We start from the raw sequence: 57,671 nt of genomic DNA on the forward strand, positions 1-57,671 counted from the left end.
CCGTGGTGCAGAGCCCCGCCGATCAGCTTCCTCGCGAACTGGCCGACGCAGTGGTGCGTGACCTGAAGATCTCTCCCCAGGAGTACCTCGACCGCGCGGCACGTGCACAGGAGTTGTCGACGTATGCGTCCGACTTCCGTGCGTCTCGTCCGTCCGATTTCGCAGGTGCCTGGATCGGGCCCGACGGCAATGCTGTCGTCGCCGTGACGTCCGACGCTGCCGCTCAGGCCGTGGCCAAGGACGGCTACGACACCGCGAAGGCACCGGTGTCCGCGGATGGCCTCGAGAAGTCGTTGTCCGACTTGAATGCGTGGATCGGGTCGCTGCCTCGTGAGGTCGCGAGCCAGGTCAACGGAACGTCGATCGACATTCTCGACAATCAGATCGTCATCGACGTTGTCAACAGCCCGATCGGCAATGCGCTCAATCTGCCGACGCTGCTTGCCAATTTGAAGGTCATCCTGTCTCCCGGTGCGCCGAAGCCCGTCGACCCGTCTCCGATGGGCGGCGACACGTACATCACCACCGAGTCCGACATCAAGAGCACGTCGCCGACGGACATCAGTGTTTGCTCGTTCGGGTTCAACGCCACCGACGGCTCGGGCAATCCCGTCAATCTCAGTGCCGGACACTGCAATCCCCACGCAGACACCGGCGCCGGGGGTGCGCCGGTATACCTGCCGAACCCGACGAACGTCACCGACAGCACCCAGATCGGTAGCTTCGACCGTTCCAGCCTCGGGTCGGCCAGCGGTCTCGACTGGTCCGTCATCGGCCTGAACGACAAGGGCGTCGCCTCCGGGCTGGACCGCCCCACCGTTCGCGGCGCCAACGGCAGCACCGTCACCATCACCGGCACCGCATCTCCCGTGGTGGGCGCACCGGTGTGCAAGTCGGGGCAGTCGTCGTCGTTCACCTGCGGCATCGTCGCTGCCGATCGTGTCGAGACTCAGCTGTACATGGAAGACGGCAGCAGCCGAGCCGTTCGCGGATTCGCCAGCACGGCATGCACTCTCGCGGGAGACAGCGGCGGTGCCATCGTCACCGGCACCCTGGCGCTCGGCATCACCAGCGGCTCCAACAGCGGTGGCGCACCGGACTGCACCGAGGCCAATCTGGCTCTCGCGCAGTACGGCGGCACGGCGAGCCTCGGTATCCCCATCGACCAGGTCGCCGCGGAAACCGGAACAACCGTGCGCACGTCGCCTGTCGCGTAGCCGTCGCAGACCTGTCGCCGCATCTCGCTACGAGATGCGGCGACATTCTTGTCCGCAGAACAAACCTGGGGTTCAATTGCGGACGTTTTTTCGAACCGAAGGTATGCTTTCTCGGTCAGTGACTACGTACTAGGGGGAGCGGAAAGTGTCTGCATTCAACGGAATTTGGCTGGATCTCGCACAGTATCTCGTGACGCTGTGGCAAACCGCCATCGATTTCCTGCCGGCGCCGCCGCGCTGATCAACGAGCTCCGGCCCGCTCGGCCGCTCTGTGCAGCGTCGAGCGGGTTCGAGCCAGGATCGACGGAAGCGTACGGAGAGCCGCCTTCATGCACCCAGAGAGCCACCAGGCCCTCGGAACTGCTGTCACCCGTAGTACGTCGTACCCCGCGTTGGCCCACACGCTCTTGATCTTGTTGACTCCGACGCCTTGATCCAGCTCGGCGACGCCCAGTCTGTCGTGCGCATCGGCGAACCACTCGATCAGCTGATGTCCCGGCTGAAGCTTGCCGATCGAGGAGTCGTAGTGGGTCAGCCACCCTTCCATCCGGCGGTGCGTCCGCACACCGATCTCGTGCGCTACCCACCGTCCGTCGACCACGAGCCCCGTGATGCACAGCCTGCCCGCCCGAGCCTCGCTCCGAAGAAAGTCTCGCGCGAACTCTCCGTGGGGTGCCACCAGATAATTGACCTTGTCGGTCCCCTCGACCGATTCGGCGGCGAGCGTGACGATGTCGTTCCAACGCGCATCGAGATGGACGATGTCTCGGATCTCCTCGACCCGAAAAGACGACCGACGCTCGACCTCCGAGCGGTACTGACGAAGCCTCTTCAACGATTTGGCACTCCGAATGTTCGACGCCGTCTCACCGTGCCGGAGAACCACGACCGGAACCCTCTCGCGAACCACTGCGTCGACGTCCCACGCCCCGTGCAGCGCCATCCGCACCACCGTCGGATCATTGGCGATCATCGAATCACCGCTCAGCATCCACCCCCGATCGGCAATTGCACCGAGGAGAACGTCCGAGGCGTCGTCGTCGTCGCTGAGAAACTCGAGGGGAACCCCCAACGTGCTGCCGATGATCTTCGCCAAGACGAACGGTCCACGCCTGACCGTGTTCAGCGGCGCAAGAGCGACCACACGGCACCCGCGACGCACAACGACGAACCTGACGTTCAGCCGCAGCGCTCCCGCGACGTTGAGCACGAAGCCTGGCCGGGACGAGAACACGGTGCCGGACCTGGACGCCAGATCCTCCCAGTCGTCGACAACCGACTCGGCACTCGACAAGATTTCTACCGTAACCGTCGCAGTGCCTGTTTCCACCACTCCAAAGTACCAAGAGTTCGTAAAGGGAGCTACAAACTACATCCGTTCGCATGACACGGATCGACGCCTCCGACGCGGCCGTCGACACCTCTCGCGAGGGGACAACGCATCGTATGATCGACCCGGAAATTCGGTACACCAGTACCGACAGACATTCGCCCCTTCAACGAAAGGCCCCTCATGCTCGGCATTCTCGGCGTCGGCCTTGATCTCCTCGGTTACGCATTCACCATCGCAGCCGAAACGATCAAACTGACTTCGCCCGGAGTCTTCATCTGATTGAGCGTGCATACGAAAGAGCCCGCCACCTGAGTACAGGTGACGGGCTCTTTACGTTCGTGCAGAAGCTCAGTTGGCGAACTTGGTGGTTCCCGGAGGAGCGTTCAGCGTGTTGATCAGGTCGATGCCCGCAACAACGAGGGTGGGTCCACCGGCAACGATGGTGCCGATAACACCGCCTACGCCGGCGCCTGGAACGATTCCAGCCAGGCAGGCCGGACCGGACAGAATGCAGCCAGCGACCGCGCCGATTGCCGTACCCGTGAAGCCACCGATGGCGGTCGCAAGGCCGAGCTGCGACGAGAACGTCTGCTGAGCCTTGAGGTTCTCCTCGGGCGACGCAACAGGCGTTGCACCGATGCTGCGGGAGTTGGCCGACGCCTTGGTCAGGTCCAGCTGCGGAACGAGGCGCAGAGTCTTGCCGTCGTTGTCGACGTTCTGCTCGTACGGGAAGTTCAGACCACCGAGGTTGAACGAGAGCGGGAGGGTGACGACGACCTTGTCGGTCGAGTCGAGAACGTCGACGGTCTTGCCGTCGTCGGCGACCTTGAAGACTCCGGCGTCGATCGTCGTGACGATCGTGCGGTCCTCGAGGTTGGACTCGAAGCCGATGTTCTCGCCGGCGGTGCCCTCTTCCGACGGTGCGGGGGCGTCGGTTGCCGGCTGTGCATAGGCAGTGCCGCTGGCAAGACCCATTGCGGCAGCGACGAACGCTGCCGAAACGACCAGTTTGCTGAGTTTCATGTGGAGATTGTTCCGTTTCTATGCAATCGAGCCTGGCAGTACCGAACAGAGGTAGCCCGTCAGACGCAGATACACCCCAGACTGAATCCGCGAGTAAGTCGGTGCGCGCAGCAGCATATCCCACAAGTCCGACCGAACGTTATCCTCTTGGCGCCTGTGCGAGTCCCATTGGTTATCACCCGTCACAAAGCGCCGGCCCAAAAGCGGTGAGACCAGTGAAAACAGGGCAATTCAGCCAATTCGAATCTTCTTGCCCCCAATTTTCGGGGCACCTCGACGGGGTACTTAGGACCGCCTTCTCTGCGCCCCCTTGATTCGCTAGGCATAACGTGACCTACAGAACACGCCCTACTGACCGGTTCAGCCCGTCGGCCGGTGGGCGAAAACCCGCGGCTACCTGCAGCCGCATCTAAGCCGCACCTAAGTTACCGGCCAGTAACAATAAACTTGTTACCAGCGGGTAGCGCCGCTACTCTTAGGCTGATCGGGCTGACCCGAGGTAGCACAGCCCCGCTACCACTGAACGAAAGGCCGCTTCATGAACGCCCTGACGATCACGTTGGGCACGGTCGGATTCCTCCTCAGCCTTGTCTGTTGGGCCTACTTCTTCCGAGGAATCTGGAAGATGGTCGCCGCCATCGCACAAGGCCAGCCGGACAAAACCCGCTTGCGCCCGTTCATCCCGCGTTTCAAGCAGATGATGATCGAGTTCATCGCCCACACGCGCATGACGAAGTTCAGAACGGTCGGATGGGCTCACTGGCTCGTCATGGTCGGCTTCCTCGGCGGCTTCCTGCTCTGGTTCGAGGCATACGGCCAGACGTTCAACCCCGAGTTCCACTGGCCTCTCTTCGGCAACACGTTCGCCTGGCATCTGTGGGACGAGCTACTCGGCATCGGCACCGTCGTCGGCATCGTCACCCTCATCGTGATCCGTCAGCTCAACCATCCGCGCAAGCCCGAGCGTCAGTCGCGCTTCAGCGGTTCGCGCATGAAGGTCGCGTACGTCATCGAGGGCATCGTTCTGCTCGAGGGTCTCGGCATGATCCTCGTCAAGGCCGGCAAGATCGCCACCTACGGGCACGCGAACGCCTACTCGGACTTCTTCACGATGCAGGTCGCCAAGCTACTGCCCGCAAGCCCCGAGATGGTGTCCGTCTTCGCCTTCGTCAAATTGATGACCGGCATGATCTGGCTTCTGATCGTCGGCCGCAACATCAACTGGGGCGTCGCGTGGCACCGCTTCACGGCATTCCCCAACATCTACTTCAAGCGTGAGGCCGACGGCGGCGTCGCACTCGGTGCCGCCAAGCCCATGATGTCCGGCGGCAAGGTCCTGGTGATGGAGGACGCCGACCCCGACGTCGACGCATTCGGCGCGGGCAAGATCGAGGACTTCACGTGGAAGGGCTGGCTCGACTTCACCACGTGCACCGAGTGCGGTCGCTGCCAGTCGCAGTGCCCCGCCTGGAACACCGGCAAGCCACTGTCGCCGAAGCTGCTCATCATGTCGCTCCGCGATCACGGAAACGAGAAGGCTCCGTACCTCCTCGCCGGCGGCAAGAAGGACATGGCCGGTGACGAGGTCGGTCTCGTCGACGCCGACGGCAATCCCGATCAGGCGAAGCTGGACAAGATCCCGCAGTCGGCTCGTGACGAAGCGGATCGCAAGCTCGTCGCCGACGCCATCGAGGGCGGCATCATCGATCCCGAGGTTCTGTGGAGCTGCACCACGTGTGGAGCCTGCGTCGAACAGTGCCCCGTGGACATCGAGCACGTCGACCACATCATCGACATGCGTCGCTACCAGGTCCTGATCGAGTCGGAGTTCCCGTCCGAGTTGGCAGGCCTGTTCAAGAACCTCGAGAACAAGGGCAACCCCTGGGGCCAGAACTCCAAGGACCGTCTCAACTGGATCAACGAGATGGACTTCGACATCCCGGTGTTCGGCCAGGACGCAGATTCCTTCCGTGACTACGAGTACCTCTTCTGGGTCGGCTGCGCAGGCGCCTACGAGGACCGCGCGAAGAAGACCACCAAGGCCGTCGCGGAGCTGCTGGCCACCGCAGGCGTGAAGTTCATGGTGCTCGGAGCGGACGAGACCTGCACGGGCGACTCCGCTCGTCGCGCCGGCAACGAGTTCCTGTTCCAGCAGCTCGCAATGCAGAACATCGAGACGCTCAACAGCGTGTTCGAGGGTGTCGAGCAGAAGAAGCGCAAGATCGTCGTCACCTGTGCGCACTGCTTCAACGCGCTCGGCAACGAGTACCCGCAGGTCGGCGGTGATTACGAGGTGGTGCACCACACGCAGCTCCTCAACCGTCTCGTGCGGCAGAAGAAGCTCATCCCAGTGGCGTCCGTCAGCCAGGACATCACGTACCACGACCCTTGCTACCTGGGTCGTCACAATAAGGTCTACGACGCTCCCCGCGAGCTCATGGCTGCGTCGGGTTCGAACCTGAAGGAAATGCCGCGTCACGGTGAGCGGTCAATGTGCTGTGGTGCCGGTGGCGCACGCATGTGGATGGAAGAGAACATCGGCAAGCGCATCAACATCGACCGGGTCGACGAAGCACTGGAGACCTTGGGTGGGAGCGGGGCACCAGCACAGAAGATCGCAACGGGTTGCCCGTTCTGTCGCGTCATGCTCACCGACGGCGTCACTGCACGTCAGGAAGGCGGCGCTCACGAGGGCGTCGAGGTCGTCGACGTCGCGCAGCTGATGCTCGAGTCGATCACTCGCGTCGAGTCGTCCGTTCTCAGCGAGAACATCAAGGTGATCCCGCGTGAGCTCACTCCAGAGGAGAAGCTGGAGTCCGAGGAAGCCGCCGAGGTCGAGGAAGCCGAGCGGATCGAACCCGTCGAAGAGCCTGCAGAGGCCAAGTCCGCCCCTGCTGCTCCGGCTCCCAAGGCCGGCGGCTTGAAGATGAAGGGTCTCGCGAAGGCACCCGGAGCAAAAGCACCAGGAAACGCCAAGCCCGACGCCACCGAGGCACCTCAGGCGAGCACCGATGCTCCCGCCAAGCCCAAGGGGCTCGGAATTGCCGGAGGCGCGAAGCCGGGCGGCAAGGGCCTCGCGATCAAGGGCAAGGCGCCGGGAGCGAAGGCAGCAGCCCCCGCGCCCGCCGACACGGACGACACTGCAGCGGCACCCGCCGAAGCATCCGAGTCGACGCCGACGGTCAAGCCCAAGGGACTCGCGGTCAAGTCCGGCTTCAAGAAACCGGGCGCGAAAGCACCGGGCAAGCCCGCCGAGGCAACTGATTCCGAAAACGTAGCGGAGCCTGAAAGCGTAACGGAGCCTGAAGCGTCGGACACGACGGTCGCCGCTCCAGCGGAGACTGCCGAGTCCAAGCCGACCGTTCAGCCCAAGGGCCTCGCGGTGAAGTCCGGATTCAAGAAGCCAGGTGCCAAGGCACCGGGTAAGCCTGCAGCACCGTCCGAGGCGACTGCACCGTCCGAGCCGGCAGCAGAAGCTACTGAATCGGCGGCATCCGAGTCGGCGGCACCTGCTGCGTCGTCGGAGTCGTTGCCGACGGTCAAGCCCAAGGGTCTGGCCGTGAAGTCGGGCTTCAAGAAGCCAGGCGCAAAGGCGCCCGGTAAAGCTGCTGCAGCCTCGGACACCGCAACCGAAACGCCGGCTGAACCCGAAGCATCCGCGTCGGAGACGTCGGCACCGGAGACGTCGGTACCGGAGACTCGGAACACGGAACCTCGGGACACGGACGTCGACAGTTCCGCACCGGTCGAGGAGTCCAAGCCGACGGTCGCGCCCAAGGGTCTGGCCGTGAAGTCCGGATTCAAGAAGCCGGGCGCACGCACACCGGGCAAGACTGCGGCACCCGCACCAGCCGAGTCACCTGCTGAAACCCCGGCATCCGAATCGACCGAACCCGAGGCACCAGCCGAAGCGTCCGACAACGCTGCCGAGGCCGAAGCGACTACGGCCGAAGCGACTACGGCCGAGGCGTCGAGCAACGGCACGGAATCCAACGGGGACACCAGGACGCCTCCTCCGGCGAAGCCGGGTGGACTCGGGTTCCGTCCGGGCACCAAGGTTCCGGGACGCAAGAAGTAACCTGACACCCTTTTTACCGACTCCGCACGCCTGTTCGCCTCAGAGCAGGCGTGCGGAGTCGTCAGTAGGGGTGTTAGGTCCGTTAGCACACTCCGCCCTCGACACTCCGCGAATGTGCACGCGAAGGCCCGAGTTATCCACAGCCCCATTCTTTGTCCACATTTCTGAAATCGCTCTTGTTCCGCCCCGGAGCGGTTGCCACGATTCGGTCATGACGCGAATCGTTTCCAGATCCGATGCCTTGACTCGCGGGGTGTCCGACGCTGAATTGCAGCGCTTCTGCCGTACAAAGGCCTGGCGACGACTTCGGCCTGGAAGGTTCGTCAGCAGAAGCGACTTCGATGCGCTCGTGCCCGCCGAGAAGCACCGCGTAGTCGCTGAAGCAGTATTCGACGCCGCTACTGCTGACGATGCGATACTCAGCCATACGACGGCTGCGGTCTTCCACGGTCTCGATGTGAACGCGTCGGACCTACGGCACGTGCACATCACGCGGAACAGAGCCGGCGGCGGCCGACGCAACGGTTATCGCATCGTGCACGGAGCGTCGTACTCCACCTCTGACGTGGCCGTCGTCGATGGCGTTCGGGTGACCGCCTTACCTCGCACCATTGCCGACGTGGCGCGATTGCTGTCGTTCGCAGACGCCGTCTGCATCGCCGATCTCGCTGCCAGAACGAAGAATCTGACTCCGGAACAGGTTGTCGCGGCGCTCGACGCATGCGCCCATCATCCGAACAATCGACAGGCTCGTCGGGTAGCGGAGTTCATGAACGGGAAGTCCGAGAGCGTCGGCGAATCTCGGTGCCGGGTGGTGCTGCACCAGCTCGGCTACACCCCGAGGCTTCAGGTTCGAGTGTCCGACGGCAACGGCGTCTTCGCCCGCGTCGACTTCTACCTGGACGGCACCTTCACCGTGATCGAGTTCGACGGGTTCGTCAAATACGGTCGGCTGGTACCCGCGGGCGAAACACCGGCGGACGTAGCCTGGAAGGAGAAGGTCCGCGAGGATCGGATGCGTTCAGGCGGAGCGCAGGTGGTTCGGCTGACCTGGTCCGATCTCGACCGACCGGAGCACATCGACCGACTGATACGTGCGGCTGCCGATCGTGCCAGGAACTCCCCGCGCCCCACTCTGCTGTTCGCCTGAGCTAGCACCTTTTTTGCCGACCTGACACGCCGAATCAGGTCCGAGCACGTGTGCTGACCCCACAAAAAGGGTGCTAGCTCCCGAACCAGCCAGCACCGCTCACGGTCGCCACAGCTCCAGTTCAGGAATGCCGGGAGGCGTGAAGCCGAGCACCTGACCGTAGAAGGACAGTTCGGACTCTCGTGCGTTCACCTGTGTTTCGAGTGTGCGGAATCCGTGTGATTCACCCTCGTAGGCCAGGTAGGCGTGTGGAATTCCTTTCTTCACCAGTGCATCCCGGAATCGTTCGGCTTGCGACGGTGGAACGATCGGATCCGCCAGACCCTGCAGCAACAGAACCGGGCACGACAAGCCGTCCACGTTGTTGACCGGTGCGCGCGTGCGGTACAGGTCGAGCGCCTCCGGGAGCGGTCCGATCAGCCCGTCGATGTAGCGGGACTCGAAATCGTGAGTCTCGGCGACGAACATCTCCAGCTCGGCGACTCCGTAATACGATGCACCACAGGCAAAGACATCCGACGACGTCAGCGCAGCGAGCACGGTCCAGCCGCCGGCCGAACCGCCCTCGATGGCCAGACGCGCCGGATCGGCCAGGCCTGCATCGGCGAGGCCGCGGACAGCGGCGACGGTGTCCTCGACGTCGACGATTCCCCACTGGCCTCGCAGCCTGTTCCGGTATTCGCGGCCGTATCCGCTCGATCCGCCGTAGTTGACGTCGACGACGCCGATGCCCCGGCTGGTGAAGTACGCGAACACCGGATTCAACGCAGGCGCGACGTGCGCTGTCGGGCCACCGTGGACGAATGCCACATAGGGTGGCAATTCGCCGTCAAGCCCGGTGTACTCCGGATTGCGTGGCGCGTAGGCGATGGCGTGAACTTCGCGTTCGGGCCCCTGGAACGTGACCGGCTCACCGTGGGGGAGGTAGTCGGCGTCGGGTACGGTTTCGAGTCCGGAACGCACCAGCGTCGTGTCGCCGGATTCGAGGTCGAGCAGTCTCAGCCCGCTGGGGCTGTGGGCGCCACCGGCTTTGAGCAAGACCGATGTTCCGTTGCGCGCGCCGAGCGTCACCGACGTGAGCCCCGGCAGATCGATGTCCTGCAGGCTGCCCGTCGCGGGGTCGAGCACGGCAAGGGTGTCCGTCCCGAAAGTACGGACGGTCAGCAGCTTTCCGTCGTCCAACATCGAGTACCACCGCGCTCCGAGCTGCCACAGTGGGGCTCCGAAATCGGCTTCCGCGACATGCAGTGCAGTGGCATTACCGGACAGGTCGGCCCGGTAGATGTTCCACCAGCCGGTTCGGTCGCTGACGACGTACAGGGTGTCCTCGTCGATCCACTCGGGCTGCAGAACGGATTCTTCTTCGCCTCCGAGCACCACGGTGATCTCACCTGTGGACAGGTCGAGGACCCGCAACTCGGTTCCATCCCAGGGCATCCGAGGGTGATCCCACGCGATCCACGCCAACTTGCTTCCGCCGGGAGACAGCCGCGGGAAGGCGAGGAAGTGAGATCCGGACACCAAAGACCGGACGCCCGTTCCGTCGAGCCGAATTGCGCAGATGTCGCGGGCGACTGCCGTACCGTCGTGCGCCTCACGGACAGCGATGACATCGTCGCCGACCACCGTCAGTTCGCCGTAGCGCACCGACGACGGGGTCTCGGGCTTCGGCGTCAGCGGAACCGGAGTCTCGCCGGGACGGGTGACGTAGACGCGCTGATCGGAGAACTCGGAGAACACGATTCGCCCGTCGGGCACGGTGGTCCATGCTCCGCCCCCGTATTCGTGGACACGGGTGCGCACGTTGTACGGCTCCGGTATCAAGGTCTCGACTTGTCCGTTCAGGTGCCGACACACCGTCGTCCTGCCACCCTCCGTCGGCCGCATCTCGGCCCACCGGATCTCGTCGCCGACGAAGCGTCCGCCCTCTACCGGATGGCCGCTCGCGGACAGATCCGCAGCGGAAATCGGAGACGGCCAGGAACCGAAGGGCAACGAGGTCGCAGTCATGCGAACCAGCGTAGGCAAGCGGACAAGCCACGTGCGAGCTGCGGTCGTTACGTTGCGTTCATCCCCCGGATAAATGCGCTGGACAGAATGAAGTCTCGACCTAAGGGGGAACCGTGCGCAACACGACATCGAACAGCGTCGACGACGCAATCCTGGCATTCGGCCGATCCTGGTACGGCTACGGCGGAGGCAGCGACGAGGACATCTATGTCCACTTCGGCCTTGCAGCGCAGTCCTACTTCACCCGCCTCAGCGCCCTGCTCGACGGACCGGCAGGCAAGACCGTGGACGACGAGACCCGCGAGAGGATGCGAGCCGTCTGCGCACGGCGGCTACGTTAAGCGACCGGATTCAACAGCTCGGGGCTGTTGTTGCGCACACTGTTGACTGCCGTTCCTACCTCGTAGGGGAGCAACCGGGGCTCGGGAATGGTGGCCAGCATGTCCTGCACCGATTCCAACTTCGTGATGGACGGGTTGAGCCAGTCGTCACGAAGGTTCTCCGGGATGACCACCGGCGAACGATCGTGGATGTGCCCGAGCGCATCGGCTGCAGGCGCCGTCAGCACGGTGACGGACCATACCCAGCGATCCTCGTCGTCGTCGGACTTCGTGGGGTCACGCCACAGCTCGTACAGACCGGCCATGGCCAGGACACCTTCTGCATGCAGGAAGTACGGCACCTTCGCTCCGTCGCGCTTCTCCCACTCGTAGTAACCGTCGGCAGGGACGATGCACCGACGCTTCGACGCAGCTTTCTTGAACGACGGCTTCTCGGTGATGGTCTCCGAGCGCGCGTTGATCATCCGGCTGCCGATCTTGGCGTCCTTGGACCACGAAGGAATCAGGCCCCACCGCACCGACCGGAGCTGACGTACGGCGTCGGACTCCGGCTCGTCCTTGGGGATGCGTTCCAGCACCGTACGCACGGTCTGCGTCGGCGCGACGTTGTAGGACGGGGGAAGCTCCTCGCCCACCGATTCTGCGATGTCGAACACCGCACGGAGATCGCTGTCGCTCTGGGTGCTGGCATACCGTCCACACATGCCGTCGATTGTTGCACCGATTACCGACAAGTAATCCGCTCGCGGTGAGAGAACCTCACCTGGCACGATAAGGGGCGTGAGCCATCCGCAGACGATCCACCCGACGCGCCATCGCACACTGCAACAGTCCACGAAGCTGCAGAACGTGCTGTACGAGATCCGTGGGCCGGTACACGCCCACGCGGCGCGGCTGGAAGCGGAAGGGCACCGCATCCTCAAGCTGAACATCGGCAACCCCGCGCCGTTCGGTTTCGAGGCGCCCGACGTGATCGTTCGCGACATGATTGCCGCGCTCCCCTACGCCCAGGGTTACTCGGAATCGAAGGGCATCCTGTCCGCTCGCCGTGCCATCGTCACCCGGTACGAGCTGGAGCCAGGCTTCCCCGAGGTCGACGTCGACGACATCTATCTGGGCAACGGCGTATCCGAGCTGATCACCATGACGATGCAGGCCCTGCTCGACGACGGGGACGAGGTGCTGATTCCGGCGCCGGACTACCCACTGTGGACGGCGATGACCACGCTGTCGGGCGGCAAGGCCGTGCACTATCTGTGCGACGAGGAGAACGGGTGGAACCCCGACCTCGCGGACATCGAATCGAAGATCACCCCGAAGACCGTCGCACTGTTGGTGATCAACCCCAACAACCCGACGGGCGCGGTCTACTCGAAGGAGGTCCTGAAGGGCATCGTCGACCTCGCCCGCAAGTACCAGCTGCTGTTGCTGGCCGACGAGATCTACGACCGGATCCTGTACGACGATGCCGAGCACACCTCGTTGGCGAGCCTGGCTCCCGACCTGCTCTGCCTGACCTACAACGGGTTGTCCAAGGCGTATCGCGTCGCGGGCTACCGCTCCGGTTGGCTCGCGATCACCGGTCCGAAGGAACACGCAGCCGGCTTCATCGAGGGCATCGACCTGCTGGCGTCGACTCGCCTGTGCCCGAACGTGCCTGCGCAGCACGCAATTCAGGTAGCGCTGGGTGGCCATCAGAGCATCGAGGATCTGATCCTGCCCGGTGGCCGCTTGCTCGAGCAGCGCGATGTCGCGTGGGAGAAACTCAACGCCATCGACGGCGTCTCGTGTGTGAAGCCCCGCGGCGCGCTGTATGCGTTCCCGCGTCTCGACCCCGAGGTGCACGAGATCCACGACGACGAGAAGCTCGTGCAGGATCTGTTGCTGCAGGAGAAGATCCTCGTCGTCCAGGGCACCGGCTTCAACTGGCCGGGGCACGACCATCTCCGAATCGTGACGTTGCCGTGGGCTCGCGACCTGTCCGTCGCCATCGAGAGGTTCGGGAACTTCCTGGCGTCGTACAAGCAGTAGAGCGGTTGTCTCGCTTTTTCACTTCGACCCGCCCCGTCACCTGACGGGAAAGTAGGGAAAGTGATTGAAAAGTGACGCAAAAAACATCCCCGCTGCTCTACACACGGACACAAGTTTCTGTAGATTGGCGGTCGGCACCTAGTGTGCCCGAGCACTGGTCGTACCCCACCCCCCCGGGGCGATCAGGAAGGTGGCGGGGGACGCCCCCCCTGCTCCCCGCCACCGAGCTCCCAAACCTCCCGACCCCCGCGTCGCGCTGGGTCCGACGCGCCGTCACGCACTAGCCTTGCACCGTGGATTCACACGGGCACGGACACGGTCACGGTCACAGCAACGAGCCGGCTCCGCTCGGACCCGTCGCCGCCCGGATAGTGATCGGCCTGCTGTTGGCCATCGGTCTCGCTGTCGTCGCCGGAGCAGTGCTGCTCTGGCCGAGCAAACAGAGCGTCGAGATCCCGCTTCCGTTCCAGACCTCCGGTGGCGGGGCCGTGAACACCGAGGCCGGGACGGTCGTGTCCCAGGACATCGGCGCCTGCGGCAGCGGTTCCGCCGGACGCGTCTTCACCGGTAATCCGACGCCGCCGATCGGTGCCGGCTACGAATGCCAGCGCAGCATCGTGACGATCGATTCGGGGCCGAACGCGGGCACACGAACTCTCATCGAGATCGTGCCCGGTCCAGGCCAACCCGATATCCGTACCGGTGAGAGCGTGCGACTGGTGCGGCAGACCGATCCGAACGGAACGACGCAGTATTCGTTCAACGACTTCGCGCGCGGGCTGCCGCTGTCGATCATCGTCGGCGTCTTCGCGGTCGTCATCTGCGTCGTGGCCCGGTGGCGCGGTTTCCGTGCGTTGATCGGCTTGATCATCGCCTTCGCCGTTCTAGTCGGTTTCATGTTGCCTGCGTTGCTCGACGGCGCCCCGGCGATTCCTGTTGCACTGGTGGCGGGGTCGATCATCCTGTACGCGGTGCTGTATCTGGCGCACGGAGTGAACCTACGCACGAGCTCTGCACTGCTCGGGACATTGACCTCGATGGCACTCGCTGCGGTGTTGTCCTACGTCGCGATCCGAATGACTCATCTGACGGGTCTGTCGGAGGAACAGAACACCGACGTCCAGGCCTACATCCAGCAGGTGAGCATCACCGGACTGCTGCTCGCCGGCTTCATCATCGGATCGCTCGGTGTGCTGAACGACGTGACCATCACGCAGGCGTCGGCGGCGTTCGAGATCGCGTCCGCCGACGCCACCGCCACCCGACGGCAGATCTTCTCGTCGGCGATGCGCGTCGGCCGCGACCACATCGCGAGCACGGTGTACACCCTCGTGCTCGCGTACGCCGGTGGGGCGCTGCCGTTGCTGTTGTTGTTCAGCGTGGCGGGCCGGTCCATCCAGGACGTGCTGACGGGTGACGCCGTGGCGATCGAGATCGTGCGGTCGTCCGTCGGTGGCGTCGCCCTTGCCCTGTCCGTTCCGTTGACGACGGGCATCGCCGCACTGCTCGCTCGCCCGGGCGGAGTGTCCGGACCGAAGCGGGCGGCACCGAAGAAGTCCGGTCGCCATTCACGCTGAGTGTCAGGCAAATGCTGCGGCGACGGTCTCGGACAGCAGTTCGCCTGCGTGGGTGCTCAACCCTGCTTTCAGTCCGGAATCCTGGGCTACGGCGGCTTCCCATCCCTTGTCCGCCAGTGAGATCACGTACGGCAGAGTCGCGTTGGTCAACGCGTAGGTGGAGGTGCGCGGGACGGCGCCCGGCATGTTCGCGACGCAGTAGAACACCGATTCGTGAACACGATACGTCGGATCGGCGTGCGTCGTGGGACGCGAGTCCGCGAAGCAACCTCCCTGATCGATTGCGATGTCGACGAGAACCGAGCCCGGCTTCATGCGCTGTACCAGACTGTTGGAGACGAGCTTCGGAGCCTTCGCGCCGGGAACCAGCACGGCGCCGATCACCATGTCCGCATCGAGAACAGCGTGCTCGAGCTCGAGTGCGTTGGACACCACCGTTTTCACGGCGCCCTTGTAGTGGTCGTCGATTGCTCTGAGCGCCTTGACGTTCAGGTCCAGCACGGTGACGTCGGCGTGCATGCCGTGAGCGATGGCCACTGCGTTACGGCCGGACACACCGGCTCCGATCACGACGACGTTGGCGGGGCGCACTCCGGGGACTCCGCCCATCAGAACTCCGCGCCCACCTCCGCTGGCCATCATGTGATATGCCCCGGCCTGCGGTGCGAGTCGACCGGCGACCTCGCTCATCGGCGCGAGCAGGGGCAGCGTTCCGTCCGGAGCGGTGACGGTCTCGTAGGCGATCGACGTGGTTCCCGACGCCAGCAACGCGTCCGTGCACTCCTTCGACGCCGCGAGGTGGAGGTACGTGAACAGCACCTGGCCCGAGCGCAGCCGGTGATACTCCTCGGCGATCGGCTCTTTCACCTTCAGCAGTAGATCCGCAGCGTCCCAGACCTCGTCCGCGGAAGTGAAGATCTGAGCGCCCGCCGCTTTGAAGTCGGTGTCGCGCAGCGACGATCCTGCTCCGGCTTCGGTTTCGATGATGACTTCGTGTCCGCGCGAGACCAATTCGTGAACGCCGGCCGGAGTGATGGCCACCCGGTACTCGTGGTTCTTGATCTCGCGTGGAATTCCGATTTTCATGACGTGCTCCTATGCCGGATGGATGAGCTGGTACGCCAACACTGAATTATCAGCGGTGAAGCCACAACCGATGTGAACATAATTCTGTACAATCGCATCATGTCTTCGGAAAATTCCGCAGGACGCCCCACGAAGGGTCGCCCATCGAACGATGTTCGGCACGTCCGACTCGACGACATCGACCACATCCTGATCGACGAACTGCGCCGTGACGCCCGCATCCCCAACAACGCCCTGGCTGCGGCCGCCGGGATCGCCCCGTCGACCGCACTCAGCCGAGTGAGGTCGCTCGTCGAACGCGGGGTCATCCGCGGGTTTCACGCCGAGATCGACCCCGAGGCATTGGGGCAGGGCATTCAAGCGATGATCTCGGTGCGACTGCAGGCCGATGCACGCAAGCGAATCAGCCAGTTCGGGAGCCAGATCGCGGCGCTCGAAGAGGTGCTCAACATCTACTTCATCGCAGGAGCGGATGACTTCCTCGTTCAGATCGCCACGGTGGACACCGCTGCACTACGCGATTTCGTCGTCGACAACCTCAGCGCGCACCCGGCCGTCGCCGCGACGGAGACGATTCTGATCTTCGAACACGTCAGGCCCCGCAACAGCCCGTCCCGCTGATCTACGGCGCAGGCGGGAACAGCGGCGGAATGGTCGGCAACGTGAAGTCCGGCAACCCAGGAATCAGCGGCGGCGGGGCGGGCGCAGGTTCGGGCACCTGCTGCGTCGCAGCAGGCGGCGGCTCTTGCTGGGTCTCCGTCACCTGAGTTTCGACGCTCTGCGGCTGCTGCGGGGCGACGGTGGCCTCGGTCGGCGCAGGCGCTTCCGTGGTGGTCGTGACCGGCGGCGGTGGGGCGACCGGCGCGACGGGTGTGCTCGGGGCCGCCGACGGCGGTGTCGTCGCCGCAGCACTGGGCACCTGAGTCACCGCAGTGTCGACCACAGCCGGCTCACTGCTCGGCCTGGTCAGAAGAAACCCGGACAAGGCAATCACCGCTGCCGCGGCGACCCCGACGACGGACCAGGAGCGGACTCGACGACGGGTCCGCTCGGACTCGTCCTCGCCATCGTCGTCCTCGTAGGCTGCATCGAGCCAGTAGACGTTCTTCAACGCGAAATGGGCCACCGGCTGCTCGGACGCTGGCTGCTCGGACACCGGACGCTCGGATACCGAACGCTGGGATACCGAACTCGACGGCTCTTTCGGCGCCGGTCCCGTGGGCGGCGCCGGTTCGATGGGAGGTACCGGCGGCGTCGTGAAAGGCGGGGGCGTGAGAGGCGGGGGCGTGTGAGGCGGGGACGTCGCACGACTGGGAGTCGCGGCAGCGGACAGGGCCGCTGCGCTCACCAGAGGCGGCAGGTCGGCGGGAAGGTCGTCGCGGGAAATCGAGATCGTCGGGGTTGCGTCGGTCGGGCGGGGCGCGGCGGGTGCGGCGAACGCTGCAGGACGCGCGGGTACCGGGCGACCGTTCGGCGAGCCGGAGGCACTGGGACGCGAGGGCGCTGCAACGTGACCCTTCGCACCCTGTCCCTTCGCACCCTGACCCTTCGCACCCTGACCCTCCGCAGGCCTTGCCGAGAGCGCTGCGCCGCGGGCGGCGACCGATTCCGGCTCGTTGGGTGTGAGCGCGGGAAGGTCGAGCGATGGGCCCACCCGCTTCCGAACGAGCGGGATACGAGACCCGCCGCCGACGAGAACCACGGCGTCGATGGGTACGTGCGCGGCGATGAGCACGTCGCGCGCGAACTCGATGGATCGATCGACCTCGTCGGTGATCAGAGTCTCGTAGCTGTCCCGTGAGAGCAGGATCATTCCGCTCTCGTCCGGCAGGCACACGGCGTCGTTGCCGGACAGGCGTTCCTTCGCGACGCGGCAGCGTCGGGTGAACAGGTCGATGTCCGGTGCATCAAGCGGTTTGTGAAGCCGCTGCAGTTGGTTGTCCCGGAGAATCTCGTCGAATCGGTCTCCACTGAACTCGGTGGTGCGACGTGTCGTGACGACCCGACGAGAGTCCAGGTCCACGACGCTGACGTTCAGTCCCGAACTTCCGAGGTCGTACAGCGCCACCGAGGAGAATCCGGCTGCCTCGCCACTGGCCACCAGGTATTCGACGACTGCTTCCACTTCGTGCACCAGGCGGTAGTTGTGCAGGTGCTGATTGTCGAGAGCGCGAACCAACGTGTCGGCCTGATGCTCGTCGCGGTAGGCGACACCGGTGGACATCGACGGTTCGGACTCCGCGGCGACAGCACTGATGGACTCGGCAGCAAGGTATTCGACGTCGTCGTCGACGGTGTCGATCACCTGGTTGCGGAAGAACAGTTGCTGCGGAGCTTCGAGAACGCGGGGCGGCAGGACGGCTGTGCCGTTCCGGGGCAGGGCCATACGGACGGCATGGGCGCCCATGGACACCCCCAGCAACACGGTCATCGACTGCCTCGTTTCGAAATGCACGGTCGGACGAGAAGGGATCGTCCTCGAAGCGCCACGCTACCGGTTGCGAAGAGCCGGTGCGGCTCTGGCCCGGGGCGCTGCGTGCTCAGTTGACGACGTCGAGCCCGGTACCGGACCCGAAACCGACTTCGGCATACTGCTCGTCCCCGAACTCCGGGTCGACGGTTTCGTTCTGGTCGACGATCTCCGTCCCGTCCGGCAGCGCACCGGGCACTCCGGGATCGGGCACCACGGGGTCGGGAGCACCCGGATCGGGAGCAACCGGATCGAGAGAAGCCGGATCGAGAGGAGCGGCGGCGGGGACCCCTTCGGCGACGGACACCTGGCTCGTCGGGCTGTCGACGGGATCGATTCCTATCCCCGGAGGTGGGGGCGTGTCACCACGAACGAAGACGACTGCCCACACAAGCACCACGACTGCCGCGACGGCGGCCATTCCGGTTGCGTCTCGAACGGACCACCGCAGACGCCGACGAGGCTTCGGGGCTGCTGCCTCGGTCGAAGACTTGTCGGTTTCGGTCTGCGTACCGGGTCCGGGGTGCGAGGCGGCTTCCCGGCTGCGAACAGGCTCCGCAGACCCGGGCGCGACGATGTGAAGGGGTGTGGTGGGTGCTTCGGTGTCGTCGAGCGTCTGGACTTCCAGGACGTCCGTGCCGTCGTCGTTCCACTCGGCGGCGTCGGACTCGTCGAACAACCCCGGGTACTGCTCCTCCAGAACCTCGTCGAGGTCTACTTCCGGCTCGGCCGGGAGGGCTTCGAGTGCTGCACCCTCCACGAAAACCGACGCGGGTGACTCCGGGACGACCAGAGGGCAGTCCCATTCTTGCTCGACGAGGGTTCTGACCAGCGGAATCCGAGCTTGCCCGCCGACGAGCAGGACTGCGTCGGGGTCTTCCGGGGACGCCCATGCGAGGGTCTGCAACAGAGAAGAGGCAATTGCTTCCTCGAACTCCTCGCGGGTGAGCAACATGGGTCCGTTACCCGGCGCCCGTACGCCGGCCGACTCGGTGATCAACTCTTTCAATTCGCGGAAGAACGCGCGGTACTCCCGCTCGGCCTCTCCCCCGTGGGCGGGCGGAAGGATGCCCTTGGCCATGACGAGACGCTCGACGATGTCATCGAGTACTTCGCCGGAGAACGCAGCGCGCCGCGACGTCCGAGTGACTTGACCGGCGGCGACGTCGAGCGTGAACGCGGAGGTGCCGTACCGCCCCAGGTCGAGCACGAGCAGCGCCCGTGCGTTCGCGAGTTCGTCGACGGACCGCGCGTAGGCGAGAAGGGCGGCAGACTCGTCGACCATCCGGATCGTCGAACTGTCGCCGGCGTCGATCGAGGCCAGCAGCGTTCCGACGGCGTCCGAGTCGCGACCGGTGAGGACGACGTCGTCGAATGGTCCGCAGTCGGCCAGTTTGCCGTTCAGGAGCCACTTGGCTCCCTCGGCATCTATCGAGTCCTCGATGCGTCGTCCGTCTCGGAAATATGAGATGCGGACGGCATCGGACTCCACGGCCACGCCGCAGACTCCACCCATCGGTACGTGTTTCCTTCGAATTTTTTAGGTCCCGACCCCATGACCACTGTACTTTGCGTCAACGGCCGTGGCCGTCGATCGAACTCCGACAGATGCGACATCTACCACACCGCAGGTAGGTTTCCGCCAGGTGGCACGGAGCCGGAAAACGAATCCGAGAGCAAACTACCCCGACTTGGTAACGCTTCAAAACAATCTAAGATATTGTTTGGGTGGGTCTGGGGAGACTTCTGGGTTGGAACAGCAATGCCACTTCCTACCCACGGTCGAAAGTCGAGGCCGTCCGGTCTCGGACATCAACGAGATTCGGTGGAGGTACTCGGGTGGAGACGCTCAATTCTGGTGACGTTGCTCGCGTTCGGGATGTTCTGGACAAGTTCGGAAAGATGCCGGTGTCCGCGGCGGACATCGAGACGGACGCGGATTTGTACGACAACGGTCTGACCTCGCACGCGAGCGTCAACGTCATGATCGCACTCGAAGACGAGTTCGACGTGGAGTTCCCGGACACGATGCTGCAGAAGTCCACGTTCGGCAGCATCGACGCCATCGCCACCGCGCTCGCGCAGCTGACGGACTGATCGCCGGTGTCCACCGTCTACCAGACCGACGCCCCGACGCTGTCCGACGTTCTCGCCGTGTTGCGCGAGCACGCCGACTCGGTCGACCACGACGCACGCTTCCCGGCGGAATCCGTCGAAGCCATGCGCGGAGCAGGGCTGCTCGCTGCGGGCATTCCCACGGAGTTCGGCGGCGGTGGGCAGTCCCTGACCGATCTCGCGCACATTGCCCGCTCCCTCGGAGCGGAGTGCGCGTCCTCGGCGATGATCTTCGTGATGCACCAGTCTCAGGTGCTGTCCATCGTTCGCCACGGCAAGTCCGACGCGATGATCGCGCTGCTGCAGCGTCTCGCCGAGGAGCAGCCTCTCGTCGCATCGGCTACCACCGAGATCAACATCGGTGGCGACGTCCGCACCAGTGGCTGCGCCGTGGAGTACAACGGGGAGAACATCACGCTCTCCAAGACCGCACCGGTGATCTCCTACGGTGAGTACGCACAGTTCGTGCTCGCGACGGCGCGCCGCTCGGTGGACAGCCCTCCGAGCGATCAGGTGCTCGTCGTCTGCGAGAAGCCGGACGTGGTGCTCACCAGGACCGGCGAGTGGAACACGTTGGGATTCCGCGGAACATGCAGTCCCGGATTCCAGCTGGAGGCGTCGACGACGTCGTCGAACATTCTGGGCGACAACTACGGAGACATCTCGGCGCAGACGATGCTCCCCGCAGCCCACGTCCTGTGGGGTGCAGCGTGGCTCGGTATCGCCGACGCCGCAGTTGCCAAGGCACGCAAGTCGGTTCGTAAAGCAGCCAGTCGCACGCCTGGTGTCACACCGCCCGCGGCACTACGCCTCGCCGAGCTCTACGTAATGCACGAGCAGTTGGTGGACACGGTGTTCGGAGCCGCGGGCAAGTTCGAAGCGATCTCGGATTCCCCCGCAGACCTGGGGGCGATCGGGTTCGCCGTGAAGATCAACAACGTCAAGGTGACTGCGTCGACGCTCGTCATAGACATCGTCGGAAAAGCGTTGCAGATCTGCGGTATCTCCGGTTATCGACAGGACGGCGAGCTCAGTATCGGTCGCCACCTCCGCGATGCGCACGGGTCGGCCATCATGGTCAGCAACGAGCGCATCCTCGGCCACAATTCGCAGCTCGCACTCGTGTACAAGGGGAAATAGATGACTGTCACCCACGACGCCACCGAACTGGACACCGCGCGCGCACTGTTCCGCAACGAACTCGTCGAGGCCGGTCTGCTGGTCCCCAGTTCCGTCGAAGGTCTGTACGGCCGATCCGGCGAATTCGAGGACATCATCGAGACCATCGACGAGCGAGTGAAGGCTGCGGGTGCATCCGAGCACGGTTACGCCGCACCGAGATTCCGCTTCCCTCCGGTCTTTCCGCGCGAAGCCTTCGAGCGCACCGACTACATCGCGTCGTTCCCCAACCTCACCGGCGCGATCAACACGTTCGACGGGGACAACAAGGCTCACGCCGCACTCCTCGCCGACCGTTCGGAAGGCAAGGACTGGGATCACCACCTCGAATCCGCGGGCACCATGCTGGTATCGGCCGCATGCCATCCCTCGTACTCGATGATGACCGGAACGTTGCCGGAGAACGGTCGCCTGCTCGACATCTACGGCTACTGCTTCCGCCACGAGCCTGCCGTCGATCCCGCGCGGATGCAGGCCTTCCGGATGCACGAGTACGTGCGTGTCGGTACGCCCGACGACGCCATCGCTCACCGAGAGCGGTGGGTCGACCGGGGACTGGAGGTCCTCGCCGATCTCGGGTTGGAGGCAGAGGCAGTCATCGCCAACGATCCCTTCTTCGGTCGCGCGGGCCGCATGCTGGCCGCGAACCAGAGAAACGAGAATCTCAAGACCGAACTCGTCGTGAAGCTCTACGGAGACCTCGACGACGGCACTGCGGTCGTCTCGTGCAACTGCCACCGTGACCACTTCGGGCACACTTTCGGGATTCACACCGTCGACGGCGAGCCCGCGCACAGTGCGTGCGTCGGATTCGGCATGGAGCGCATCGCGTTGGCGATGTTGCGCACGCATGGTCTCGACCGCAGCAAGTGGCCCGCCGCCCTGTCCTGAGCTCCAGGTCGGTCCCACCGCCACAGCCATCTCTCTCAGCTCGTCTCCCCCTCGACCCGATAGGCCGGGAGTGCAGCCTGCAGGAACGACCCGATAGGAAGGACGCCGAAGTGAACAGTCGAAGTACTGCCCTGCACAACGCCGACGTGGCCCGCGCGGCCGATCCGACTGCCGAGGGGAAGTATTCGACGTGGTTCGGGCCCGAGGACGCAGGCCTCTTCGGGACGGTTCACGTTCCCGCCGGTGGCCTCGCGCGGGGCGCAGTCGTCCTCTGCCCGCCTCTCGGTAAGGAGCAGGTCGACTCCTATCGCGGCATGACGCTTCTGGCGCAGAAACTGTGCGCACGAGGGCTTCTGGTCCTTCGATTCGATTATGCCGGTACCGGTGACTCGTACGGAGCACAGGATGCACCGGACAACGTCGCACTGTGGCAGCGCAGCATCGCGACGGCCGTCGATTACGTGCGCGGATGCGGCGTCACCGACGTCGCATTGGTAGGGCTACGTGCGGGTGCACTGCTGGCCGCGTCCGTTGCTTCGGACGTCGGACCTCTCACTGCGATCACCCTGTGGGATCCTGTGGTGCGCGGCCGGTCCTACGTCCACGAGCAGAAGGCCCTGTACTCGGTCAGCGTGACCCAGGACTCGGACGCCGACCCCAGAGTGTCGATCATCGGCGCCGTACTGCACCCCGATGCCGCGAAAGCGCTCGGACGCCTGGACACCACCGCGCTGCCGTCGCTCACGGCACCCGTCCTGGTTGCGACCAGATCCGAGCGGGCCGACTCCAAGCCGATTCGCACCGTCGTCGCGAACCAGAACGCCGACGAACACACATTGTCCCGCCACGACGCGTTTCTCGAACCGAGCGATTTCGAGGTCGAGCTTCCGACGTCGGACATCGTGTACATCGCGGAGTGGATTGCCGACAAGTTCGGCGCCGACGCCGGCGAGGTGTCCGTACCGTTGCGCGCCGTCTCGAACCTCGGCACGGTCCGTGAGGAGATCGAATCTCTCGGTCCCGACGCACTGTTCGGCATTCGCACGTACTCGTCGGAGTGCATTCCCGGCGGACCGACGGTCGTGTTCTATCCGACAGCGAACGAGCACCGCGTCGGCCCGGTCCGAAGTTGGGTCGAGTTGTCGAGAGTGCTTGCTGCACAGGGCGTATCGACACTGCGTTTCGACCGCCGCGGTACCGGCGAAAGCGGCGAGGTCCTCGACGACGAGATCACCCGGCTCTACAGCGACGCGGGCAACGAGGACGCTCTCGCTGCCGTCCGAGCAGCAGGAACTGCGCCGCGGAACGTCATGGTTGCCGGCATGTGCTCGGGCTCGTGGTACTCCAGCTACGCCGCACGCGAGTTGGGCGTCGGCTCCGCTGTCTTGCTCAACACACTCGACTGGACGACGAAGCGCCTGGAATTCGTCAAACGATCCTCGATGCACACCGAGGACACAGGTCTGCGCGGCAAAGCTCTCGACGCACTCCACGACATCGGAGTCACAGTGAAGAACCGCGCGCAGTCGGCCATGCCGTACCCACTGTGGTTCTGGCTCGGAAACCGCGGGCTGATTCAGGTGCCGGAGATCTCCCTGCGTCTGCTCGAAGCCGGCAACGTGCGCACCACCGTGCTTCTCTCACCCACCGACACTGCGTGGTTCGTCGACAACCGCGGTCCCGAAGGGATGGAACGGCTGCGCGGTAAGCGTGCGACGAGGCGTCGACACGGCGGGGCGGCGCGGCCGGCTGTCGTGAAGTCCTTCGACAGTGGTGACCACTCGCTGTACGGCCGAGACCTGCGAGAGACCGTGCGCGCCGAGTTGCTCCAGGCTGCCGCCGAGTCCTTCGACATCGACATCGTCTCTGCATCGCCTCCCGTGCCGATCGGGTGGAATCGGCTGTGAAGCACCGCGCTCCGAAAATTGCTCCGCCCCGGCACGACAATCTGCAACGGCTCGAGTGGTATCCGCTCGAACCGGTTCGCTGGGACATGGGTCTCATGGCTCACACCATGCCGATCCAGAAAGTGCAGGCACCCGAGCCTCATCTGCACGGCACCCCGCTGCTGCAGTCCGCGAACCTGGACACGTCCGCGCAGAGCACGTCGGACACCGACACCAAGAGCTCCGACCGCAATCTTGCGCTGAACTCGTTGGCGATGATGCTCTCCACCGTCGTGACCGGCGGTCTCGGTCTGTTGTTCTGGGCCGCAGCCGGACGCCTCTACCCGGTCGCGGAGGTAGGCAGCGCGTCAGCCGTGATCACGTCTGCGGTGATGCTCTCGACCCTGTCCAACTTGAGCCTCGGGTCGATGTACGAACGCTTCCTTCCGGTTTCCGGCAGGCTCGCCAAGTCCTTCGTCGTGCGGGGGTACATCACTGTCACGGCGTTCGCGTTCCTGCTGGGCTGCGGATTTCTCCTCGTCGCACCGGTGGACAAGATGTTCACGACCACGGCCGAGATCGTGTCGTTCCCACCTTTCGTCGCGGTTCTCGCTGTCTTCGCGCTGCAGGACCAGACGTCGTCCGGGCTGGGAGTCGCGCGGTGGGCTGCCGGAAAGAACGTCTTTCACGCTGTCGTGAAGTTCGCTCTCCTGCTTGCTCTGTTCTCGACCGCGCGCAGCACCTCGATCATCGCGGCGTGGGCAGTCCCCGCGGTCATCGCATCGGTCGTCGTCTTCCGAGCGATTCTGAAGAACCTCAGGAACGAGCCGCGCTACAAGTCGGAGCCGGATCTTCCTCCGAGGCGTGAACTGTGGTCCTACTTCGGTTCCGCTTACGGCATCACTGCGCTGGGCTCGCTCGCTCCGTTGCTCGTCCCGATGATCGTGGTGGCCACCCTGGGGGCCGAGGACAACGCGTACTTCTCGTTGACATGGTCGATCGTGAGCGCGCTCTACATTCTCATCAGCGTGCTCGTCGGTCCGTTCGTCGCCGAAGTCGCGGCCAACCCCGAGCAGTTCAACCGACTCACCAAGCGATTCATGACGATGGTGTGCATCGTGGCCATCGGCGGTTCCTTCTTCCTCGCCGTCATCGCACCGTTCGGTCTGGGCATCGTCGGCGAGCAGTACCGCGAGAACGGCACCATCATCGTCCAGCTGGCGGCAGTGACGATTCCGCTGTCGGTCATCGGCTCGCTGTACGACGGCCTGGCACGTGTGCAGCGCCGCATGCGGCTCGCCGTCGTCGTTCAAGTGGTTGCCACGACGATCATCATCGTCGGCTCACTGACTCTGTCGTCCACGCTCGGGATCGCTGCCGTCGGGTGGGCGTACCTCGCCGCGGAAGCGTTCGGCGCGCTCGTGTTGATAGTTCCGTTGATCAAGTGGATCCGTGAATTGTCCTCGCGCGGCGAAGAGCCGCCCGAGGACCCGTTCCCGCCCAGCGGCCCGTACCCACCACCACCTGCACGCGACGACTCGCCTCGTGATTTCGGTCCACCGACGCACCGCACCCAGGATCGTGAATTCAGTTCGGCCGGTGCTCATCACCTCCGAACCGTGGACCCGCTACGCACTCCTTATCGAAAACCTGCACCCGGAAGGGGCGCACCGTGAGCCCAGCGAAATACAAGGCCAGCGCGATGGACATGTTGCGTTCGGAGGGCCGGATCGTCTGTGCTCTCGGACCGGCGGACTTCGGTGGGATCGACCGTGTCGGGGAACGGCTGCGACGGCTCGCGTCCTCTGGACGATCCAGCCGTCTCGGGTTGCGGGTCGACCCCGCCTCGCGCAGGTGGTCCTACCGACCGGAATCGGTCTGTGACCACGTCACGGAAGCGGCCCCGATCGGCCGCGCCGACGTGGTCGGTCAGCTGGAGCAGCTTTCTGCGTCGGTGTCGACCGATGTACCGATCCGCGTTGTTCTCGCCGGGGAGTACTTGCTGTTGGATCTGTCGCACGGATTCAGCGATGCTGTTCTGCCGATCGAGCTGTTCGCCTTTCTCGCGGATCCTGTTGCGGTTCCTGACCTTCCGAGTTGGGCGAAGGCACGTACGCTTCGCAACCCGCTTCCACGTGCACTGGCCGGTTGGATGGCGCGTAACCCCGGGAAGGTCGTCGACGTCGTCTACGGCAAGTTCGGCAACCCCCCGGCCGAACTCGTGGCACCTGCGTTGGCGCCGATGGAACAGGCACGGGTGCCGTGGGAACGCTCGCCTGCCGTGGCGACGGCAACGTCGTCTGCCGGTGCGCCCGCGGCGATCCGCGCTTGGCGGCGGGAGAATCTCCCAGAAGTGTCCGTCACGTCCATTCTGTGCGCGGCAATCGCAACTGCCCTGTCCGCACGCGGTATCTCGACATCCTTTTCGGCTGGGTTTCTGTTCGACTGCAGGCGTTATCTGCGGACCGACGGCATCGTGCTCGGCAACTTCGCAGTCGGAATCGACTTCGAGGGGATCGACCCGACGAACGCCACCGCACTGCACGAATCCGTTGCGCACGCCATCGACAAGGGCCGCCCGCTCGCTGCCGGTGCCCTCAGCACGATGACCTACCTGCGCACCCGCTCCGCTCTTCCGGCCATCGCGACCACCACGGCTCCCGCGACTGCCGATGCGCGGCTGACGTTCTCCGACGTCGGGCGCATTCCACAGCTCGACGGCATCGCGTGGACGGCAGATCCGGAAGCGAGTGTCTTCGCTCCGCTCAGCGAGCCGAGCCTTCCGGAGTCCATCGTCATCACCGCGATGCACATTCGCGACGTGTTTCACGTGACCGCGTCGTTCCACGACAATTTCTTCGACCGTGACGCAGTACAGTCCGCGTTGAACTTGGCGATGTCCGATCCCACTGCTCTACTCACTGCGCAGGAAGTGTCCCGATGAGCATTCAAATGCAGCAGGCCCGTAGGGCTCTGCGCGGCAAACCGACCACCGGACCGGACGCGTCCCTGTGGGCACGCATCGGCTACTGGGCCGGTTTGTCGGTAGTTCAACTGTTCGTGTTCGAGTTCGTCGTCGCGGCCACGTGGCGAGGTCTCTACAGCTACCGGACCAACTTCATCAGTGAGCTCGGCGTTCCGTTCTGCGGCCCGACAGGCAACTGGCCGTGCAGCAAGCTGTACGTTCTGGCCGACGTCTCGATCGCGCTGGTCGGCGTCGCCCTCGTCGTGGCGGCCGTGGCGTGGATGGTCACCGGGGTGCTCGACGTCCGCGGCGGCGTCCTCCTTGCCGTCGCCGGACTGGGCGCCGTCGTCGCCGGGTCGATCAATCAGGGTCTGAACTACAGCGTGCACTCGTTCGGCGCGACGTTGATGTTCGTCGTCGGCTCGCTCGGACTGATCGTGGCGGGTGGGCATCGCTCCCTGCACCGTACGGTCCGGATCACGGTCACGACCCTCGGGTGGATCGGATTGGCCGCATCGTTGTTCTTCATCGGTGGACACAACTTCGGATTGGGCATCGGAACCATCGAACGCGTCGTCGTGTACGCGATTCTCGTCGCGACGGTCGTTCTCGCGGTCGCGCACCACAGGACTGCGCGCCGGCTGAAAATCCTGGACACCGTGGCGACGGGCAGTGTGGTGACGGGCAGTGAGGCGACGGACTCCGCTGCTGCCAGTGCTACCGACGAGCGTCCGATCTACGGCAGCACGAATGCCGAATGGCGCCGATGACCCATCGCTATGATCCGCCGACGGTCGAGGTATCACGACTTCCGTCCGCCGGGACTCCCCCGCGTCCCTCGCGTCCCCCGCGTCGACTGTGGCCGTCGTTCGCAGTCCTGGCTGTGGTCGTGCTGCTGCTCGTCGGGGCGGGTGTCGTTGCCTACCGTGAATTGTGGCCGCAGTCCGACGCCACCGGTTCGCAGGCCTCGGACGGTGAAGCAGTGAACGGTTTCACGGTCTACGACCAGTTCGACGGGCCGTCCGGATCGAGGATCGACTCCAGCAGTTGGAGTTACGACACCGGCCAGACGGGCTGGGGCAACAACGAGAAGCAGAACTACACCGACTCGGTCGGCAATGCGTATCAGGACGGATCCGGCAACATGTCGATATCGGCGCTGCGCACACCGGACGGTTACACCTCGGCGCGAGTGACGACCAAGGACAAGTTCGAGTTCACCTACGGCCGTGTGGAAGCGCGCATCAAGATGCCGGCAGGTGCGGGACTACATCCGGCGTTCTGGATGCTCGGGACCGACATCGACGATGTCGGATGGCCGATTTCCGGCGAGATCGACGTGATCGAGACGCTGAACGAGGCGGACAACTATCACATCGGCGTGCACGCCCCGCAGGCAGAGAGTTTGAACAGCCAGAAAGTCCAGCTGGCCGGTTATCCCGCCAACAACCTGGCCGACGAATACCACGTCTACTGGGTCGAGAAATCGCCGCAGAAGATAGTGATCGGAATGGACGATCAGGTCCTGCAGACGGTCACGCCGGCAGATCTCGACGGCGGCTCCGAATACTGGGTGTTCGACAAGCCGTTCTACCTGTTGTTCAACGTCGCAGTTGCAGGCGACTGGCCCGGCCCGACCGACGCCGACACCGAATTTCCCGCGACGATGTCCGTCGACTGGGTCCGATACCGAACCGACTGAGTGCCCTGCTCGACGAGCACCCCCGTGCAGTACCGAAAGGATCTACCCCGTGCCGAAACCATCCGTTCTCCAACCGGCTCTCGTCAGCGCGCAGCCGCCCGAGTGGGACGGCGCAGTGTGGATCGGAGACGTCGACATAGAGGCCGAGCTGCCCGATCGTCTCGCCCTCGACGGCGCGAAGGGTTACTCACGGGCGCGGCTCCTCGTCCGTCGAGCTGCCGACCCGCTCGGTTTCGTCGATCTCCCGATCACCTCGGGTGGCGTCGACACTCATGAACTCGTCGAGGCCGTCCGCAAGCTCGACGTTCACGGCGGAGAATCGCTTCCGGAAGGTGACGGCACCGAGCCGGACATCACGGTCGTGATCTGTACCAGGGACCGGATCGATCATCTGCGTGGTGCGCTGGCGTCGGTTCTGGAGGTCGACTACCCGAGCTTCGAGGTCGTCGTCGTGGACAATGCGTCCGCAACCGACGCGACCACGCGCTACGTCACCGAACTCGGTGATCCCCGTGTGCGCGTCGTGTCGGAACCGGTTGCCGGTCTGTCCCGCGCACGCAACACGGGGTTGCGCGCGGCACGGCACTCGATCGTCGCGTTCACCGACGACGATGTCGTGGTCGACGCACGGTGGTTGTCTTCGATAGCTCGAGGTTTTGCACGGAACTCCCGCGTCGCGTGTGTCTCGGGGATCGTTCCGAGCGGTGAGATCCGCACTCAGGCCCAGGCCTACTTCGATCGACGTGTCGGCTGGGCTAGCTCGGTCACGCCCCGTATCTTCTCGCTCGCGGATCCGCCTGCGGATGTTCCTCTGTTCCCGTTTCAGGTCGGCATCTACGGGACCGGTGCGAATTTCGCGGTGCGTCGAGACCGGATGTTCGACCTCGGCGGTTTCGACGAGGCTCTGGGCGTCGGGTCGCCGACGAACGGCGGCGAGGATCTGGACATGTTCTTCCGCGTCCTGATGGCCGGGGACAAGTTGGTGTACGAGCCTGCCGCGATCGTATGGCACCGGCACCGTGCGGATTCCGACGCGTTGGCCGTCCAGGCCAGGGGGTACGGACTCGGTTTGGGTGCATGGTTGACGACGGTGGCGACGAACCGGCGCTCGGCATTGCTGGCGGCGAAGGTCGCGTTCCGTCGGCTGGGCAGCACTGTCGTGCTGTCCGCGAGGATGTCCAAGGTCGCTTCTCCTCCCGAGGATCTCGCGAGCGATCTACCCGACGGCATCGGCAGAATGGAACTACTGTCCATCGCGAAGGGCCCTGGTGCGCTGCGGCGCAGCCGTAAGGAAGGGCGTAAGCGTCAGCCGTTGTTGGAGGTGAACCGTGCCCCAGTCATCGGTTGATCGGCAGTCATCGGTTGATCGGCAGTTCTCGGTCGATCGGCGCGCGTCGATCGCTGTCACGCCACTGCCTGCACCCCGGCCCGAGATCCGATTCGCCGATGTAGCCGTCGTCGCTTCGGTGTGTGCCGGGCTGGCGATGCTTCCCGCTCCTGCTGTCGTGCGAGCTGTCCTCCTGGCGGTCCTGATCTTCACCGGCCCGGGCTCGACGATTCTGACCTGGATCTACGTGCCGCCGCGTGCTCGTGTCGCGGCGGTTCCGGTTCTGAGCTTGGCGGTCCTCACTCTGGTGACAACCGCTGCCATGTGGGGTTATCAGTGGAACCCCCGGTGGATCACCGCACTCGTTGCTCTGGTCCAGATCGGCTCGTCTCTGCTGTGGTACCGCAGGCACAAGGCGTGGCCCGACGCCACCGGGTGGTCGACGTGGCTGCGACGCCTGGTCGATCGACGTCAGCTCGGCGAACACGCGGCGACGCTGTCGAGCACTGTGTGGAATCGAGAATTTCTACGACGCAATGTGGCCGGCTTGATGCTCGCGCTAGCCCTCGTACTCTGGCTTCCGTCGTTGCCGGGTCTGGAGAAGGCCGGTTACTCCCAGTTCGGTTTGCTGACTGCAGGCACCGGCCCCGTGCTGGTGGTGTGCATGGCGTTGGTCGTCGGGGCATTTCTGGTGGCGGTCAAACGTAACCAGTTCCGATTGGCGGTCGCCTCGATCGCCGCGGCCATCGTCGTGCAGCGTCTCACCGTCACCCTCGTCACCGATGCGCCTGTGTACGAGTGGACGTACAAGCACGTTGCCGTCACCGAGTACATATTGTCGTTCGGTTCACTGCCACCGAACGGTATCGACATCTACGCTCAGTGGCCGAGCTTCTTCGTGGTCACGGCGTGGTTCAGCGACGTGACCGGGTACGGCATCATGTCGTTGGCCCATGTCTTCGCGCCGATGATGCACGTGTTGATCGCGTTCTTCGTCTATGCCCTGGCTCGTGTACTGAAGTTGAGGCCTCGGACAGCGGTGACCGCTGCGATGCTCGCGGAGCTGGTCAACTGGGTGGGGCAGGATTACTACGCACCGCAGTCGCTCGGCTTCGTTCTCGCCATCGGGTTTCTGGTCCTGTTCATGGCTTCGACACAGCTTCGTGTAGCGGGTTTCCTTGCGCTCATCCCGTTCGCTGCGTTGGTGCCGACTCACCAGTTGACGCCGTATTGGCTGTTCGCTGTGGCGGGAGTCCTGCTCGTCACGCGCCGCGCGAAACCGTGGTGGTTGATGTTCCCGCTGGCTTTGATCTTGATCGGATATCTGATCCCGCGTCTGGACATCGTCGCTCCGTACGGTCTGCTGTCCGGGTTCGATCCGGTCGAGAATGCAGCCAGCAACGTGCAGACGCCTGGGATCCTGGGCAAGCAGGTGACCTCACTCATCTGTCGGGCATTGTCCGCGGGCGTGTTCGGTCTCGCCATGATCTCGATCGTCTACGCATGGCGAACGAAGAAGCCGTTCTGGGCGCCGATGGTGATGGCGTTCGGTTCCATCGGGCTTCTCGCGGGCCAGAGTTACGGCGGCGAGGCGATCTTCCGTGTCTACCTCTACGCGATCCCTGGTTGCGTGCTCTTGATCGCGCCGATGCTTCTCGCTGCACTGGATTCCGACGTCGCGGGTGCACGCAGCACGGTGCGCATGGTGTCGACGCGCGTGGCGGTCGCGGGTGCTTTCGCCGGAACGGTCGGCGCAGCAACGTTCGGACTGCAGGGGTATTTCGGCCTGTGGCCGTTGGTCATCGAGAACAAATCTCAGGTCGAGAACACGCAGGCTCTGGTCGCGAATTCTCCGGCGGGCTCGAAGTTCACGATGCTGTACCCGGCCGGCTATCCCATTCGGTCCACGGCCAAGTACGTCGAGCAGGCCGAAGCCAACGAGATGTTCGACGCTCCGCTGAATTACTACGGACCCGAGTACATGCTGGAATTCCCGACTCCGGACCAACTCGAGGCGTTCGAGTGGGAGGCGTCACAGCAGGATGCGCCCTCCTACGTCATTCTGACGCGGCAATCGTTGGAGGCCATGAACTACTACGGGTTCATGAAGAACGGCGCTCCTGAGGCCTTCGAGCGCTGGTTGCGGTCCAACCCTGCCTGGTCGTTGCACTACCAGGACACCGACACCATCGTCTTCGAGAGACGGAACAGTTAAACCTCCCTCCGGTATGAGGTATCTCTCGAAACCGCCATACGGTTTGTTTATTCGTAGCTTGACAAACCCGTAGCTTCTTTTAAGGTTGTACTCAGTCAACGAAAACGGGATCCTGACCCTTAGCGGGGCGCAGGTAAACGTCTCTGTGGATCCGCCGGGGGTCGCGTCACAGATCTTCTGAGATCAGTCGGAAACACTGCACTCAACCCGTCTGGAAAAGGATATGTCGAACTCCCAGAACCCTCGCATCAGCGTTGTCATCCCAACCCTCAACGAGGCCGCAAATCTGCGCCACGTACTGCCCCTTCTGTCCCACGACTACGAACTGGTCCTGGTGGACGGGGGCAGCGTCGACGGCACCATCGATGCCGCGCGCGAGATTCGCGGAGACATCCGCATCATCAAGCAGACCCGCAAGGGCAAAGGCAATGCGCTCGCCTGCGGTTTCGAAGCTGCTACCGGTGACATCATCGTGATGTTCGACGCGGACGGCTCTGCCGACGCAGACGAGATCCCGCGCTTCGTCGACGCTCTCCTCGCCGGCGCCGATTTCGCCAAGGGCAGCCGGTTCACCGCCGGGGGCGGCAGCCACGACATCACCCCGCTGCGCCGCGCCGGAAACGGCGGATTGCACCTCGTCGCCAACACGCTGTTCGGAACGAAGTTTTCGGACTTGTGCTACGGCTACAACGCATTCTGGCGTGACTTGGTGCCGGTGCTCGATCTTCCACTGGTCGATCAGGACGATGTCGCGCCGGGCGAGATGCTCTGGGGCGACGGTTTCGAAATCGAGACCATCATCAACTGCCGGTTCGCCGAGGCGGATGTCCGGATCCAGGAAGTACCCAGCGTCGAGCTGGCTCGTATCTACGGGCAGAGCAATCTGCGCACGTTCTCCGACGGCTTCCGCGTCCTGCGCACGCTCTTCACCGAGCGTCTGCGCGCCCGCAAGCTGGCGAAGAACTCCATCCCGCGTCCTGACCGTCGTACCAATGTCGCACGTACCGACATGGACCTCGAGTTCGAAGCCTTCGAGGTGTACGAAGAACTTCCGTATCAAGAAAAGTCGGCGTGACCGACGGGTCATCGGGGGCGAACACGGCGGCGCAGTCCACAACACCTGTTCTCGGGGCACCTGTTCTCGGGGCACCTGATTCGACGGCACCTGATTCGACGGCCCTCAGTTGCTCGGTGGTCATCTGCGCGTACACGCTCGACCGCTGGGACGACCTGAGTGCAGCGGTCGATGCAGTTCTCGCACAGTCGAGTCCCGCGTCCGAACTTCTGGTCGTCATCGACCACAACGATCGTCTGCTGGCCCGCGCGCGCGAGCAGTTCCTTCCGCGTGGTGAGACCGTCACGGTGGTGGCGAACGCGCATCCCCGCGGGCTGTCCGGAGCTCGAAACACGTCGTTGGACATCGCAACCGGCGACGTAGTCGTCTTCCTCGACGATGACGCAACTCCGCGGTCGTCGGAGTGGCTTGCGTCGATTCTGGGCCATTACTCGGACCCGTCGGTCTACGCGGTCGGCGGATCTGCCCACCCTGTGTGGCCGACGTCGCGTCCCCCTTTTCTCCCCACCGCTGTTGCGGGTCAACCGGGCGAGCTGGATTGGATCGTGGGCTGTACGTACAGGGGGCAGCCCACGACCACTTCGGCAGTGCGCAATCTGATGGGCGCCAACATGTCCTTCAGACGTGAGCCCGTCGTTGCTCTCGGTGGGTTCGTGTCGGGAATCGGCCGCATCGGCCGCATTCCGCTGGGGTGCGAGGAAACCGAGCTGTGCATCCGGCTTCGACAGACTCATCCGGAGGCAGAGATCGTCTTCGACCCGTCGATCGTGGTGGACCACACGGTCAGCGCGGACAGGACCCGTCCGAGGTACTTGTTGTCTCGCAGTTACGCCGAAGGCGTGTCCAAGGCTGCGATTGCACGGTTGATCGGTTCCGAGGATGCATTGTCGTCCGAGCGTGCGTACACGGCAAAGATTCTACCCCGCGCCGTCGGGCGTGAAGCTTCTGCTGCGGCCCGTGGAAACCCTGTTCGTGCCTGGGGAGCGATGGCTGTGGTGGCCAGTGTCGGCGCCGCCGGTTTCGGTTACGTCCGAGGCCGTCTCAGCCGTATTGCCGCTAGCTGATCTGCGCGCGCTTGATCGAGTTGAGCGCGCGCACGTGGCCGGACACCGTGGTCTTCGCCCCTGTCAGGGTCAGTACCCGCGCCGCCCCTGGCGCCAGGTGAAACCACGAGTCGCTGACTTTCATGCCGTCGATGTCCACGCACACGTAGTGCGCTGCCCACCGAGTCGACACCGTCAGCGACCACTTGTCCGGTCCTATGTTCTCCGCGGTGGCGCTCAGACCGACATCGTTCTGTCGAGGATGCCGGTCACCGATCAGATGAGTTGCCTGATCCAGTACCGATCCGTCCGCGCCGACCAGTTCGACGACCACGGCGGAGTACGTCTGTCCTCCGAACCTGTAGGCGTGATTGGCGTCGGTGAAGGATCCCAGAAGACGATCGAGCGACACACTGTCGGTGGTGTGCGGTCCGAGGTCGATGCGCGCCTCGGCGGGCTCGCCCATCGGGCCCGACGGACCGAACAGCACGGCTCTGAGATACCCCGATATCGAGTTGCCGGTGTCGTTGGCGGCCTGGATCGCAAGTCCGTCCAGGCCGTCGTCCACGATGAACACGCAGATCGGTGTACTCAGCCGAGCCAGGCTGTACCACGGTGCTTTCGGCGTTCCTGCCGAGTCTCGCAAACCCCAGCCTGCGCCGGGTACGAGGTCACGTAGCGTCAGCACCAGAGCACCTGCACATTCCGAATCTGCTCGACGCCAATGCGAGTACGCCGCGTGCACCGCCTCGCACACAGCCGCGCGGCCGTAATCCAGGTACAGCTCGGCATCGTCACGTCGCGTGAGGTGAGGGTCGACGCCGAAGATCTCCCGCACGTAATGATCGCGGACATCCTCGAAGTCCCACGACGAACCGCGATCCCTCGGTATCGCAGATTTCCAATCGGGATGATGGCCTGCGACATTCGCTGTACCGAACATCGCGTCGACCGCTCGCCGCTCGGGCGGAACCGCGAACGCGAGACACTCGGCTGCGAATCGCACACGCGCGGTGCGGATGTCGGACAGCGGTCGCAAGTAGCCACCGACGCCGAAGTAATGGCCGATCCCGTCGCCGACATGCGTGTGCAGTTCACCGGAGATGGACGACGGGCTGGACGTCACGTACGGGGTTCCAGGAAGACGACGCGCGATGAACTCGGGAATCACGCTCTCCAGCAACTCTATCCGCTGATCCTCCAGCGGGACGCCGAGCATGGTCGGTTGTTGCTGAGTTTCGCTGCCGCCACTGACGACGGCCAGGGCAGGATTGCCGCCGACGATTGCGGACACTGCGTCCAGCTCACGGTGGACTGCGTCGAGAAACTCACCGCCGGTGGGCGGATCGGTAGTCGCGAACATCACGTCCTGCCACACGAGAATTCCGAGTTCCGCGCACAGAGACCAGAATTCGGGTTGCTCGTAGACCATCGTGCCGACGACTCGAACCATGTTCAATCCTGCGTCACGGATACTCGTCAGTTCTTCCCGTAGAGCGTCGGCCTCGACCCACATTCGAACCGGATCGAGGGGAACCCAACATCCGCCCCGGGCGAACACGCGAGTTCCGTTGACCGTGAACGCCACGGAGGCACCCGCCAGCTCGAGCTCGACCTGCCGGAATCCCAGACTGCCGCGTCCTTCGACGCGACTGCCGACCTCGAGCTCCCATGTGTACAACGCCGGATCGCCGTGTGTGTGCGGCCACCACCGTGACACGTCGGGAACGGTCACGGTGACGTCCAACTCGCCCTCGCTGCCCGGAAGGTCGAAGGAGTGGTCGCCGACGCGCAGAGACACCGAGGCCGCCGGAGACGTCAGGCGAGCGCGCACTCGGACGGTCCCGTCGGCGCCGGACAGCTCGGCGTGCACGCGGATGTCTTCGGCGCTCCCGCGCTCGCGGAGCGTCACCGCTCGCCACAGTCCGACTACGGGCGGCACCTGCCCGTACACCGGCGCTCGTCCGAGAAGGCTGGTTCGCTCGTGTCGCAGACCTTGTCGATCCACCAGCGACGACCGCCAGCGTCCACGTGGCTTGCGCTGTTTCAGACGCGCATCCATCGAATCGACGCGGACGGCGACCTGCACGTCTCCGCTTCGAGGCGGGATGTCCACGGACACCGGAGCGAACATCGAACTCGTACCGGCCGATTCGATTCCGTCGATCCAGACGGTGGCGTGTGTCGCGATACCGTCGAAGGTCAGGACCGACGCGCCTCCTCCCGGTGCGGTCACGGTCGTGGTGAACCACCAATCGACGGAATCCGGGGGCGCGACGGTGGTCGACGCGGCCACACTTCCGGGCACCCGAGCACGAGTCCAGACGAGATCTTCCTCGAGCTCGTCCGGGTGAGCCACCGAACCCGGCGCCACTGCGGCGACTCTCCACTGCAGTTCGCTGATGTGCGCGTCGGGAAGAAGGTTCGGGGTCACAAGCGATGGATTCTTCCTTCTCGGCTGCGTCAGAGTACAGCCGAGACGATGTCCATCGCCGACGACCAGTTGGACGCCATCTCGGCAAGTGGTTCGTCGAGCGTCACGGTACGCCCACGCGAGGCCCGCGCCATGCGAAATTGCACTGCTTTGGCGCCTTGGGCGACTTGGAGGAAGTGTGGGACGGCGTCGGCGATCCCCGTGGCGCCGCGAGCGTCGAGGTAGCCGACGAGGTCCGCTGCCAGTTCCGCGGTGGCTCCGCACTGCCGAAGCAGCCCGAACGACCACAGATGGAAGGCATCCGGGCCCGCCGTCTGCACGAGAGGGATGTCGGCGGTGATTCTTTCTGCAAGGCGTTCGACCGGATTGCCGTCCGCACGCCGAGCAAGGTGTGCACGTGCGACGGCGAAGTCGCGGTCCCCTACGCCGTCTGCGATCGTGTTCTTCCGCAGTCGAACCTGCTCCACGTACGGCAGGAGGACCTCGGGATGCGGTGTGGGAGCCAGATTGAACACGCCGTCGAAGTCCGCGCCGGACAGCTCGAAGTACCCGCGGTTGTGGAAGTAGCCGAGCACTTTCTCGGTCTCGTCCAGCATGTTGGGGACGATCGTCGTTTTGGTGTGCTGATTCCGGTAGCTCGTTCCCGCGGTGTCCGGTAGGTAGAACCCGTCGACCTCGACCGTGAGCAGAACGCCGTCTGCAAGGCCCTCGCGCACGTGCTCGATCACGGATCGCCATACGTTCATCTCTCCGACCTCGAGGCCGTAGAGGGTGCGCAGGTCTTCCGACTGCATCTTCACGAAATCCCACTGCCGACCGTCACAGTCGGCGCTCAATACGAACGCCAGGGCGGGAATCGGATCTGCGCCGAGAGAGTGTAGAAGTTCGATCCACAGGTCCACATAGCAGTTGGTTTCCGTCCACACGCGGTCGTGTGCATGGATCGAATGGGTGAGGTAGGACTGCGGACGAAGTGCCAATGCTCGGTGCGCCGTCGCCGGGAGCACTTCGACGGACTGAAAGTCGTCTGGGACGATGGTTTCGCTGGTCGGAAGTGTGTAGTTCGACATGCCTGGTGCCTCCTGCCGGATCACAAGCTCACGGTCCCCAAGCCGAAATGCCCGTATTGCCTGATTCAATCGCTCATTCTAACCAATCGGTTTGTTTACCGCTTCTTTTTGGTCCGTATGATCGTAAATGCGGTGCTGAGCTAACGATCGACCGCTCCGGTGATGAATGCCAGGATGGGCCGCCTGAAACGGTCGCATTCGCACAGGGAACAGTCGCTTCCGCGCCTGTAATGCTGATGCGCGGTACGCACATGGCCACACTTGCATACGGGGTCTGAGCTGGGCACATACGGAGTCTAGTCAACCCGAGATCGACCGATTGCCGCTTGCGGCCTGGAAGAAACGGAGGCGAGCGGATGCGCCGCGTTCTACGCACATCGGCCGTCGTCATCGCTAGCGGAATCCTTGCCTTTTCGACGGGAATGCTGGTCGCACGCGAACTCGGTGTGACGCAAATCACAGTTGTCGCTTTTCTCGTCGGAATGCCGTTCGCCGCCATTCCCGCGGCGGTCTCGGGTGGCCTGTTCGCTCTCGCCAGGTCCAAGGTGGGCGTCGCGGTCTCGCTGACCGCGGTTGCGGTCTTCGCAGCAGTCCAGGTTCCGAGTTTCGTCGCCGAGGACCACACGGCCGCCGGAACCGAACTGACTGTGCTCACGATCAACGCGGCCCATGGCGAAGCGGACGCCGCGGCCATCGTCGCCCAGGTGAGGTCGACGGATGCCGACGTCCTCGCTGTACAGGAACTGACCGACGAGGAAGTGAGCCGCCTCGTCGCGGCCGGCCTCGAAGAGGTACTTCCTCACAGCGTCACCGCGCCCCGACCCGTCGCCGACGGAACGGGTCTGTGGAGCAGGACGCCCCTCACCGATGGCGAGGAACTGCCGGACTTCGGCTTCGTGCCCGTTCGCGCCCGGACCATCGTCGACGGTGTCGGACTGACGCTCGTGTCGTTCCACGCGATGTCGCCTGCGACTCCCCGCCACACCGAGCAGTGGGACCGAGATCTCGCTCGCATGCGTGACCTCATGAACGGTTATCCGGGTGTCGTCGTCGTGGCGGGCGATTTCAACGCCACGGGTGATCACCGCCAGTTCCGCTCGCTCGCGTCCGACGGATTTCAGGATGCAGCGGACGCCGCCGGGGCCGGCTTGTTCCGCACCTTCCCTGCTTCACGACCGCTGGCGCGACTGGACCACGTGGTGACCAGTGACGGTGTCGACGCGCTCGAGGTGAACCCGGTGCACATCCCCGACTCCGATCACCTGGGCGTAGTAGCACACCTCCGGTTGCCTGCAGCCGAGGATCTACCGTCCACGAGCGTCGATCAGAATCGCGGCAGTTCGATGACCGGCGGTGGCGGAAGCTGAATCTGCGGTAGCTGGAACTCCGGGAGTCCGGGGATCAGCGGGGGTGGAGGCGGGGGTGCCGGAGCAGGTGCAGGCGCCTGGTACTCGGGCTCCTGGTAGGTCTCGACGGGGGCCGGAGCGGCCGGGGCAGGTTCGACGGTCGTCGTCGGCGGGATTGTTGTTGTCGTGGGCGCGGTGGTGGTAGTCGGTGCCGACGACGGAGCCGAGGTCAACGGCTTCTCGTTGTCTGCAGGTGCGCTGGTGGAGTCCTCGGAGCCGCCGTATCCGAGTGTCAGGCCGAGCGCTGCGACGACGGCGAGTCCACCCGCCACGAGGGCTGCGCCGCGGATCTTGCGCTTGGAGGTAGCCGAGCGATCCGTCGGATCCGGACTGAGCCAGTCGGGCGCGCCGCTCAGCTCGGTGGCACCGTGCTGCGTTCCCGTGCCGTGCTGGTTGCCGGCACCGTTCCGGCCCCCAGCACCGTTTCGGCCCCCAGCACCGTTTCGGTCGCCGTATGCGGGAGGCACCGAGTCGTAGAGAGGCGCCGAGGACGGACCGGTTGCAGGGGCATCTCCGACGGGGGTGGCGAGGAGCGCCGCGCCCTTGGCGGCAACGGATTCCGGTTCGACAGGCGTGACGACGTGGAGTCCGGTCCACGACCGGAGGATTGCCTCGACCAGCGGGATGCGTGCACCGCCGCCGACGAGGAACAGCGCGTCGACGTGTTGTGGCGATCGCGAGATGACGTCGCGCACCAGTCTCGCGGAGTACTCGATCGGGACGGTCACGAGCGCCTCGAACGATTCACGAGAAATGAGGATCACGCCGCTCTCTCCCGGCAGGCACACGGCGCCGGATGTGGAGAGCTGCTCTTTGGCGATGCGGCATCGCGTGACGAACTCGTCCAGACCGACCGAGTCGTTCAGGTCGACGCCTTGCTTGGCGAGCTGGTTGTCGCAGATGAGTCGGTCGAAGTCCGAGCCGCTGATGTCGGTGGTGCGCTCGGCGAGAAGCACCTCGCCGGAGGCGCGATCGACGACGCTGATGGTGAGGCCGGAACTGCCGAGGTCGTAGAGCGCGATGGTGCCGAAGTCGCCGATCTCGCCGGATGCCTCCAGGTAGGCAAGCGCGGCCCGCGCCTCGGGTACGAGCCGATAGTTGTAGAGCTGCTGGTCGGACATTGCCTGCTGGATGTCGCCGAACTGCTGCTGGTCGCGGTAGGCGACGCCCGTTGCTTCGACGTAGCGGTCACCGTGGTTCTGCGCGAGCATCACTCCGATGGTTTCGGCAGCGACTTCCTCGGCTCTGTCCCAGTGCGCGTCGACCGTGTCGTTCCGGAAGTCGAGTTCGCGGGCGCCGGAGCCACGCAGGCGAAGGTCGGGCCGGGCCATGCGTACAGCACTAGCCCCCACCGACACACCGAGAACCTCAGTCATGACCTGCCTCACTTGGACTGCAGGGGACTCGCCGACAAGATTTGTAACGATCCAGTCTCGAACCCCCGCTCGGCCATCACTGTAGCGCGAGACCTTCCGGATTGCGATTACTGGGGAGCCTGCGGAACGGCCGGGGTCTAAGGTGGCCCGCGTGCATGTCCTTTTCGTTTGTACCGGCAATATCTGTCGATCTCCCACGGCGGAGAGGCTGGCTGCGGCGTATGCGCAGGAGAGCGGGCAGGAGCTGACGACGTCCAGTGCGGGCACGCATGGGCTGTCGGGGCATGCGATGGACGAGACGGCGGCGACGGTGTTGCGTCAGCTGGGCGGTGAGTCGGAGGGGTTCGTGGCTCGTCGGATTTCACCGCGGATCGCCGACGAGGCGGATGTGATCCTGACGATGACGACGCGGCACCGGGACGAAGTGCTGGCGATTGCTCCGCGGAAGCTTCGGCGGACGTTCACGCTTCTCGAGGCGGCTGCTCTGGCGGAGGCGTCGGGGGCGCGGACGGTCGACGCTATCGCCGAGGCGCGGGCGCGGCACCGTGTGGACGCTGCGGACATCGACGATCCGTACCGCCGTGAGCACGAGGTGTACGAGGCGGTCGGTCAGCAGATCGCCGATGTTCTGCCTGCGGTACTGCGCCTGCTCTGACCGCGCACGGATTCCCACGCCGAGCGCACCTGCGATGCCCTGCGGTAGCGTTCTCGCAGCACTGCCACAGGTCGATGTGGCGGTCCGAGCGGACAAGGCTTATCGAACATGCGCGACAAAGTCATCGCGATCTCGGCGGTGGCGATCGCCGGAGTTGCCGTCGTGGTCGGTCTGTCGATCGGTGCACTGGGTGGGGCGTTCGACGACACCAGCGACAGCGTCCAACCGCCTGCACTTCGTTCGGATCTGAGCACGGTGGTCAGTGCGACGAGTTCGTCGGTGATCACGGTTCCGCCGTCTCCGACATGGCAGGTCGCTGTTCCCACGACGCCCAAGCCGACGACGACCGAACCGACGACGATCAGGCCTACGACGACCACACAGTCTCGGACGCCGGGGTCCGAGACGACGAGCAGGTCTCCGCGTAATCGTGGTACGACGACCGAGACCGATTCGGATTCGAAAGACACCACAACGACGCGGTAGGTACGACGACGCGGTAGGTCCTCCTTTCGGAGGACGTGAATCTCGCTCCGACGGCCGACGCGGTGACGTGCTGTTCTGCGCGAGGATTTCTTCCATGACAGTCATGGAGTTCGGACGATGATCGCCGCCGTCATCGTCGTCTGCGAGATCGGGTTCTGGGCGTTGATTCTGAGCGGGCTTCTGGTCCGTTACGTGCTGGGGAAGCGTCGAATCGCAACGTGGATCCTGGCTTCGGTTCCGGTGTTGGATGTCGTCTTGATCGTCGCGGTCGCGTTCGATCTCGGTCGCGGCACGCCGGTCGGTTCGATCCACCACCTTGCTGCCTACTATCTGGGGTTCAGTGTCGGGTTCGGTCCTGCGATGATCGCGTGGCTGGATGTGCGCGTCGCGCATCGCTTCGCCGGTGGCCCACCGCCGGTGAAGCTGGACAAGGATTCGGAGGCCCACCGCCGTTACCTGTGGGAGGACTGGTTCCGCGCGGTCAAGGCCTGCGCGATCGCGGCGGCAGTCCTGGTGGCCCTGGCGTACACGGTTGCATCCGACGAACAGGCGGCAACGTTGTTGTCCAGCATTCGTCCACTCGGCTTGGTTCTGGGCATCTGGTTTCTCGCCGGCCCGGCCTTCTCGCGGGTCAAGCAATCGGCCTCGTGATCCGCCGTCGCGTCATCAGCGTCCGGTGAATCCGATCTCGGCCAGATCCGCCACGTACTGCATGCCCGACGGTGCCAGCTCGGCCACCCAGATCAGTACCGCACGTAATCCGGTGGGTGCGTCGACGGTGATGTCGGTGGCACCTGTGCCGAGGGTCCCGGCTCCGAGGACTTGCGTCGACGCGAGGGTTCCATCCTGTTCCGGTGGGGTTCGTATTTCGACGACGGCTCCGGGCTGGGGCGTCGCGACCCAGACTTTCGCCAGGTCGACAGCGTCGGCGAACGACACGACGACCCCGATCCCGTTGTCGGTGTCTCCGAAAGGCGCGCGATAGAGGTCGGTGGACCACGAGGTCGACGGGTCGGCGTCGACGGCGCGGGTGGCGTCGGCAGCGTTGTCGGGTGCTCGGACGGCCGACCATATTTCGGCGCCGGACGGCAGGATCGGGGTGTCGACGGGTGCTGCGATCACTGGTTGGACCTGCGCGGTGGGCAGGGTGGGAGCGGTCACGGCTCCGCGCACGTCGCCGTAGTCTCCGCCTGCGATGCTCGTCATCAGCAGCCATCCGCCGCCGCCGAGGACGGCCAGGAACGCGGCAGCAAGGGCGGTGGTCCCCAATACCTGTGCTGCACTCGGCTTTTCTCGACCGACCTCGGCATCGTGCGTCGGCAACGCTGGGTAGTCTCCGACCACGGCGACATACGGTGCCGTCGTTGCCGGGTCGACCACGCGGACTCGTCCGACACTGCTTGTTCGTGCCGATTCACAGAATCTGCGCACCGCACCGGGTGAGGGATCCCTCGATTGGATCGAGTCGACATGTGCCAGTGTCAGGATGGCGTGTCTGCCGGTCGAGAGGTCGTCGGCTGTCCAGCGCGTCAGCCACGGTGCGGAATCCTGCCTGGTCAGTAGCCGATAGCGTTGTGCTATCACTGCCCCGGGAACGGGTGACGGAACCATGGGCGCCTCCGTGTGCGGCGCTGTAACCCGGGCCGGTGCTCAGGGTCCATCTTCGGACCTACACCTGAATGGAGGAGCCGCACTAGACGGCTATTGTGCTCCGTCACAAATGGCGTTGTCCGGGTTTTGACCACGCGACTTACGTGGCGGGATCCCAGACCATGTGAACGGTTGTGCCGTCGTGGTCGGAGGTGACGGCCGTCGAGTCGGCCAGTGCGTGCATCAACGGCACTCCACGGCCGCGCGTCGCGTCGGGGGCGTGTACCGCCCAAGCACCGTGATCGCGCACCGTCACTTCGATGCGCCCTGAGTTGGGAGTCCACAGAGCGTGCATGTCGAGCGTGCCCGATGTACCTGAATACGCGTGCTCCACCGAGTTGGCCAGGGCTTCGTACGTCGCCAGCACTACGTCGTAGACACGTTCCGGCGCAACCTGCAAGCTCGTCAACCATTCACCGAGTGCAACGCGTAGCGCGGACGCACGCTCCGCAACCGCCGACTCTCCGTCGAATTCAAGGCGCATGACGTCCCCTGGAACTTGTGCGGAAGGCGGCTTGGCAGCAGCGACCACGGCGTCTTCTCCACCGAATGCAATTGCCATCATGATCCCGTCATACCCAGAAGTTCAGGAATTACCCGTCCGTAGCGCAGCAAGCGCTTCCTCGACGGTCGCGTAGATACCGAACACCTCGTGCAGGCCGACCAGGGTCAGGGGACGACCGGTGGAGGGGCCGTCGGCCACGACGGCGAAGCCCGCCGCGCCACCCAACTTCTGGTGGGTGGATGCCAGGAGGGACATGCCTGCCGACGCAAGGAACGACACGTCGGACAGATCGATCACCACCGCCGAAGGGCCCTTCTCCAGGACCAATTCCACCGACTCGGACAATTGTGGGGAGGTGACGAGGTCGAGTTCCCCCGACACTGTCACGATCACGGCGCCGTCGCGCCACTCCACAGCCACATCGAAATGCTGGGGGCCTGGCCCTGCCTCGTCTAGCGTCACAGCAGCCAACATACCCGAGTCCGTCCTGTGATCTCCCTCCGTGGACAGTGCCGACCGACTCGGCGGCCGATAAGGTCTCGTTGTGTGATGCCCACCCGCCCCGCAGTGAGCGCGACGGTGGCTTTCGGCGGGGCGGTCGGCGCGGTGGTCCGGTACGAGATCTGGCATTGGCGGGATTCGCCGAAGTGGCTGTTGATCAATACTTTCGGCATCAACGTCGTCGGGTGTCTGCTGCTCGGTGCGACGCTGGGTTACCTGTCGGGACGGAACGCGACGCTGACGCGTGCGGCCGCTACGGGGCTTGCCTGCGGTTTCACGACGTTCAGTTTCTACGCGCTGCAGGGCATCACTCACGACGGGGCGTGGAAGTCGGTTCTGTACATCGTCGCGACGCCGGTGGCCGCGGTGCTCGCTCTTGCCGCTGGAGCCCTCGTGACGAGGCCTGCGCCGCGATGACTCTGTTGTTGCTCATCGCGGTGGGTGGGGCGTTGGGTGCGTTGGTGCACTATCACGTCACTGCGGGTGTCACCGATCCCGAACGCGTCGTGATGCTGACACTGATCACCTGCGGGGTTCTGGGATTCGTGACGGCTGCTGCACCGCCCGAGTGGTTGGTCGGCGTCGCGAGTTTCGGATTTCTTGCCGCACTCGCGCCGATGAGTTCCGTGGCACTGGTCTTCGTCACGCAGGTCAGGGCGCGACGGTACAGGCGGGCGGTCGTGGTGCTCGCGGCGACGGTGGTCGGCGGTATCGCGTGCGCCATGTTGGGTTTCCTGCTGTACAGCTCGGGGTTGACGCTCTACCGCAAGTTCTGACAGTCGCCCTGCACTACGGCCTTCGCGAAGCCTGCCAGCTGGTAGAGGTACGTGTACTCCCAGTAGACGAGGGAGAAGTTGTAGGTCCGAGGGACGGCCTGCATGGTGACGTCGCCGTCGAAGCACTGTCCGAAGATGTGCTTGGCCCTGGGCAGGTGGTAGCGCCAGCTGACGACGATGACGTGGTCCCAGCCGCGCTCCTCCGCGAGGCGCTGCGTGAAGATCGCTTCCCCCCGAGTCGTGCTCGGGATCGGCTCCTCGCACAGAACGCTGTACTTCTCGGTCGTCACGCCGCAGTACTTCTTCATGTAGGGGTCCGACGGCCCATAGGGGTCGGAGAGCACGACGGTGTCCGCCACTCCTTGCTCCGCCAGCGACACCCCGTACGCCTCACGGCCGTCGTGCTCGCCGCCGAGAACGATGATGGCGTCGGCTTCGGTGATCGGGTCGATGCGGGCTTTGGTGAACGTCAGATAACCGCCGACACCGACGACGGACACCACGAGAATCGGCAGGACCACGGCCAGCACCACGAAGAGATTCCGACGGTTCACTCGTCAAGGGTATGCAGGGTGATCCCCAACGCGCCCGGTCGGCGATGGACATCACGTTCTCGCCGGCGTGTGCGCGGTGTGCACCCACCCGAACAACGGCGAAGGCTGACCTGCGCCGTTGTTCGGTGAGCTGGGTCTACTGACTCGGCTCGGGAAGGTTGCAGTCGGTGACCTTGGGGTTCACGCCTGCGTAGTTGAGCGGGCCTGCGACGACGGTCAGCGCGATGGTTCCGACGCCTGCGCAGTTCTCGGGCGCACTGTCGAAGTATCCACGTTGGAAAACGGCGAAAGCGCCGATGACGAGCCAGACTACGACGATCAGAGTGACGAAGCGCATGATTTTCCCCTACCCGTAGCCGTGTCTCGGCTACCGCGAATCGGGCGAGTACCCGAATTCCGGCATGCTAACCGTCGACTACACGGTCACGGGTCGGAACCTGACACCCTTTTTACCGAGTCGACACGCCTTGTCACTTCACCGTAGGTGTGCCAGGTCCGCACAAAGGGTGGTAGGTCCATCACCCCAGGTATTCCTCTCAGGCACGTACCGCCTGCGCCCTCGGAGCCGGGGTGAGTGAGGCGTCGGACAGGCCGAGGTGATCGCGCAGCGTCGTGCCGGTGTAGTCGGTGCGGAACAGTCCGCGTCGCTGCAGCTCGGGCACCACGTATTCGACGAAGTCGACGAAGGTGCCCGGCGCCTGGGCTGCGGACAGGATGTAACCGTCGGCCTCCCCGCCGTGGAAGCCCTCTTCGATCTGGTCTGCGATCTGCGAGGCGGTGCCGACGAACTGTGGCAACAGAACCCCCTGGGCGTACAGCTTGCCGATGTCGCGCAGGGTCAGCGCATCCTTGTCGCTGAGGCGTCGGGCCAGATCGAACAGGCCTTGGCTTCCGGGAACGGCGACGTCGGTGACGGGTGAGTCCAGGTCGTACTGCGAGAAGTCGTGGTCGGTGTGGACCGACAGTGTGATCAGCCCGGAAATCGGGTCGGCCAGTTCGTTGTGGAATGCCTGCTTTTCCCGCGCGATGGCTTCGGTCTCCCCGACGAAGGGGACGAACGACGGGAAGATCTTGATGTCGTCGGGGTTGCGGCCGAAGTTCGACGCCCGCGACTTCACGTCGTCGTAGTAGGCCTTGCGACCTTCTTTCGTCGGGTCGATCTCGAAGATCGCGTCGGCCCAGCGGGCGGCGAAGTCGCGGCCGGTCGGCGACGAGCCTGCCTGGAAGATGACGGGTCTGCTCTGCGGCGAGTGCGGTGATGTCAGGGGTCCGCGGGACTTGAAGTACGTTCCGTCGTGGTCGATGGTGCGTACCTTGTCCGGGTCGGCGAACACTCCGGAGACCTTGTCCTGCACCAGCGCATCGCGATCCCAGCTGCCCCACAGGTCGTAGGCGACCTCGAGGAATTCGTGCGCGCGGTCGTATCGCTCGTCGTGTGGCAGGTGGTTGTCGATCCCGAAGTTCTGGGCCTCGGCCTGGTTGAGGGAGGTGACCACGTTCCAGCCCGCGCGGCCACGGCTGAGGTGATCGAGCGTGCTGAAGATGCGCGCGACCTCGTACGGGTGGAAGTAGGTGGTGGACTTGGTGATTGCCAGACCGATCTTCTCGGTGACGCCGGCGAGTGTTGCGGCGACGAGGGAAGGATCGATCGTCGCCGACGCCTGGGTGCCGCTGCTGATCGGCACCGTGATGTCGTTGCCGTAGCGCACGGGTGTCGCCAGGAGGTCGGCGAAGAACAGGAAGTCGAACTTGCCGCGTTCGAGGATCTTCGCGACCCGCTCGTAGTAGTCGGGGCCGAGGTAATCGGTTTCCGACGCCGGATGCCGCCAGGCGGCGTGCGAGTGGGTGACGTGGGATGCGATGAGAAATCCAGCGAGGTGAAGTTCACGAGACATGTGGAAGCCCTTCTCAGAAGTATCCGTTGAACGGCAACGGCTCGCCGTTGAGTACGTGGTTCCCGATCGCCGACGCTTTGTAGGCGGCTGGGTTGTGCAGTGTGATGGTGCGGATGTTTCGCCAGTGTCGGTCGAGGTTCTTGGCGCGTGATGCTGCGGATGCGCCGCCGACTTCGAACAGCACTGTTGCTGCGCGGGTGGCGATCTCGTCGATGTGGACCTTGGCTTCGGAGGCGCGAAGGGAGGCGTTCGCTGCAAGGGCAGGGTCGGGAACCCCGTTGTTCAGTGAGGTGTGGGCGGTGTCGATGGCGTCGGCGGCTGCGAGGGTGGTGGCCTCGGCGGCGAATGCCGTGCTGGCGAGGGTTCCCAGTGCGCTCAGCAACAGTGGATCTCGGTGGAGTTCTTCGGTGGGTCCGTGTGCGAATCCGCGGGTTCGGCTCTGGATCAGGTTCTTGGCGTCGCTGACGACGTTACGGAGGATTCCGCTGACCAGTCCGTGCAGGTAGAGCTGCAGGAAGGCGAATTGGTACGACGGGTCCGGTGCTGCGTCGAGTGGGATGCGCGAGACGATGTCGTCGTCGGTGACGTGCACCTTCTCGAATCGTGTCGTTCCGGTTCCGGTGCGGCGCTGGCCGATACCGTCCCAGTCGTCGACGATCGTGACGCCGTCGCGGTCGGTGGGGACGACGACGGAGGCCACGGCGGTGCCGTCGACGTCGGCCCAGATGCTGACGTAATCGGAGAACAGTGTGCCGGTGGAGTAGAACTTCTGGCCGTCGAGTAGGTATCCGTCCGCGTGTGGGGTGAGATGTGTTCCGTATTTGAAGTTTCCGACGGCCTGCGAACCTCGTTCGCTGCTGGCGTTGCCGAAGATTCTGCCCTGCAGGATCAGTTGGATCCATCGGTCGTTGTCGTACCCTGCGTAGTCGACGGCGGTTGCTTCGCGCAGTCGCTCTTCGACGAACCAGTAGTGTGTGCGCAGGATGTGCGCGACGATGGGGTCTGCCTCTGCCAGATCGATGATGACGCCGAAGGTTTCGCGGACGGTCAGTCCCGCTCCCCCGATGTCCTTGGGCAGTCGCAGGGCTCCGAATCCGGCTCGGCGGAGTGCGTCGATCTGCTGGTGTGGATTCTCGTCGGCGAGGTCGCGGGCGCTCGCGCCTTCGGCGATGGAGGCGAGCAGTTCTCGATACTCCGGCGAGCCCGGCTCGACGACCCCGACCGACTCGACTGTGGATGTCATGCAAAAGCCCTTTCGATCGTGTGCAGTCCGACCGATCAAACTTTCAATATCGAGAGCGCATTGTCACCAGTTGCGATCACGGTGAGCCTGAGAGTTGACTGTGACCGGGCGTCACTGCCAACGTGTCGAGCTCCCTTCCCTTGGTCTCCGGAGCGGCGTAGGCCATCCACAGCACCGCGAAGACGACGAACGCGGTGACGATGGCGAAGGTCAGTGGCAGTCCGAGGATCGGCCACATCACCGACCCGAACAGCAGGGGCGCGAAGCCGGTCGCGATACGGCTGACCGAGGAGGCGTAACCGAATCCCGAGGCGCGGAGCTCCGTCGGGTAGAGCTCGGAGACGTAGCAGTACAGGACCGGGATGGCGATCTGGATCACGAACCCGAACACTGCGAGCCACACCAGCACGCCGGATCCGACGTCGAGCATCACCGCGAACAGCACCAGCGCCGCGCCTGCCAGCGGCCCGGAGATACCGATGACCCATTTCCTGCCGACGACCTCGACGAGGTATGCGGACACGGCGACGCCGACGATGCCGACGGCGGTCATCAGCGTCGTTCCGGCGAAGGCTGCAAAATCGTCGTAGCCCTCTCTGCGCAGGATCGACGGCATCCAGCTGAGTGCGGCGTAGTAGAGCAGCATGATCGACACGAACAGCAGCCACGACGCCGAGGTGATCCGTGGGCTGTAGCGCCAGACCGCGGCGAGGCCTCGCTTCGGGGAGGTCTGCGCGACGATCGAATAATCCTGCGGCGTAGCGCCTGTGCGGGCGACCATGTCGTCGATGATCGCTCGCGCCTCTGCTTCACGGCCCACCTTGGCAAGGTAGATCGGTGATTCGGGAATCCCGCGTCTGACCCAGAACAGAAGCAGCGCAGGCAGAATCATGAACAGCAGCATGATCCGCCAGCGCACGTCTCCGTCGATCGGCACCAACAGGGTGGCGACGACGCCGCAGATGGTGGCGCCGATGGGCCACCAACCGTCCATGGCGGACAACACTTTTCCACGAATCCGCCGCGGCGAGAATTCACCGACGAGGGCATAGTCGACGGGGATGCAGCCACCGAGGCCGAAGCCCGCGAGGAACCGCAGTAGTACGAAGGTCTCGAAGTTGGGCGACAGAGCCCCGAGCACCGAGAACAACGCGAAGATCAACAGAGTGATCGCGAAGGCCTTCTTGCGGCCGAGACGGTCCGCAATGGTGCCCCAGACCACGGCGCCGACAGCCATTCCGATGAGGTTGCCGGTGGCGACCAGGCCTCGCTCGGCCTGCGACAGGTCCCAGTAGGACCCGAGGAGTGGCGTCAGAAAGCCGTTGAGTGCCACGTCCCAGGCGTCGAACATGAAGCCGAGACCACCGATGACGAAGATGCGGCCTTGCACGCCCCACTTCCATGGGAGTTCCTGGACGATCTGTTCACCGGTTTTCACCGATGCATCCTCTCACTGCTCGGCCGTATAGTGTCATGTCCATGCGAGCTGGGGTGGCGCTGCTGGCGGCGGCGAGCCTGTTTCTTGCCTCCTGCAGCAGTAACGAAGTGCAGTCCGAGACGGAGTCGACCACGGAAGTGACTGCCGCGGATCTGCGGTTGGTGTCGGGTTCCTTCACCGTGGGCAGTCCTGTCCTGGAAACTCCACCGCCGTTCCACGGGCTGCCGTCGGACTCGACTCCCACCGCTTCCGGTGACGAGTACGGAGATTTCGGGATCGCGGACGTGCAGGTCGTCGACGCACGGGCGGTGTTCACGTTCGCCGGCGAGGGCGTGATCAATTACGTGGGACGTTACGTCGACTCTGCCGCCACCTACGCGGGAGGCGACCTCGATGTGCCGGGGACGTCGATTCTGCAGGTCGACCTGATCTCGTCGCCGTCGGCCGATCCGGGGAACGACGTCGAGGTAGCGGCCGACGGCGGCATTCGGTCGTTGCTGACGTCGAGCGCGACAGCCGGGGTCGTTCAGGCGTTCGTCGGGACAGGGTCCGAACGTCCGGATTTTACCGTCACCACCGAATCCGATCCCCCGGCGCTGATCGTCACTGTCCTCGGTTAGTTCCCCTCGTCAACGGTTTGAGCACTCGACTGGGCACCCAGTGCGTCACTGTCTCGCACCGATCCTTGGACATGAGCTGGTAGGTGACGCGGCCGATCCAGTCACCGTCGACGGTCATCGACCATTCGGTCAGGTCCCCCGGCACGACTCGTCGGACGTCGAAACCGTCGGCGGTGAAGGTTCCACTGTGGTGCGGGGGTTGCGGGTACAGGACGGACAGGTCGATGAGGACCTTGACTGCAGGCGTCAGAACCTTGAACGGCCGTCGGTGCGGATCCACTCCGCCGCTGGAACCGTTCACTCGCATCGTTCGATCATATGTTCGAAGCAAGATCGACTCAATCCAGCACTGACGTACACTGTACGGCGAGGAAAGGGCGCGCCATGACATTCGTACTTCCGTCACTGAACGAGCAAGCAAACAGGCTGATCGAACTGGGTGTTCACACCGTCGCGGGCATGACCGAGAATGACGTCGCCTCCGTCGTCTCCAACAACACCGACGGCGACGCCCTCCTGATCCTGAGCGGTGCTCAGCCGTCGCAGCTCGCTCCGCTGGTGCAGCGGAAAAGTAAGTCCGGGTTCGTGGTGTCCGACATGGACGACGTCGACCGTTTCGAACCGATCGAGTCGTTGTCGATGCCGCCGGGACCGGCGTATCTCGTCGACGCCCCCGAGCGTGGTGACGAGATGGAGAACTGGAGCCCGGACGAGGCTCTGCCGTCGATCACGGCGGCCGGCCGCAGCCCCCTCACACTCCTCGAGGGTATTCACTGGCTACTGCAGGTACCCGAGGTCCTGGAACGAGGCCACTGCTTCATGACGATCGGTTCGCGTCTACGCAAGCCCAACGGCGCTCTCGACACCCGTACACCCGCGGTGTGGATCAGCAACGGCACCGGCCGCGACGGGGTGGACAACCGCAATGCGCCCAAGGTCGGGTGGTGCTGGGCGGGCAACAGGCACACATGGCTGGGCTTCGCCTCTGCCGCAGGCAGGCGCGCGCTGTGACCGCGCCGATTGTCGTTCGTCACAACGGCCCGTAATGCGAGATTCGACATCGCAGCGCGGAACTGTGACTGTGGGGGACGCAGAAACCGTCGAGAAGTTTGGAGAAGTAACCGCATGAAGCCGTCGTGCCGCTCGATCGTAGTCCTCGCAGCCGCCCTGAGCCTGGGCCTCGCCGGTTGCAGTTCCGACGAGGGGACCGACGACAACGCCGAGGCGTCGGGCGGCGACCTCTGCGCTCAGCTCGAGGACATCTCCACGTTCGAGATGAATTCGCAGACTTCGGCGCAGATCGATCCGGCTGACTGGCCGGGTATGCAGGCAGTGCTCCAGGAGTACGGGGATGGACTGTCCGAGCACTACGACCCGGCCATCGCCGCCGCCGATCCGGACATCGCGGCTGATCTGACGACGGTCAGGGACGCGAGCGCTCAGGTGACGAATCTGGTGACCGAGGCGTCGACGTTCGAGGAATACCAGCAGAAGACGGAAGCGACCATCGACGTGGACAGCTTCACCGCCGCGCGTGACGCCAGTGCTCGCATCGATACCTACGCGCAGTCCAACTGCGAGTTCGCGAAGCAGATGCAAGAGCAGCAGCAGCAACAACAACCACAGCAGCCGCAGCCGCAGCTCGAGGAAGTCCCCGCTCAGCCCGGCGGCTAACCCCTATGTGAGTGGAAATGTAGGCCAGGGCCTACATTTCCACTCGCAGACGAGTACCCTAGTTTTCATGACACTGCAGAAAGGCGCATGAGCGCCCCGCATTTTTCGGACGGGCAGCCTCGCCGTAGGTTGTTGCGGCCCCGCCACATTCATGTCGCTGCCGGGTACGTATGGGTCATCGATGAAACCCAGCCCGTGGCAGCCCTCCTGGATCCCGCGACCGGCTCTCTCGATCGCCTTGTCTCGTGGCCGGAACTTCCCGCGACCTCCAGAACCCTCGACATTTCGAGTGACGAAGGCGGTCTTTGGCTCCACTACCGAGGCGCCGACGCTTTGGCCCGCGTCACTCCCGATGGTCTCCGTCATGCCGAATACATCGGAGGAGCAGCACTTCTCACTTCGGGCAGCATCGGAGCATGGTGTTTTCGACCGGGGCGGGCCCGGCGGGATGTCGCGCGGAGTCCGGATACTCCGCCGCTGCGGCGTTCTTACGCAGGCCCACAGCTGCTGCTGGCGAAACCGGACGGCGGCACGGCGGCTGTCACCCTCCGCGGCCATCTGATCACGGCCGACTTCGACGAGAAGTCACTTCACCTGGGCGTCGAGCACGAACCGTGGTCACGCACCCACTCCGAGCCCGACGGATACGCAGTCACCTGGACGCAATCCTGGGTCGATGTTCCTCTCGATACTGTTGCCACGAGCATCGATCCGGCCGACTACCCACGTCGCCCCCTCGACGGAGACTGGCACACCAGTGAGTACGCCGACATCACGTACAACGAATCACACCGACGCAAGCGTGCCGTCGGTAACGGAATCAGATGGCATTGGGGTCAGGACACGTCGTGGAAAACGATGATGGTTCAAGCTGTTCGCGGCGACCGAGTGGTGCATCGCCGGACTTTCGCCGGCACGCGGGGGGTCGAAGGCGCGGCCACTGGGGAGGACCTGTATCTGATCACCTCCCAGCGGAGCCTCCTACACATCTCTACGCTTTCCGAACCCCGAACGATAACCAGCACTGAAGAACTCGACATTTCCGAGCACTGCCGTCCGGTCGCACCGTGGCCACCGGATCACGCGTCCTACGTCGCATACTGCATTCGTCGGCTTCACCGCAGGCAGTTCTCCTCGCGCATGCACGATGTCGATGTCCGCTTCGTCGGCGACTGGCCCGACGGCAAGCTGCAGGTCAGCTTCACTCATGACAACTACGAGGGCATCACCCTCGTGTCCACTCTGAATCTCTACGACGAGGAAGGCAAGCGACTCGACGACGTGACCCGTTATGCCCCCGTCGAATTGATGGAACAGGCAGACACCCTGGCCTACCCGGATCCCTCCCTCGCCGTCGACGGGGTGCTCTACGTATGACCGTCCCTGTTCACCCCGGCTGCGGGGACAAGAGTGTCACCTACTTGGATCGGCCATCAGGAGACCTCCAGACCAGGCGTCAGGGCAATCGATTCCAGGAGTTCGAGCGAAAGCAATGGAGACCCGGCTGAACTGGCCGAGATCTGCACGCGGGTTCCGCCCGGCCGCGTCACGGTGACAGTATTGGAGGACCGCTGCTGGTAGTCACCGTCGCCGCCTTCGCCCGTGACACCGTAGTAACCGGCCGACGTCTGCACGACGGTCCCGTCGGCGAGGGAGCGGAACGTGTTCTGCGTACCCGAGTACGGATCCGGCCGGACCTCGTCCTCGACGGGTACGTTCTGGCCCCCGGCGATGCTGAGCTGCAGTGTTTCGTCGGCGCCGACGACGTTGGACGCCATGCACAGCGTGTCCGAACCCATGTCCGACGGTTGGAGTGTGTCGAGCTTTCGATCGAGACCCACCGCTCCCAGGTCGACCGATGCGAGTGCGGAGTTCAGTCGTTGCTGGTCTTCACGTGTGAGATCGGGTCCCCCGTTCTCGGTGTAGCCGCTGCATCCGCCGCTCGGCGGGGGTGTGCCGGGCGGAACCGGCGTGCTCACTCGTAGTGCGGGTTCTGTTGCGATCAGCTCCAATTCGGGGAGCGTCAACGGGATTTCTCCGCTGTTCGACGGCTCCGGTGTGTTGGCTCTGTCGTCGGCGCTCACGTGAATCCAGGTTCCGTCGCTTGTGTACGCCCGTACGCTGCGGCTGATGGTGCGGACGCCGTTGATCTCTGCCCATGTGTCGAGCAGATCGACGACCGTGCCGTCGGGCAAGGTCTTACGTTCGTCGAGCGAACCCGCGACGCAGTCCGGCACCGTTTGTGGCGCTTGTTGCACACTGACCTGGACCGAGCCCGACGCGTCGTCGCGGCTGACGGCGCCCCAGGCGTCGGTCGATCCACTGTAGGGGGGTTCGTCGTCGTCGCCGAAGTCGAATATCGGGCCGAACTGCAGCGATTGTTGCGGCGCGGCGAAGGCGAGTTCGACATCGTCGGGAAGCACCGAGGCGACGGCGTCGGACATGGCAGTTGCTTTGGGTCCGTTGAACCATGGGAACCTGGGGTTGTCGTAGGACCGCTCCCCGACGAAGCTCATGCTGAATCTTTCCTCCTCCGCTTCCACGACGGTGTCGCATCCGGGGATGGGCGCGGAGGTATCCACCGGCTCGCTCACTCGCACGTATTCTTCAGGGGCGAGCGCCTCGGGTTCGACGGTGGGAGTCGTTGCTGCCATGGTCGATTCGGGCTCGACAGGACCCTGCAGGGCTCCGGCCACGAGGATCCCGACCGCGACGATACCGACAACGACGAGGCCGTCGGTCCACCGCACTCTCGCCGATCTTTCGCTCATGATGCTCGCTGCCTACTCGGTTCCAGTACGACGGCATTGTCGTTCGTACCGACAGGTTCGTTACGAGAGGTAACGATAGGCCATTACGAGTACCTACCGCCTAGCCCTGCGTCAGTTCCTGTACGAAGGTGACAGTGTTGCCTGCTGGGTCCGGGGCTGCGACGGTATTGACGACTCCGGGGTATTCCTGAATTTCGCCGACGGTGATACCCGCGGCCGTCAGTGCCGTCGCGTGGGCGTCGATGTCGCCCACACCGATGACGACGGAGGTTCTGCCCGCCGAGGCGATGTCGACGCAGACCTGCACCCAGGCGTTCTCGGCAATCTGCCATTCGGCGGTGTCTTCGATGGGTTCGATATCCGGCTCGCGGCCGAAAAGGGTGGTGTACCAGGCACGCGCTTCGGCGAAGTCCTCCACTGGGAGAATCGCAACCACACTGTCGAGCGTCATCTGGCCTCCTGGTATCGAGTGATCTGGACAATACCGACAGGCCACGGCACCTACAACCGATGTGCGAGCCGAGCCGGTAGCGTCCGACGGATGCGAATTCTTGTTGCTGCCAGTGGTGGTGAAGGCCATCTCGGTCCGCTGCTTCCCTTCGTCGATGCTGCGGCCGAGGCAGGTGACGACGTCACTCTCGTCGTGCCACCGGGGCAGGTGGCCACTGCGCGGTCGACGGGTGCCGATGTACGCGTCGTCGATGCACCGCCCGCCGACGAGGTGGCAAGGGTGCGGCGGGCGTTGGCGTCGAGCGACCGGGAGGTGCGGGTACGTGCCGCCGAGGTCGAGCTGTTCGGCCGCATCAACACGGCGGCGGCATTGGAGAAGACCGTCGCTGCGGTGGCCGATTTCGACCCCGACTTGATTGTGAGGGAACCCTGCGATTACGCGAGTGCAATCGCCGCGGTGCGGAGCGCGGTACCTGTAGCCACGGTGGGCATTTCGCCTGGACTTGCCGATATTTCCGGTTTGCGGATGGCGAGCCGGGTCATCGAGGACTACGCACCGGGTGTGACCACGACGCTGGAGGCCGCGCCGTATCTGACGCGTTTCCCGGGTGACGATCCGACGGGGTATTCGGATACGCGCCGGTACGGGTTCACGATAGACCTGGATGTGCGCACGGAGCAGAACCCGCCGTTGGTGTGGCTGACGATGGGCACGGTCAACACGCAGCTCGAGCACATTCGCGGCACGTGGGATGCTGCGGTGACCGCGCTGGCCGACCTCGATGTGCGCGTCTTGGCCAGTACCGGCCGCGGTGGATCGACCCTGCGCAGCACCGATCGCATGGAGGTCGTCGACTGGATCGAGCTCCAGGACATACTGTGTCGTGCGAGTGCCGTCGTGTGTCACGGCGGTTCGGGTACGACGCTGGCAGCGCTGGCCGCGGGTATTCCGTTGGTGACCGTTCCGATGATCGCGGATCAGCCGACCAACGCAGCGATAGTCGAGAGCCTGGGCGCGGGAATCACCGTCGCGCCCAACTCGCCCGCCGCCGGTCTGACCGTCGAGGATGCTCCGCGGTTGCGTCGGGCGATCCACGATGTCCTGACCGATCCCTCCTACCGTTCCTCGGCACGCCGAGCAGCGGCCCGCTTCTCCGAAGTTCCGTCAGTCGCCGAACGCTTGGCCCAGCTCCGGCTCACGTGACGAGGCCCTCGCTCCGCAGCCATTCGTAGGCGACGTCGGCGGGGTCTTCGCCTTCGATGTCGACCTTGCCGTTGAGTTCCTGCATCAGGTCGTCGGTGAGGCGCTCGGAGATCACGGCGACGAGGTCGGCTATTTCCGGGTGTGCTTCGAGGACGGGTGCGCGGACGACGGCGGTACCGCTGTACGGCAGGAAGAACTTTCGGTCGTCTTCGAGCACGGCGAGGTCGAGGTTCTTGATGCGGCCGTCGG

General features: G+C 64.4%; 52 protein-coding genes (2 of these 52 cut by a window edge). 30 read left to right on the forward strand and 22 right to left on the reverse strand.

What is annotated here, in order from left to right; translation table 11 throughout:
• On the forward strand, nucleotides 1-1,217 hold the 3' portion of the coding sequence (locus CH293_RS06510; RefSeq protein WP_255122718.1) for a S1 family peptidase. The gene continues 109 nt to the left of window position 1, outside the view; only the last 1,217 of its 1,326 coding nucleotides appear in the window; its start codon lies off the left edge, out of view; its stop codon occupies nucleotides 1,215-1,217.
• Between the two features lie 241 nt (nucleotides 1,218-1,458).
• Here CH293_RS06510 and CH293_RS06515 read toward each other — a convergent pair whose 3' ends face one another.
• Nucleotides 1,459-2,511, reverse strand: coding sequence for a GNAT family N-acetyltransferase (locus tag CH293_RS06515; protein WP_141217145.1), 1,053 nt, complete (start codon nucleotides 2,509-2,511; stop codon nucleotides 1,459-1,461).
• A 387-nt stretch (nucleotides 2,512-2,898) separates the two neighbouring features.
• The gene (locus CH293_RS06520) at nucleotides 2,899-3,573 is read right to left on the reverse strand and encodes a hypothetical protein (RefSeq protein WP_094719706.1); all 675 of its coding nucleotides are present in this window, start codon (nucleotides 3,571-3,573) and stop codon (nucleotides 2,899-2,901) included.
• Between the two features lie 538 nt (nucleotides 3,574-4,111).
• Between CH293_RS06520 and CH293_RS06525 the strand changes: the two genes are divergently transcribed.
• Nucleotides 4,112-7,651, forward strand: coding sequence for a (Fe-S)-binding protein (locus tag CH293_RS06525; protein WP_094719707.1), 3,540 nt, complete (start codon nucleotides 4,112-4,114; stop codon nucleotides 7,649-7,651).
• Between the two features lie 211 nt (nucleotides 7,652-7,862).
• Nucleotides 7,863-8,801: a hypothetical protein gene (locus CH293_RS06530; protein WP_037104362.1), complete on the forward strand. Its 939-nt coding sequence runs from the start codon at nucleotides 7,863-7,865 to the stop codon at nucleotides 8,799-8,801.
• Nucleotides 8,802-8,900: 99 nt separating this feature from the next.
• Here CH293_RS06530 and CH293_RS06535 read toward each other — a convergent pair whose 3' ends face one another.
• Nucleotides 8,901-10,811 carry a prolyl oligopeptidase family serine peptidase gene (locus tag CH293_RS06535; RefSeq protein WP_094719708.1) on the reverse strand — a complete coding sequence of 637 codons (1,911 nt, stop codon included), beginning with the start codon at nucleotides 10,809-10,811 and terminating at the stop codon, nucleotides 8,901-8,903.
• A 113-nt stretch (nucleotides 10,812-10,924) separates the two neighbouring features.
• Here CH293_RS06535 and CH293_RS06540 point away from each other — a divergent pair, with 113 nt between their 5' ends.
• A complete protein-coding gene (locus CH293_RS06540) occupies nucleotides 10,925-11,152 on the forward strand; it encodes a DUF3263 domain-containing protein (RefSeq protein WP_037104356.1) in 228 nt (75 codons plus the stop codon).
• On the opposite strand, the gene CH293_RS06545 is transcribed toward CH293_RS06540, so the two are convergent.
• A complete protein-coding gene (locus tag CH293_RS06545; RefSeq protein ID WP_037104353.1) occupies nucleotides 11,149-11,856 on the reverse strand; it encodes an SOS response-associated peptidase in 708 nt (235 codons plus the stop codon). The genes CH293_RS06540 and CH293_RS06545 overlap by 4 nt on opposite strands.
• Nucleotides 11,857-11,932: 76 nt before the next feature.
• On the opposite strand from CH293_RS06545, the gene CH293_RS06550 reads away from it, so the two are divergent.
• The gene (locus CH293_RS06550; RefSeq protein WP_037104350.1) at nucleotides 11,933-13,183 is read left to right on the forward strand and encodes a pyridoxal phosphate-dependent aminotransferase; all 1,251 of its coding nucleotides are present in this window, start codon (nucleotides 11,933-11,935) and stop codon (nucleotides 13,181-13,183) included.
• Between the two features lie 293 nt (nucleotides 13,184-13,476).
• A complete protein-coding gene (locus tag CH293_RS06555) occupies nucleotides 13,477-14,760 on the forward strand; it encodes a YibE/F family protein (protein WP_094719709.1) in 1,284 nt (427 codons plus the stop codon).
• A gap of 3 nt (nucleotides 14,761-14,763) precedes the next feature.
• Here the strand turns inward: CH293_RS06555 and ald are convergent, their stop codons facing one another.
• Nucleotides 14,764-15,846 (reverse strand): alanine dehydrogenase, encoded by a 1,083-nt coding sequence (gene ald, locus CH293_RS06560; protein WP_037104344.1) that lies wholly within the window; start codon nucleotides 15,844-15,846, stop codon nucleotides 14,764-14,766.
• Between the two features lie 99 nt (nucleotides 15,847-15,945).
• Here ald and CH293_RS06565 point away from each other — a divergent pair, with 99 nt between their 5' ends.
• Nucleotides 15,946-16,467: an Lrp/AsnC family transcriptional regulator gene (locus CH293_RS06565; protein ID WP_037104341.1), complete on the forward strand. Its 522-nt coding sequence runs from the start codon at nucleotides 15,946-15,948 to the stop codon at nucleotides 16,465-16,467.
• 1 nt (nucleotide 16,468) lies between these two features.
• Here CH293_RS06565 and CH293_RS06570 read toward each other — a convergent pair whose 3' ends face one another.
• Both CH293_RS06570 and CH293_RS06575 read right to left on the reverse strand, forming a co-directional pair.
• On the reverse strand, nucleotides 16,469-18,277 hold the full coding sequence (locus CH293_RS06570; protein WP_094719711.1) for an Hsp70 family protein: 1,809 nt from the start codon (nucleotides 18,275-18,277) through the stop codon (nucleotides 16,469-16,471).
• A gap of 109 nt (nucleotides 18,278-18,386) precedes the next feature.
• Nucleotides 18,387-19,832: a hypothetical protein gene (locus CH293_RS06575; RefSeq protein WP_094719712.1), complete on the reverse strand. Its 1,446-nt coding sequence runs from the start codon at nucleotides 19,830-19,832 to the stop codon at nucleotides 18,387-18,389.
• A gap of 323 nt (nucleotides 19,833-20,155) precedes the next feature.
• Between CH293_RS06575 and CH293_RS06580 the strand changes: the two genes are divergently transcribed.
• The 12 genes from CH293_RS06580 (at nucleotide 20,156) to CH293_RS06635 (ending at nucleotide 34,735) form a co-directional block, all read left to right on the forward strand.
• Nucleotides 20,156-20,413, forward strand: coding sequence for an acyl carrier protein (locus tag CH293_RS06580; RefSeq protein ID WP_037104332.1), 258 nt, complete (start codon nucleotides 20,156-20,158; stop codon nucleotides 20,411-20,413).
• Between the two features lie 6 nt (nucleotides 20,414-20,419).
• Nucleotides 20,420-21,571, forward strand: a complete 1,152-nt coding sequence (locus tag CH293_RS06585; protein ID WP_037104329.1) for an acyl-CoA dehydrogenase family protein — start codon at nucleotides 20,420-20,422, stop codon at nucleotides 21,569-21,571.
• Nucleotides 21,572-22,501, forward strand: coding sequence for an amino acid--[acyl-carrier-protein] ligase (locus CH293_RS06590; protein ID WP_037104326.1), 930 nt, complete (start codon nucleotides 21,572-21,574; stop codon nucleotides 22,499-22,501).
• 110 nt (nucleotides 22,502-22,611) lie between these two features.
• The gene (locus CH293_RS06595) at nucleotides 22,612-24,408 is read left to right on the forward strand and encodes a hypothetical protein (RefSeq protein ID WP_094719713.1); all 1,797 of its coding nucleotides are present in this window, start codon (nucleotides 22,612-22,614) and stop codon (nucleotides 24,406-24,408) included.
• Nucleotides 24,405-26,063: a lipopolysaccharide biosynthesis protein gene (locus CH293_RS06600; RefSeq protein WP_094719781.1), complete on the forward strand. Its 1,659-nt coding sequence runs from the start codon at nucleotides 24,405-24,407 to the stop codon at nucleotides 26,061-26,063. The genes CH293_RS06595 and CH293_RS06600 overlap by 4 nt, the downstream gene beginning before the upstream one ends.
• Complete coding sequence (locus CH293_RS06605) at nucleotides 26,060-27,331, forward strand: hypothetical protein (protein WP_037104321.1); 1,272 nt, start codon at nucleotides 26,060-26,062, stop codon at nucleotides 27,329-27,331. Before CH293_RS06600 ends, CH293_RS06605 begins: the two co-directional genes overlap by 4 nt.
• On the forward strand, nucleotides 27,328-28,122 hold the full coding sequence (locus CH293_RS06610; protein ID WP_094719714.1) for a DUF998 domain-containing protein: 795 nt from the start codon (nucleotides 27,328-27,330) through the stop codon (nucleotides 28,120-28,122). Before CH293_RS06605 ends, CH293_RS06610 begins: the two co-directional genes overlap by 4 nt.
• Complete coding sequence (locus CH293_RS06615) at nucleotides 28,119-29,054, forward strand: glycoside hydrolase family 16 protein (RefSeq protein ID WP_255122719.1); 936 nt, start codon at nucleotides 28,119-28,121, stop codon at nucleotides 29,052-29,054. The genes CH293_RS06610 and CH293_RS06615 overlap by 4 nt, the downstream gene beginning before the upstream one ends.
• A gap of 49 nt (nucleotides 29,055-29,103) precedes the next feature.
• Nucleotides 29,104-30,402 (forward strand): glycosyltransferase family 2 protein, encoded by a 1,299-nt coding sequence (locus tag CH293_RS06620; protein ID WP_094719715.1) that lies wholly within the window; start codon nucleotides 29,104-29,106, stop codon nucleotides 30,400-30,402.
• Nucleotides 30,383-32,596 (forward strand): hypothetical protein, encoded by a 2,214-nt coding sequence (locus tag CH293_RS06625; RefSeq protein ID WP_094719716.1) that lies wholly within the window; start codon nucleotides 30,383-30,385, stop codon nucleotides 32,594-32,596. The genes CH293_RS06620 and CH293_RS06625 overlap by 20 nt, the downstream gene beginning before the upstream one ends.
• Before the next feature lie 223 nt (nucleotides 32,597-32,819).
• On the forward strand, nucleotides 32,820-33,671 hold the full coding sequence (locus CH293_RS06630) for a glycosyltransferase family 2 protein (RefSeq protein ID WP_037104316.1): 852 nt from the start codon (nucleotides 32,820-32,822) through the stop codon (nucleotides 33,669-33,671).
• Complete coding sequence (locus tag CH293_RS06635; protein ID WP_094719717.1) at nucleotides 33,668-34,735, forward strand: glycosyltransferase family 2 protein; 1,068 nt, start codon at nucleotides 33,668-33,670, stop codon at nucleotides 34,733-34,735. The genes CH293_RS06630 and CH293_RS06635 overlap by 4 nt, the downstream gene beginning before the upstream one ends.
• On the opposite strand, the gene CH293_RS06640 is transcribed toward CH293_RS06635, so the two are convergent.
• Nucleotides 34,728-37,148 carry a beta-mannosidase gene (locus CH293_RS06640; RefSeq protein WP_094719718.1) on the reverse strand — a complete coding sequence of 807 codons (2,421 nt, stop codon included), beginning with the start codon at nucleotides 37,146-37,148 and terminating at the stop codon, nucleotides 34,728-34,730. The genes CH293_RS06635 and CH293_RS06640 overlap by 8 nt on opposite strands.
• 29 nt (nucleotides 37,149-37,177) lie before the next feature.
• Nucleotides 37,178-38,218: a DUF1839 family protein gene (locus CH293_RS06645; protein ID WP_241483588.1), complete on the reverse strand. Its 1,041-nt coding sequence runs from the start codon at nucleotides 38,216-38,218 to the stop codon at nucleotides 37,178-37,180.
• A gap of 356 nt (nucleotides 38,219-38,574) precedes the next feature.
• On the opposite strand from CH293_RS06645, the gene CH293_RS06650 reads away from it, so the two are divergent.
• Nucleotides 38,575-39,585: an endonuclease/exonuclease/phosphatase family protein gene (locus CH293_RS06650; protein WP_094719719.1), complete on the forward strand. Its 1,011-nt coding sequence runs from the start codon at nucleotides 38,575-38,577 to the stop codon at nucleotides 39,583-39,585.
• Here CH293_RS06650 and CH293_RS06655 read toward each other — a convergent pair.
• Nucleotides 39,543-41,000, reverse strand: coding sequence for an Hsp70 family protein (locus tag CH293_RS06655; protein WP_255122720.1), 1,458 nt, complete (start codon nucleotides 40,998-41,000; stop codon nucleotides 39,543-39,545). The genes CH293_RS06650 and CH293_RS06655 overlap by 43 nt on opposite strands.
• A 151-nt stretch (nucleotides 41,001-41,151) precedes the next feature.
• On the opposite strand from CH293_RS06655, the gene CH293_RS06660 reads away from it, so the two are divergent.
• The 3 genes from CH293_RS06660 (at nucleotide 41,152) to CH293_RS06670 (ending at nucleotide 42,792) form a co-directional block, all read left to right on the forward strand.
• Entirely contained in the window at nucleotides 41,152-41,655 is a 504-nt protein-coding gene (locus CH293_RS06660; RefSeq protein ID WP_080732827.1) for a hypothetical protein, read from the forward strand.
• A 108-nt stretch (nucleotides 41,656-41,763) separates the two neighbouring features.
• Nucleotides 41,764-42,141 carry a hypothetical protein gene (locus CH293_RS06665; RefSeq protein WP_094719721.1) on the forward strand — a complete coding sequence of 126 codons (378 nt, stop codon included), beginning with the start codon at nucleotides 41,764-41,766 and terminating at the stop codon, nucleotides 42,139-42,141.
• Nucleotides 42,142-42,258: 117 nt separating this feature from the next.
• Complete coding sequence (locus tag CH293_RS06670) at nucleotides 42,259-42,792, forward strand: hypothetical protein (protein WP_094719722.1); 534 nt, start codon at nucleotides 42,259-42,261, stop codon at nucleotides 42,790-42,792.
• 15 nt (nucleotides 42,793-42,807) lie between these two features.
• Here CH293_RS06670 and CH293_RS06675 read toward each other — a convergent pair whose 3' ends face one another.
• The 3 genes from CH293_RS06675 to CH293_RS06685 all read right to left on the reverse strand — a co-directional run bounded on the left by CH293_RS06675 (nucleotide 42,808) and on the right by CH293_RS06685 (nucleotide 44,758).
• Nucleotides 42,808-43,752 (reverse strand): hypothetical protein, encoded by a 945-nt coding sequence (locus CH293_RS06675; protein WP_094719723.1) that lies wholly within the window; start codon nucleotides 43,750-43,752, stop codon nucleotides 42,808-42,810.
• 139 nt (nucleotides 43,753-43,891) lie between these two features.
• The gene (locus CH293_RS06680; protein WP_241483678.1) at nucleotides 43,892-44,356 is read right to left on the reverse strand and encodes an ATP-binding protein; all 465 of its coding nucleotides are present in this window, start codon (nucleotides 44,354-44,356) and stop codon (nucleotides 43,892-43,894) included.
• 21 nt (nucleotides 44,357-44,377) lie between these two features.
• Nucleotides 44,378-44,758 carry an STAS domain-containing protein gene (locus CH293_RS06685; protein ID WP_255122721.1) on the reverse strand — a complete coding sequence of 127 codons (381 nt, stop codon included), beginning with the start codon at nucleotides 44,756-44,758 and terminating at the stop codon, nucleotides 44,378-44,380.
• 87 nt (nucleotides 44,759-44,845) lie between these two features.
• Here CH293_RS06685 and CH293_RS06690 point away from each other — a divergent pair, with 87 nt between their 5' ends.
• Both CH293_RS06690 and CH293_RS06695 read left to right on the forward strand, forming a co-directional pair.
• Nucleotides 44,846-45,214: a CrcB family protein gene (locus CH293_RS06690; RefSeq protein ID WP_255122722.1), complete on the forward strand. Its 369-nt coding sequence runs from the start codon at nucleotides 44,846-44,848 to the stop codon at nucleotides 45,212-45,214.
• Nucleotides 45,211-45,573 carry a CrcB family protein gene (locus CH293_RS06695; protein ID WP_037107277.1) on the forward strand — a complete coding sequence of 121 codons (363 nt, stop codon included), beginning with the start codon at nucleotides 45,211-45,213 and terminating at the stop codon, nucleotides 45,571-45,573. Before CH293_RS06690 ends, CH293_RS06695 begins: the two co-directional genes overlap by 4 nt.
• Here CH293_RS06695 and CH293_RS06700 read toward each other — a convergent pair.
• From CH293_RS06700 to CH293_RS06720, 5 genes are all read right to left on the reverse strand, one after another.
• Entirely contained in the window at nucleotides 45,558-46,127 is a 570-nt protein-coding gene (locus CH293_RS06700; RefSeq protein ID WP_094719725.1) for a YdcF family protein, read from the reverse strand. The two genes, CH293_RS06695 and CH293_RS06700, sit on opposite strands and share 16 nt — an antisense overlap.
• A gap of 136 nt (nucleotides 46,128-46,263) precedes the next feature.
• Entirely contained in the window at nucleotides 46,264-46,464 is a 201-nt protein-coding gene (locus CH293_RS06705; protein ID WP_019663878.1) for a hypothetical protein, read from the reverse strand.
• Between the two features lie 199 nt (nucleotides 46,465-46,663).
• Nucleotides 46,664-48,022 carry an LLM class flavin-dependent oxidoreductase gene (locus tag CH293_RS06710; RefSeq protein ID WP_094719726.1) on the reverse strand — a complete coding sequence of 453 codons (1,359 nt, stop codon included), beginning with the start codon at nucleotides 48,020-48,022 and terminating at the stop codon, nucleotides 46,664-46,666.
• 13 nt (nucleotides 48,023-48,035) lie between these two features.
• Nucleotides 48,036-49,265 carry an acyl-CoA dehydrogenase gene (locus CH293_RS06715; protein WP_037107267.1) on the reverse strand — a complete coding sequence of 410 codons (1,230 nt, stop codon included), beginning with the start codon at nucleotides 49,263-49,265 and terminating at the stop codon, nucleotides 48,036-48,038.
• A gap of 76 nt (nucleotides 49,266-49,341) precedes the next feature.
• On the reverse strand, nucleotides 49,342-50,703 hold the full coding sequence (locus tag CH293_RS06720) for an MFS transporter (RefSeq protein ID WP_037107264.1): 1,362 nt from the start codon (nucleotides 50,701-50,703) through the stop codon (nucleotides 49,342-49,344).
• 41 nt (nucleotides 50,704-50,744) lie between these two features.
• On the opposite strand from CH293_RS06720, the gene CH293_RS06725 reads away from it, so the two are divergent.
• A complete protein-coding gene (locus CH293_RS06725) occupies nucleotides 50,745-51,323 on the forward strand; it encodes a hypothetical protein (protein ID WP_255122723.1) in 579 nt (192 codons plus the stop codon).
• Here CH293_RS06725 and CH293_RS06730 read toward each other — a convergent pair.
• Nucleotides 51,307-51,630: a hypothetical protein gene (locus CH293_RS06730; protein ID WP_037107261.1), complete on the reverse strand. Its 324-nt coding sequence runs from the start codon at nucleotides 51,628-51,630 to the stop codon at nucleotides 51,307-51,309. The two genes, CH293_RS06725 and CH293_RS06730, sit on opposite strands and share 17 nt — an antisense overlap.
• Before the next feature lie 77 nt (nucleotides 51,631-51,707).
• Here CH293_RS06730 and CH293_RS06735 point away from each other — a divergent pair, with 77 nt between their 5' ends.
• From CH293_RS06735 to CH293_RS06745, 3 genes are all read left to right on the forward strand, one after another.
• A complete protein-coding gene (locus CH293_RS06735) occupies nucleotides 51,708-52,334 on the forward strand; it encodes a DUF5701 family protein (protein WP_094719727.1) in 627 nt (208 codons plus the stop codon).
• Between the two features lie 114 nt (nucleotides 52,335-52,448).
• Nucleotides 52,449-52,997 carry a hypothetical protein gene (locus CH293_RS06740; protein ID WP_037107256.1) on the forward strand — a complete coding sequence of 183 codons (549 nt, stop codon included), beginning with the start codon at nucleotides 52,449-52,451 and terminating at the stop codon, nucleotides 52,995-52,997.
• A gap of 87 nt (nucleotides 52,998-53,084) precedes the next feature.
• Nucleotides 53,085-54,374: a hypothetical protein gene (locus CH293_RS06745; RefSeq protein ID WP_141217146.1), complete on the forward strand. Its 1,290-nt coding sequence runs from the start codon at nucleotides 53,085-53,087 to the stop codon at nucleotides 54,372-54,374.
• 56 nt (nucleotides 54,375-54,430) lie between these two features.
• Here the strand turns inward: CH293_RS06745 and CH293_RS06750 are convergent, their stop codons facing one another.
• Together CH293_RS06750 and CH293_RS06755 are read right to left on the reverse strand one after the other, a co-directional pair.
• The gene (locus CH293_RS06750) at nucleotides 54,431-55,768 is read right to left on the reverse strand and encodes a hypothetical protein (protein ID WP_094719729.1); all 1,338 of its coding nucleotides are present in this window, start codon (nucleotides 55,766-55,768) and stop codon (nucleotides 54,431-54,433) included.
• 100 nt (nucleotides 55,769-55,868) lie between these two features.
• Complete coding sequence (locus tag CH293_RS06755) at nucleotides 55,869-56,219, reverse strand: VOC family protein (RefSeq protein ID WP_094719730.1); 351 nt, start codon at nucleotides 56,217-56,219, stop codon at nucleotides 55,869-55,871.
• A gap of 90 nt (nucleotides 56,220-56,309) precedes the next feature.
• Here CH293_RS06755 and CH293_RS06760 point away from each other — a divergent pair, with 90 nt between their 5' ends.
• The gene (locus tag CH293_RS06760; protein WP_094719731.1) at nucleotides 56,310-57,422 is read left to right on the forward strand and encodes a glycosyltransferase; all 1,113 of its coding nucleotides are present in this window, start codon (nucleotides 56,310-56,312) and stop codon (nucleotides 57,420-57,422) included.
• On the opposite strand, the gene CH293_RS06765 is transcribed toward CH293_RS06760, so the two are convergent.
• On the reverse strand, nucleotides 57,415-57,671 hold the end of the coding sequence (locus CH293_RS06765) for a glycine betaine ABC transporter substrate-binding protein (RefSeq protein ID WP_094719732.1). 718 nt of this gene lie beyond the right edge of the window; the window shows 257 of its 975 coding nt (coding positions 719-975); its start codon lies beyond the right edge, outside the window; it ends in the stop codon at nucleotides 57,415-57,417. The two genes, CH293_RS06760 and CH293_RS06765, sit on opposite strands and share 8 nt — an antisense overlap.

Source organism: Rhodococcus sp. 14-2470-1b, assembly GCF_002259415.1.
Taxonomy (GTDB): Bacteria; Actinomycetota; Actinomycetes; order Mycobacteriales; family Mycobacteriaceae; genus Rhodococcoides.

Bases quoted from the DNA above. Each gene is read 5' to 3' on its own strand.
- CH293_RS06745 (WP_141217146.1), top strand. From the start codon at position 53,085: ATGAGCGCCCCGCATTTTTCGGACGGGCAGCCTCGCCGTAGGTTGTTG.
- CH293_RS06760 (WP_094719731.1), top strand. From the start codon at position 56,310: ATGCGAATTCTTGTTGCTGCCAGTGGTGGTGAAGGCCATCTCGGTCCG.
- CH293_RS06530 (WP_037104362.1), top strand. From the start codon at position 7,863: ATGACGCGAATCGTTTCCAGATCCGATGCCTTGACTCGCGGGGTGTCC.
- CH293_RS06535 (WP_094719708.1), bottom strand. From the start codon at position 10,811: ATGACTGCGACCTCGTTGCCCTTCGGTTCCTGGCCGTCTCCGATTTCC.
- CH293_RS06710 (WP_094719726.1), bottom strand. From the start codon at position 48,022: ATGTCTCGTGAACTTCACCTCGCTGGATTTCTCATCGCATCCCACGTC.
- CH293_RS06740 (WP_037107256.1), top strand. From the start codon at position 52,449: ATGAAGCCGTCGTGCCGCTCGATCGTAGTCCTCGCAGCCGCCCTGAGC.
- CH293_RS06570 (WP_094719711.1), bottom strand. From the start codon at position 18,277: ATGACCGTGTTGCTGGGGGTGTCCATGGGCGCCCATGCCGTCCGTATG.
- CH293_RS06610 (WP_094719714.1), top strand. From the start codon at position 27,328: ATGAGCATTCAAATGCAGCAGGCCCGTAGGGCTCTGCGCGGCAAACCG.
- ald (WP_037104344.1), bottom strand. From the start codon at position 15,846: ATGAAAATCGGAATTCCACGCGAGATCAAGAACCACGAGTACCGGGTG.
- CH293_RS06715 (WP_037107267.1), bottom strand. From the start codon at position 49,265: ATGACATCCACAGTCGAGTCGGTCGGGGTCGTCGAGCCGGGCTCGCCG.
- CH293_RS06565 (WP_037104341.1), top strand. From the start codon at position 15,946: ATGTCTTCGGAAAATTCCGCAGGACGCCCCACGAAGGGTCGCCCATCG.
- CH293_RS06690 (WP_255122722.1), top strand. From the start codon at position 44,846: ATGCCCACCCGCCCCGCAGTGAGCGCGACGGTGGCTTTCGGCGGGGCG.
- CH293_RS06680 (WP_241483678.1), bottom strand. From the start codon at position 44,356: ATGATGGCAATTGCATTCGGTGGAGAAGACGCCGTGGTCGCTGCTGCC.
- CH293_RS06675 (WP_094719723.1), bottom strand. From the start codon at position 43,752: ATGGTTCCGTCACCCGTTCCCGGGGCAGTGATAGCACAACGCTATCGG.
- CH293_RS06650 (WP_094719719.1), top strand. From the start codon at position 38,575: ATGCGCCGCGTTCTACGCACATCGGCCGTCGTCATCGCTAGCGGAATC.
- CH293_RS06615 (WP_255122719.1), top strand. From the start codon at position 28,119: ATGACCCATCGCTATGATCCGCCGACGGTCGAGGTATCACGACTTCCG.
- CH293_RS06755 (WP_094719730.1), bottom strand. From the start codon at position 56,219: ATGACGCTCGACAGTGTGGTTGCGATTCTCCCAGTGGAGGACTTCGCC.
- CH293_RS06645 (WP_241483588.1), bottom strand. From the start codon at position 38,218: ATGTCGAACTACACACTTCCGACCAGCGAAACCATCGTCCCAGACGAC.
- CH293_RS06735 (WP_094719727.1), top strand. From the start codon at position 51,708: ATGACATTCGTACTTCCGTCACTGAACGAGCAAGCAAACAGGCTGATC.
- CH293_RS06545 (WP_037104353.1), bottom strand. From the start codon at position 11,856: ATGTGTGGACGGTATGCCAGCACCCAGAGCGACAGCGATCTCCGTGCG.
- CH293_RS06725 (WP_255122723.1), top strand. From the start codon at position 50,745: ATGCGAGCTGGGGTGGCGCTGCTGGCGGCGGCGAGCCTGTTTCTTGCC.
- CH293_RS06670 (WP_094719722.1), top strand. From the start codon at position 42,259: ATGATCGCCGCCGTCATCGTCGTCTGCGAGATCGGGTTCTGGGCGTTG.
- CH293_RS06750 (WP_094719729.1), bottom strand. From the start codon at position 55,768: ATGAGCGAAAGATCGGCGAGAGTGCGGTGGACCGACGGCCTCGTCGTT.
- CH293_RS06525 (WP_094719707.1), top strand. From the start codon at position 4,112: ATGAACGCCCTGACGATCACGTTGGGCACGGTCGGATTCCTCCTCAGC.
- CH293_RS06655 (WP_255122720.1), bottom strand. From the start codon at position 41,000: ATGACTGAGGTTCTCGGTGTGTCGGTGGGGGCTAGTGCTGTACGCATG.
- CH293_RS06590 (WP_037104326.1), top strand. From the start codon at position 21,572: ATGACTGTCACCCACGACGCCACCGAACTGGACACCGCGCGCGCACTG.
- CH293_RS06730 (WP_037107261.1), bottom strand. From the start codon at position 51,630: ATGCGAGTGAACGGTTCCAGCGGCGGAGTGGATCCGCACCGACGGCCG.
- CH293_RS06630 (WP_037104316.1), top strand. From the start codon at position 32,820: ATGTCGAACTCCCAGAACCCTCGCATCAGCGTTGTCATCCCAACCCTC.
- CH293_RS06695 (WP_037107277.1), top strand. From the start codon at position 45,211: ATGACTCTGTTGTTGCTCATCGCGGTGGGTGGGGCGTTGGGTGCGTTG.
- CH293_RS06705 (WP_019663878.1), bottom strand. From the start codon at position 46,464: ATGCGCTTCGTCACTCTGATCGTCGTAGTCTGGCTCGTCATCGGCGCT.
- CH293_RS06575 (WP_094719712.1), bottom strand. From the start codon at position 19,832: ATGGGTGGAGTCTGCGGCGTGGCCGTGGAGTCCGATGCCGTCCGCATC.
- CH293_RS06520 (WP_094719706.1), bottom strand. From the start codon at position 3,573: ATGAAACTCAGCAAACTGGTCGTTTCGGCAGCGTTCGTCGCTGCCGCA.
- CH293_RS06665 (WP_094719721.1), top strand. From the start codon at position 41,764: ATGCGCGACAAAGTCATCGCGATCTCGGCGGTGGCGATCGCCGGAGTT.